We start from the raw sequence: 56,317 nt of genomic DNA, 5'->3' as shown, positions 1-56,317 counted from the left end.
TTCATGTAATCCGAAAAATAGCAGGGCTACGGCCAGAAATGCCGGCACGACGGCAACCCAATAAATGGCACGGAAATCGTTACTCCATAAAAGCATTAGCCCCACAGCCAGCAGCGGTCCAAGAAACCCTCCCATCGTGTCCAGAGTCTGGCGTAGGCCATAAGCCGCCCCTCTGAGCTCGGGTGGCGTAACGTCAGCAACGATCGCATCTCGTGGTGCGCCCCGAATTCCTTTTCCGACTCGGTCAATCATTCGCGCGCTGAAGATCATCCCTGAGGTTGAAGCCAGCGCAAAAAGCGGCTTGCTAAGTGCACCAAGGCCATAGCCAAGCACTGCAAGCCCTTTACGTTTGCCAATGTAATCACTGATTACACCTGAAAAAACTTTGACGCATAAAGCCGTCGCTTCAGCCAGCCCCTCAATCAGTCCAATGATGACTACCGGCGTCCCTAAAGCAGTGGCCATGAAAAGTGGAAGAAGGCTGTGGATCATTTCAGAAGAAACATCCATCAAAAGACTGACAAAACCAATAATCCAGACGCCACCGGGAATGCGCCGTAATGTCGAAAATCGAGTCCCCATTTCACATCCTTGAAAGACCAAAAGCGCTATTAAACATCACACCATGCTACATGTGAATGAGAATTATTATGCATGATTGAAATGTGGTTTTCGGCTGTGGGCTTAAGGTGCGCCATTTCGCTTTAGCAGACTCAATGTCCGCTCCAGGCACTAGGCGGACCGCCTGAAGCAACGTAAGGTCAGCTATGAGCGAAAAGCGGAAATTTTGTTGTGTTTATTGCCTAAAGACTGAAAGGTTCGTAACTGAATTTATCCATGATCTACGGGACGATGTAGATTGGAAATGCAGAGACAACGCTACATCCTCTCGGGAAAGAAAGCAGCGTAGACCCAATGACCGAAAATCAGCCCGCATAAAGATGAGGTTTATACAATTCATGTGAAAATATTTAAAAATAAGAAATCATGAGATTGTGCAGGTTATAGCCTTGTCATATCTTCAAAGTGTGTATCTAACCTGAAGGAATAAATATCATGTTTAAGCGTCGCACTCTCAAAACTGCACTTGCGGCGGTTATATCTCTCACTGTCCTTGCAGCACCAGTTTTTGCAAACCCAGGTAACGGTAATGGCGGAGGTGGGCAAGGCAATGGCGGAGGTAATCACGGTAACAGTGGTAACAGTGGTAACCATAGCAACAGCGGAAAAAGCGCCGACAATGGGAACAAAGGTCAGGGTAATGAAAAGTCTAATAAGGATCATGGAAACCGCAAAAACTACGGCAAACCAGACCATGTTGACTCCGATATCAGTTTCTCCCGCGCTCGCTCATTTGCTGTAAATTATGGTCTTGTTGGATATCAGGCACTGCCACCGGGTATCGCTAAAAATGTAGTACGAGGCAAACCATTGCCTCCAGGTATTGCTAAGAAAACTTTGCCAGCATCAATGATTAACGATTTGCCATATTACCCGGGCTACGAATGGCGAGCCGTTGGTAATGATTTGGTGCTTGTTGCTTTAAGCACGGCCATTGTGACTTCAGTCATTAATGGTGTTTTCGATTAATTCGTCCCCGCCATCCAACGCCCTGCATACGCGGGGCTTTTTTTTCCAACTTCCTGAGACAATATGTCTACGTTTAGTAACGAAACAGCGTAATAGTGATGTCTGCTTTTGGCTGCGAGTTCAATGGGTCGATGCAACGCTATCCTTAATCAAGGGGGTGTTGCCATGAAACGAAGAACGCGTATTAACTACACGCCAGAACAGAAAGCGATTATATGGGACAGGTATAAGCAAGGTGATTCCCTGCATGATATCGCCAGAGTGTTCGACAGATATCATTCTTCTATTATGCCTACTCTCCACCAGACTGGTGGATATCGGTTCACAGCCAGCAAAGACTAAACCGTGTTGCCAGGCAACTCAACGAGAGGCCAAGAAAAACGCTAGACTATGAATCACCCGCAGAGCGTTTCAACCAATATGTTGCATCCACCGGTTGAACTCACAGCCAATAGCGGACGTTATTACGCTCATGCAGTATGGATTAACGAAGAACAGACGTTAAATTTTGTCCTGATTGACACGGGATGAAAGCTCCTGATGGCTCTCTTTTCGCTCGCTGTAACGATCCGCAAGATAACCGGTTTGTCCCTTAAGCAGCAGCGTGATTTTAAACAGCTCCTCGGCGACATCGACGATGCGGTCATACCATGACGAAGGTTGCATACGTCCATTTTCATCGAATTCCTGCCAAGCTTTAGCCACAGAAGACTGGTTGGGGATCGTAAACATCCGCATCCAGCGACCCAGAATGCGCATCTGATTCACGGCATTGAAGGACTGCGAACCGCCGCAAACCTGCATTACCGCAAGCGTTTTACCCTGTGAAGGACGAACTGCACCTTCACTTAAGGGTATCCAGTCGATTTGTGCCTTCATAACCGCGCTCATTGCCCCATGCCGCTCCGGCGAGCTCCACACCATCCCGTCACACCATCTGACCAGGCCGCGTAGTTCGGTGACCTTAGGGTGCGTGTCCGGTGCATCATCCGGCAGGGGTAAACCGGAGGGGTTAAAGAGTTTTACCTCCGCGCCCATCGCCGTCAGCAGGCGGCCAGCTTCTTCCGCGGCAAAGCGGCTGTAGGAGCGCTCTCTTACTGAGCCATACAGGATCAGAATCCGTGGCGGCTCCTGCAGGTGCAGGCGTTCAGCGATGTGTTGATCAAAGCATTCAATATTCAGGGCAGGAAATGGTTCCATTTTTCTCCTCCGGAGAGAACAGATGATTTCAAAGTTAACACATATGATTTATCATATATATATTCTAAAGGGAACGGAGAGGAAAATGCTACAACCTGTTCAGCTTTTCAAAATCCTGTCGGATGAAACACGGCTCGCCATCGTCATGCTTCTTCGGGAGTCAGGAGAACTGTGCGTCTGCGATATCTGTGCGGCCACCTCCGAATCGCAGCCCAAAATCTCGCGTCATATGGCTATCCTTCGCGATGCCGGGCTGGTTCTTGACCGTCGGGAAGGCAAATGGATCCACTATCGTCTGTCACCCCACATACCGGCGTGGGCAGCTGAGACAATCACGACGACCTGGCAGTGTCTGCGCGAGGATGTACGTGAATGGCTGGACAAATCAGCCTGCACCTCCTGCTGAGGCAGGAAAACATATTTACAAAATCATATATGATGGGGTCTGAGATGCTTTTGGCAGGGAGTATATTTTTACTGACGCTGGTACTGGTCATCTGGCAACCCAGAGGCCTGAGTATTGGCTGGAGCGCGAGTATCGGGGCAGTGCTGGCGCTGGGAGCCGGTGTCATCCATATTGCTGATATTCCTGTTGTCTGGAATATCGTCTGGAACGCGACAGCGGCATTTATTGCGGTGATCATTATTAGCCTGCTGCTCGATGAGTCCGGCTTCTTTGAATGGGCCGCACTGCACGTCTCCCGCTGGGGTAACGGGCATGGCCGCCTGCTGTTCACCTGGATAGTCTTGCTCGGTGCCGCTGTTGCTGCGTTGTTTGCCAATGACGGCGCCGCGCTGATCCTGACGCCGATTGTGATTGCGATGCTGCTCGCACTGGGGTTTAGCCAGGGCACGACACTGGCCTTTGTCATGGCTGCAGGATTTATTGCAGATACGGCCAGCCTGCCGCTCATTGTTTCTAACCTGGTTAATATCGTCTCGGCGGACTTCTTCGGTCTGGGCTTTACACAGTACGCCTCCGTTATGATCCCCGTGGATGCGGCAGCGATTGCGGCAACGTTGATCATGCTGCATCTCTTCTTCCGCAGGGATATTCCGGCTACGTATGACGTTTCGCTGCTGAAGACGCCTGCCAGTGCGATCAAGGATCCGGCTACCTTCAGAGCGGGCTGGATTGTCCTGTTATTGCTGCTTGTCGGTTTCTTTGTTCTGGAGCCGCTGGGGATCCCGGTCAGTGCGATAGCGGCGGCTGGCGCAGCAGTGCTGTTTGTGGTGGCGAAAAGAGGCCATGCCATCAACACCGGGAAAGTCCTGCGCGGTGCGCCATGGCAGATCGTTATTTTCTCGCTGGGCATGTACCTCGTGGTCTATGGCCTGCGCAATGCAGGGCTCACGGAGTACCTGTCTGGCGTGCTGAATCTGCTGGCAGACAAGGGGTTATGGGTAGCGACGTTCGGCACCGGCTTCCTGACGGCATTTCTCTCATCAGTGATGAACAATATGCCGACGGTACTGATTGGCGCGCTGTCGATTGACGGGAGTACGGCGACCGGCGTCGTCAAAGAGGCAATGATTTACGCCAATGTGATTGGTTGCGATTTAGGCCCGAAAATCACCCCGATTGGCAGTCTGGCAACCCTGCTGTGGCTGCATGTGCTTGCCCAGAAAAATATGACGATCACCTGGGGATATTACTTCCGTATCGGCATTGTCATGACTGTTCCGGTGCTGTTTGTCACTCTGGCCGCGCTGGCGTGGCGGCTCTCTGTCACTTTGTAATGAGATACCGATATGAGCAACATTACCATCTATCATAACCCGGCCTGCGGCACCTCACGCAACACGCTGGAGATGATCCGTAACAGCGGCAACGAACCGACAATAATTTATTATCTCGATACGCCCCCGACCCGTGATGAGCTGATTAAGCTTATTTCAGATATGGGAATGACGGTGCGTGCCTTACTGCGTAAGAATGTTGAGCCTTATGAACACCTGGGTCTTGATGAAGAGAAATTTAGTGATGAGCAGTTGATTGATTTCATGCTTCAACATCCGATCCTGATTAATCGGCCGGTAGTCGTTACGCCGCTTGGCACTCGTCTTTGTCGCCCTTCAGAAATAGTGCTGGATATTCTACCGGAGGGTCAGAAAGGAGCGTTTACCAAAGAGGATGGCGAGAGGGTCATTGACGAAACGGGGAAGCCGATTAAGTAATCTGCCCACTTCAAAATATCGGACGCCTGTTTACGCTATGCGGGCGACCGATTTTCGCTCATAGCTGACCTCACGTCGCTTCAGGCGGTCCGCTTGATAGGATAGGTAGAAAAGTAGCGCACTGGTTAAATCTTACAAACGGATCGGTAGGGATTATGCTGATGAGGTAGCTAGGCGTAAAGCGGTACGTTACGAAACTGGAATCAGCTACGCAAAGTTGCAGATAACCCCAAAAAGTTCTCCAAAGCCAACAATTAACTCTATGAATATAAACGTATTTATAAACAGTTAAATGCAGCTGAAAAAAGGCTCGAAAAGAAACTTAACCTAATGAATTAATTACAGAAAACTTACTTTGTATTCGTCTTTGAACTCAGAAGGTGTATGCGCGGCTGAGTGCCAGAAGAAAACGGGATAATACGCTGCGGGGAATATTTGAAAAGCGAGGGCGTTCGAAAAGCTCGAACAGATCAATTCTGGTTACCACTTTCATCCATGCGGAGGGTACGAAAGCGGTAGTTGTATTCGCCGCCCGGATGAGTCCGGACGGCGAAACCGTTATGCGTGGCGAGTCGCGGCCTTCATTACGGTAACGAAGTCGCGAAGTTCTGTCAGCATCTGATCGGGCTTATCGACGTTTTTCTCGATAATTTTCACAATGGCCGAACCCGAAATGGCACCCGCCGTATTAGCCTCGATGGCAGCGGTCACTTGCTCCGGCGAAGAAATACCGAAGCCCTGTAACGGCGGCGCGGCGTGGTATTCAGCCAGTTTTTCGACCAAGTGATGCAGCGGAACGGCAGCTTTGTTTTCAGCGCCGGTCACGCCCGCGCGGGACAGCAAATAGGTATAGCCGCGCCCGTGAGAGGCGATCTGGCGTAACAGTTCGTCATCGGCATTCGGTGGGCAGATGAAAATCGGCGCGATGTTGTGACGCATCGCCGCCTGTCGAAACGGCGCAGACTCTTCAATCGGTACGTCAGCGATCAGCACGGAATCCACACCGACGCGTGCGCACTCGGCGTAAAACTCATCGATCCCACGGTTGAACACCAGGTTGGCGTACATCAGCAGGCCAATCGGAATGGTTGGGTATTTCTGACGAATAGTCGCCAGCATTTCAAAACACTGCGTTGGCGTCACACCGGATGCAAACGCACGCAAAGTTGCGCTTTGAATGGTGGGGCCATCCGCCAGCGGATCGGAGAAGGGGATACCCAGCTCAAGCGCATCGGCACCGGCGGCAATCAGGGTGTCGATAATTTTCAGCGACTGCTCAGGCCCTGGATCGCCAAGCGTGACGAAGGGAACAAAGGCACCTTCCTTGCGGGCTTTGAGTTCAGCAAATGCGTTATCGTAGCGTTCCATCAGATTTCCCCTCGTGCTTTCAAAATATCGTGAACGGTGAAGATGTCTTTGTCACCGCGACCGGAAAGGTTAACCACCAGTAACTGCTCTTTTTCCGGGTCCTCTTTAATCATTTTCAATGCATAAGCAAGGGCATGAGAAGACTCGAGCGCCGGGATAATCCCTTCGTTACGACACAGGGTTTTGAAGGCTTCCAGCGCTTCGTCATCGGTAATCGACACATATTCTGCACGGCCGATGCTGTTCAGATGCGCATGCTGTGGCCCGACGGACGGGAAGTCGAGACCTGCCGAGATGGAATAAGATTCTTCGATCTGCCCTTCATCGGTCTGCATCATCGGCGATTTCATACCGAAATAAATCCCTACGCGACCGTGCTTCAGCGGTGCGCCGTGCTCGCCGCTTTCAATGCCGTGACCGGCGGGCTCAACGCCAATCAACCCGACGCTGGCGTCATCAATAAAGTCAGCGAACATGCCGATGGCATTCGAACCGCCACCCACACACGCGATCACCGCGTCCGGCAGACGGCCCTCTTTTTCGAGGATCTGTGCTTTGGTTTCTTCGCCGATCATGCGCTGGAATTCACGCACAATGGTCGGGAAGGGGTGCGGGCCTGCTGCCGTACCGAGCATATAGTGCGCGGTATCATAGCTGCCAGACCAGTCGCGCAGCGCTTCGTTACAGGCATCTTTCAACGTCGCAGAGCCGCTGTGCACAGGAATCACATCTGCACCCATCAAACGCATACGGAACACGTTAGGTGACTGGCGCTCAATGTCTTTGGCACCCATATAGATGCGACATTTCAGGCCGAGCAGGGCGCAGGCCAGAGCCGACGCTACGCCGTGCTGTCCGGCACCTGTCTCGGCGATAATTTCCGTTTTGCCCATGCGTTTGGCGAGCAACGCCTGGCCGAGCACCTGGTTGGTTTTGTGCGCGCCACCGTGCAGCAAATCTTCACGCTTGAGATACAGCGTGGTGTTGGTGCCTTCGGTCAGGTTGCGGCATTTGGTTAGCGCCGTTGGGCGGCCCGCGTAGTTTTTCAACAGATCGGTGAATTCGGCCTGGAACGCCGGATCTTTCTGGGCGCTCACAAACGCTTCTTCGAGCTGACGCAGGGCAGGCATCAGAATTTGCGGAACGTACATACCACCGAACTCGCCGAAATACGGATTTAATAATGTTGTCATTTTCTCTTCCTTAATATGCACGCAGCGTCTTGAATACCGAGGCCAGTTTGCTGGCATCTTTGATTCCCGGTTGGGACTCTACGCCTGAATTGAAATCGAGACCTGCGCAGCCCGCTTTCGCGGCCTCTACGCAATTGTCGGGGCTTAACCCACCCGCGAGCAGGACGTTATCCAGCTTTTCACCGTTCAGCAGCGACCAGTCGAAACGCTGGCCCGTGCCGCCCTGGCCGTTATCAAGCACATACTTATCAACGTGATTCAAATCGCGGGCTGGCAAGGTGTCGGCCACGCTCTGTGCTTTCCAGATCTGGATCTGCGAAGGCAATGTCTGGCGCAGCGCGTCGATATAATGCTGGTCTTCGCTGCCGTGCAATTGAACGGCGGCGAGGGACAGGCTTTCGGCTTTTTCCACGACGTCATTTACAGGCGCATCGCGGAACACGCCGACGTAGCTGAGTGGCGCGGCTGCTATCACTTCACGCGCCTGACTTTCTGAAAGAGTGCGCGGCGAACCGTCGACAAAAATCAATCCGCCATAGATTGCGCCCGCTTCAAGCGCTGCCGCAGCATCCTGACCGCGAGTCAGGCCGCAGACTTTGTTTTCACCCAGCAGCACGCGGCGCACCGCGACGTTTAAATCATCGTAAGCCATCATGGCTGAGCCGATCAGGAAGCCGTTTGCGAAATGACTTAACTCGCGAACCTGAGCGTAAGTATTGATGCCTGATTCGCTGATCACCGTCACACCGGCACCCAGACGCGGAGCAAGCTCACGCGTGCGGTTCAGGTCGATGGAGAGATCGCGCAGGTCGCGGTTGTTAATACCAACGACTTTGGCGTCAAGCGCAATCGCACGCTCAAGCTCTTCTTCGTTGCTCACTTCGGTCAGCACGCCCATATTCAAACTGTGCGCCACGGCAGCGAGCTGGCGATATTGTTCGTCATCCAGAACGGACAGCATCAGCAGACAGGCGTCAGCCTGATAAAAACGTGCCAGCCAGATTTGGTATGCGTCGATAATGAAGTCTTTGCACAAAATCGGCTGCGGCGCGATTTGGCTAACAATCGGCAGGAAATCAAAACTGCCCTGGAAATATTTTTCATCCGTCAGCACTGAAATGGCCGATGCGTGATGTTTGTAAACCCCAGCGATACGCGCAGGGTCAAAATCGTCGCGGATCACACCTTTAGACGGGGAGGCTTTTTTGCACTCCAGAATAAAGGCGGTGCGAGCGCCCTGAAGGGCGTCATAAAAACGGCGGCTGCTCGGCACAACATCATTCTGAAAACTGGCCAGCGGCTGCTGTTCTTTGCGGGCTTCAACCCAGATAGCCTTATCGGCAACGATTTTCGCTAAAACGGTCTGCATTATTTACCCTCTTGCCGCAAGTGCGGTAACGCGATCGTAAGCTGCGCCGGAACGCAATACGGCCATCACTTTCTGCGCGTTGACCTGGAGATCTTCTTCACCGTGTAAGCGCATCAACATCGCGACATTCGCGGCGACAGCGGCCTCATGGGCAGCCTCACCTTTACCTTGTAGCAAGCGTGTCAGAATGTCACGGTTTTCTTCCGGTGTGCCGCCTGCAAGCTGCTCCTGGTGGTACGGCGTCAAACCAAAGTCGGACGCTTCCAGCTGATAGCTTTGGATTTCACCGTCGCGCAGTTCGGCAACCAGCGTTGAGGCATGAAGCGACACTTCATCCATCCCGCCGCTGTGAACCACGGCGGCACGTTGATAACCCAGAACACGCAGAGTTTCAGCAATCGGTAAAACCAGTTCAGGGCTGTAGACGCCAATCAGAGCCAGGGGCGGATGCGCCGGGTTGATCAACGGCCCAAGCACGTTAAACAGCGTACGGGTTTTTAACTGCTGGCGAACTGGCATCGCATGGCGGAAACCGGTGTGATACTTCGGCGCAAACAGGAAGCAGACGCCCAAATCGTCCAGCGCTTCACGTGAACGTTCAGCGTTCATCTCCAGGTTGATGCCAAAAGCGGCCAACAGGTCAGATGAACCCGAGCGGCTGGAAACGCTGCGGTTACCGTGTTTCGCCACTTTCATACCACAGGCGGCTGCCACAAATGCGCTGGCCGTAGAGATGTTGATGCTGTTGCTGCCGTCACCACCGGTCCCGACGATATCGGCAAATTGATAATCTGGGCGCGGGAAGGGGGCGGCGTTTTCCAGCAGAGCGGTAGCGGCACCGGCAATTTCCTGCGGCTGCTCGCCGCGTACTTTCATACTCACCAGCGCGGCGGCCAGCTGTTCCGGTTTCAACTCACCGCGCACAACGGCGGAGAAAAGCTGGTGGCTCTCCTGCTGGGTGAGCGTTTGCGCCTGATACAATTTTTCAAGAATCGGCTGCAGCGTGTTGGTTTGCTCCAGCTTCTGTAGCGCCCAGTTCAGGGTTTGTTCCAGCAGGCGCGCGCCGTTAGAGGTTAAAATGGATTCCGGGTGGAATTGCAGACCACATACGCGATCCGCGTCGTGACGCACGGCCATCACCATGCCCTCGAACGAGGCATTGATCGTCAGCCCAGCAGGAATGTTGCTGCCCACCAGAGAGTGATAACGCGCCACCGGGAGCGGGTTTGGCAGTCCGGCAAACATCGCCTGACCGTCGTGTTCAATACTGGACGCTTTACCGTGCAGGATCTCACCCGCCTGACCAACATAACCGCCGTAGGCTTCAACAATCGCCTGATGGCCCAGACAAATGCCGATAATCGGCAGTTTACCGCGCATACGGGTCAACAGCTCAGGCATACAGCCTGCTTCGCTTGGCGCACCAGGGCCTGGAGAAAGCATCAGCACCGGGTTTTGCATGGTTTCCAGACGTTCAATCAGCGTCTGCGCCGGGACATGGTTGCGGTAGATAACCACATTGTGGCCGTTTGCACGCAGCTGGTCTGCCAGGTTGTAAGTAAAGGAGTCGATATTATCGAGCAGCAGAATGTCAGCCATCAGAAAATCTCCTGTGCGTGGTGTGCGGTGGCAATAGCGCGCAAGACCGCGCGAGCTTTACTGCGAGTTTCGTCAGCTTCAGATTGCGGAACAGAATCGAGAACGATGCCAGCGCCTGCCTGGACGGTGGCAATGCCGTCTTCAACGTAGGCCGAGCGGATCACGATGCAGGTATCCAGATCGCCATGAGCGGTAAAGTACCCGACTGCGCCGCCGTAACTGCCGCGACGACGGCCTTCGGCGCCAGCGATGAGTTGCATCGCACGCACTTTTGGCGCGCCGCTCAGGGTGCCCATATTCATGCAGGCGCGGTAGGCGTGCAGCGCATCGAGATCGTGGCGTAGCTCGCCAACAACGCGTGAAACGAGGTGCATCACGAAGGAGTAGCGGTCAACTTTGGTTAAATCTGCGACGTAACGGGTGCCCGGCGTACAGATGCGCGCCAGATCGTTACGCGCCAGGTCAACCAGCATCAGGTGCTCGGAGAGCTCTTTGTGGTCGGTTCGCATTTCTAACTCGATGCGGCTGTCGAGATCGCGATCCAGTGAACCATCCGCGCGACGACCGCGTGGACGCGTCCCGGCGATCGGGTAGATCTCAATCTGACGACTGGTCGCATCGAATTTCAGTGAGCTTTCAGGCGATGCGCCAAACAGCGTGAACTCGTTGTCCTGCATAAAGAACATGTACGGGCTCGGATTGCTTTTCTTCAGCACGTCATACGCTGCCAGCGGAGAAGGGCATGGTAGTGAGAAGCGACGCGACGGCACGACCTGGAAAATCTCGCCTGCGCGAATTTCTTTTTGCATCTGGCGGACAACTGCACCGTACTGATCGTCCGTCTGGCTCACTTCACACTGCATATGTTCGATGTTTTGCACCGGTAGCGCGGTCGGTTCTTCCGTCATCTGCTGTTGCAGCTGTTCGATACGCTGTGCAAGGCGCTGTTTTTCAGCAGCGGAAGGCGTAAAGAGGCTGGCCTGAATGCGGGTGTATTTCTTCTGATGGTCAATCACCATCAGGGTTTCTGCCAGATAGAAGCAGTAATCCGGGCAGCGGTTACCTTGCTCGGTTTCAGGTAAGTCCTCAAATCCGGCAACCAGATCATAGGCAAACAGCCCGCCAAAGAACATCGCTTCGCGCTCGTCGTCAGGCACATCCACCAGATTTTGCAGTAAGCGGAAGGCATCAAAAACGGACAGCGAACACAGACGCGCGTCTTCGTCCAGCAGCTGACTTACCGCAGGGAAATGCAGTGTGCGGCCTTGCGGACGTTTTTCATTTTCGATGCCAGAGGGCAGAGCGGCATCCAGCAGCGGCAGCAGCGACGCACCGTTTTCTGATAACGCCTGGATGGTCACAGTGTCACCTAAAGCCGTGATCCGCAATGCGCTGTCTACCAGCAGCAGGCTTTTGAGATCGTCTTTGCTGTCGATATCGGCGGATTCCAGCAGCAGCGTGGCGGGGCGTGCACCGCAGACTTGCTGAAATAAGGCTGTAGGGTTGTGGCGATAGATTGCTTCGCAGGTGAGCAACTCAAGTTTTGTTTTGGCTGTTAGCATGTTGTTGTTCTCATATTCTGTTCATAAAAAAGCCCGCATAGTCGCGGGCCAGGTATCTGATTTCGTAACGCACACGAATGACACTGCCCGATATTCAGGAAGTGCGCCACCAACCGTGCAGGGAGAAAAGTGCTTTCATTTTCAGATACCTTCTTGAGTGAACTTTCGTACTAGTTAACTAGTTCGATGGGGCATTGTCAACCCCTGATTTCAGAATTTCCGCGCAAGCCGTTATCATAGCGTTATTAAATACGATAAACCTGTGATGGAAACCGCTTTGAGCGAGACAAAATACGCCGTGATTTATGATTTACACAGCCACACGCAAGCCTCTGATGGGCTGCTCACGCCTGAAGCGCTGGTCCACCGTGCCGTCGAAATGCGCGTGGGGACGCTGGCTATTACCGATCACGACACCACAGATGCCATTCCGGCAGCGCGTGCGGAAATTGCGCGTAGCGGACTGGCGTTGAACCTCATCTCTGGCGTAGAAATTTCCACCGTCTGGGAAAATCACGAAATTCACATCGTGGGTTTAAACATTGATATTGAACATCCGGCGCTGTGTGCCTTTCTGGAAGAGCAGAAAGAGCGCCGCAATCAGCGCGCTGAATTGATCGGTGAACGGCTTGAAAAAGCGTTGATCCCCGGTGCACTGGAAGGGGCTCAGCGCCTCGCCAATGGCGGAGCCGTGACGCGTGGCCACTTCGCCCGTTTCCTGGTTGAGGCCGGTAAAGCCAGTAACTTTGCTGATGTATTCAAAAAATATCTCGCGCGCGGTAAAACCGGTTACGTTCCTCCACAGTGGTGTACAATAAAACAAGCTATTGATGTGATTCATCATTCTGGCGGAAAGGCGGTATTGGCCCATCCGGGGCGTTACAACCTGTCAGCTAAGTGGTTGAAAAGGCTGCTGGCTCACTTTGCCGAACTCGGCGGTGAAGCGATGGAAGTCGCCCAGTGCCAGCAGGCTCCCAATGAGCGCACGCAGCACGCGGCTTACGCCCGCCAGTTCGGTTTACTGGCTTCGCAAGGCTCGGATTTTCATCAGCCTTGCGCGTGGATTGAACTGGGGCGCAAGCTCTGGTTGCCCGCAGGCGTAGAACCGGTCTGGCAGCTCTGGGAACAGCCGCAGCAACAAATTGAAGAGAGGGAAGTATGAGTCAGTTTTTCTATATTCATCCGGATAACCCGCAGGCGCGCTTGATCAATCAGGCCGTCGAGATCGTTCGTAAGGGCGGCGTGATCGTCTATCCAACGGATTCCGGCTATGCGCTGGGCTGTAAAATCGAAGACAAAGGGGCGATGGAACGTATCTGTCGCATTCGTCATTTGCCGGATGGGCATAACTTTACCCTGATGTGTCGCGATCTCTCCGAAATCTCGACCTACGCATACGTGGATAACGTCGCGTTTCGTTTAATCAAGAACAACACGCCGGGCAACTATACTTTCATTCTGAAAGGAACCAAGGAAGTGCCGCGTCGTTTGTTACAGGAAAAACGGAAAACGATCGGAATGCGCGTGCCATCTAATCCGATTGCCCAGATGCTGCTCGAAACGCTTGGCGAGCCGATGCTGTCGACGTCGCTCATGCTGCCAGGCAGTGAATTTACGGAATCCGACCCGGAAGAAATCAAAGACCGTCTGGAAAAACAGGTCGACCTGATTATCCACGGCGGATACCTCGGCCAGCAGCCGACCACGGTTGTTGATCTCACAGAAGATGCGCCTGAAGTGATTCGTGAAGGCGTAGGCGACGTTAAGCCTTTCTTGTAAAGGTATAAGCAGATATTCTACGCGGTCATCAAAATAGCGGAAAATCGCTTTTTTGACCCTAATTCGACGCCTGTGAAGGCGCACAACAAAATAAAAACGCCTTATAAATAAATGCGTTGAGTCGATGTTGCTTATGGCTGTCATCATGTTGTGTGACAGCTTTAACAGCGCTTTGTATCAGCGCTTTGTATCATCGCTTTTATGCACACCATTTTCGAGCCGGTGGCAGGCTTCATTATCAGACGTAAGCCTGATGAAATCGTCCAACGACTCTTCGCGTTACTTTGCTCTAGATCGGCAATAGATCTTCTGTTGTACAAAATCTGCGGAAGGGGGAGAAAGGCGGAACTGACGGGGATTTTTGATACGTTTCAAGGGGAGGCCAGCATTGCTGCTGGCTTATTTTGGGGATGCTATCGAAAGTACAACACTGCTCCGGCGATAACGAATGATACCAATCCTAAAGCAGAGAAAGCGTACTTGACGATAAACCTGTTTTTGAGGTGAGGTGGCAAGTCTCTGATAAACGCAACATCATCATTTGTACTGTCAACTGAGCTTTTGGAAAGATCAAAGGGTTCACGATAAAGTTGATCTTCGCTGCATAACCTGAGCTAAACCCTATAGAATCAGCATTATCGAAGATAATCGCTCCAGCAGGGAGAGAACCAAATTTTTCTTTATACAGCGTGCAGATCGCGGAGAAACGCTTTTTGTTGAGAAATGAGAGCAATGCGACCGCGATACTGCAGACAAGGCTTAATCCTCCAAATCCGCAGATGATTAGATCTGATGGTAAGTTGGTCATTTGTTGACCCAAAGCCATACACCACCGAGAAGTAGGGCAACAAAACCTATTGCCGAGCACACGAATTCTGCGATAAACCAGTATCTGATGTTTGCAGGTAGTCCTCTGATGAATGCAGCGTCATCGATTTTGCTATGTGCAGACTTTTTCCCGTAAATTAACGGATGAATGATAAAGTTTATTTTTGTCGAGTATCCTGCGGTGAAACCGATTACGTCGGCATCTTTTAACACTGCGGCAGCAAGTGGCAAAGATCCAAACTCCGCTTCGTATAATCGGCATACTTCAAGAAAACGCTTTTTGTTTAAAAAAGAAATGACCACCATCATGACGATAGCAACCATCATTACGCCTGAAATGATGAAGAGTAGTAAATCAGATAGAGTAACCATTATTTTGTTACCTCATAGATTTTTTCTCCTAATGTCTCACCAAGTTTGCCACCCAACTCTCCCCCGGTATAACCTGCCGCACCAGTGAAGATTACACCGCAAGCCAGCATTCCAGCACCAGCTGCTTCAATGGTTAAAGCCCCTAAAACAATAGAACAAACAGCTGTAGAGGCACCACCAGATACGAGAACTCCAGCACCAATCCCTCCACCTATACTCATACCAAAACTTCCAACCTCGGTATAAGCCGTTTTTTCGCAGTCTGACCCAACTGTGCAGGCTTCGTAAATCTTATCCAGCCTGTTCACGCCATCAAGAGCGATTCCGACATAGCCCGCTGTTTTCATCATTTTCACATACTTTGCAGCTTTCTCGATGAAGGTGGCGTAGCCCTCAATATCTGCAACTCCAGTCTGATTCCAGCGATGTGTAATCGAACTGGTTGAAAGTCCCAACGCCCGTTTAATGTCTGGGTAGTCCTGCAATGCCAGTTTGTGACGAGTGAAATCCGTTAGAATGCTATCGAGTTCACCGAACAGTTGCCGTCTCTGAACATAAAATTGTTCACTGATCAGTGATCCGCTGGTGATGTACTGATTTTTGTATGCTTGCTGAATCTTGGTCAGAACACTCTCGATCTTCTCAAAGTATTTTCCCGCAGCTTCTGAGGCGATCCCTGTTGTCGTACTGGCTTGAGAGGTAAAAAGATCAATGGTGTCTTTATGTTTATGCAGGAAGTTAGCTTCCTGGATTGTCAGCGGTTCTAACGCCGCATCAACTCGCGCTTTCGCAGCTTTCAGGTGGGCGATTTGTTCGTCGTCCTGCTTTTCAGGATCGACCAGAAGCATAATCGAACCAGCTTTGTATTTTTCATCCGGGCCGTTCAGCGTAGCGAATAGTTCCTTTGCCCCCGCTGGTGGGTTTTCGGTGAATAGCAGACGTTGCCACGCTTCAGTGGTGCCGCCGTAGGGGAGAACGGCAAAACCTGCATCAATACCGGTTTTCTTTTTCGCTGTCTGGGCGTGTTGTTCTGGTTCCTGCTGGGCTTTTTGCACCAAAGGTACATCAGCGACTGCTGATTTAGCGCCCATGATTCCCGGATGACGTTCCCCAGTGAAGCCGGACATGGCGATCACAAAGTTATCTTTGCAGTGGCATAAAACCAGATCTCCATCACCCGCGATGAAACCCGCTTCGAGGAGTCCGGTATAGGTTGCATTGATTTCAAAAGCACCTTTGCAAACATCACACCATGCTTTATCACCAGCCCTCACCAATGGATTGTGGTCTTCATCAAAAATAGTTGATGAGGCGGAAATAATATGCCCGTACCTCGTTTTATTACCTAGTTTTGCAAGCGTTCTTTGCGTAACCATCAGTGGTCCCTCAATGAGTAAGTTCTGTTTCAGGCACTTGTTTTACTTCGAAATGGTCAACAAGAAATCCTTTAGTTGCTCGGATTCCACGGCGAAGCACCAGTATTACTGTACCTTGTGGTGCGCTTATTATTTCATCACCATTGCTGAGGCGACTGCCTACAAGCGCAACACTTTGACCAATGCCATTATGTCCAGCTTCTCCTGCGCCACTGATTATTGCCGCTTCTATACCATCGGGATAAACAATAGTATCCCGAGTTTGAGTTCGGTTTGCTGTTTAGTAATGAGTTCCTGCCATTCTTGACCCATTTCGGCAACTTTTTCATCATTGAACGCTGGTTTATCAAAAGATGCCAGAATTTCAGGGGTAAGATCGTTGTTGTACTGCCTCATAAGTCCCTCTAAGTGTTATGGGAATATTCACAGAGATCATTTTACAAACAATAATCCCATGGGCAACCAGTACTAGACCTAAGTGAAACCTCGTTTCGTAACAGAAGGTTATCCGGTTAAATTGTGGGTGTTGGTCTTCGATAAATTTAAGATAGGGGATGCTATGGCAGGTGTATTGGCAAGCACGGCGGCTGCGGTAGGGATTCTTGATAAAGCGATGAGCATCCCCCAGAAACTGGCGCATCACAGTGATGAACAGGACAAGGCCACGCTCAAACTTGAGTTGACTAATCTGATGGTTGAACTTGCTAACACCAAGATTAAAGCCGTGACAACGCAGACCCTGTTGTTTGATGCTGAACAGAAGATCAAAGATCTTGAAGAGAAGTTAAAAGATAAATCAACTTTCACCTTCAAACATGGGCTGTACTGGAAAGGGGGTGATGAAACTGCATTTTGTCCGAAATGCTATGAGGTCAATCAGATAAAAACTCACATGGTTTTATTTCCTGCGGGCCAGACCTACAGCGCCTATTGGTCCTGCCAAAACTGTCGCTTTTCAACTTGATTGTATTAGATCAGAGCTGATCTCGCAGCCAACAAATTGCTTGCCTAATCCGATAGAGTAAGATGTGTCGGTGGTATTGTGAGTTACTCCATGGCGTGAGTTGCTTAACGTCGTTCGAGGAAGGCACCCATTTCCACGCCGGGCCATCCCCAAATATCAGGGGCGCTGGTGGCCTGATAGGGCGCTAATTGCCTCGTAAAAGGCTCAGGAAACCTGCTCAGCCTTGATACGCTGTACGGTGCTGGGGGAAACGTTGAAATTTTTCGCAATGGTAGCTGTCAACGTCCTGCTTAGTGGCGGCTCGGTAGCCTTGAATCTTCCGCTTAAACTCGTCTATATACATTGTTCCATTCTGAACGAGCGGGATGTATGGGTGGATCTGATTCATGACTAATTCAGTTTGCTTTTGGCTGTCAGTACCAAGACTCAGACACACAAAACTTGTTGAATCATTTAGTCTAAAGTTAGTGTAGTATGTGCGCCCACGAATCAATGTGTGTGACAGCTTGTGTGACATATTGCTTGCCATGCTGTGTACCATGAAATAGTTACATATCAGTGAGTTAAGTTGTTATTGGTGCTCACTCGTTGTTTTTGAAAGTACACCAGACGCCTGTGAAGGCGACACCTGAGGAAGCTCAATGAGCGAGAAATTACAGAAAGTGCTGGCGCGTGCTGGCCACGGTTCACGCCGTGAAATCGAAACTATTATTGAAGCCGGTCGCGTCAGTGTAGATGGCAAAATTGCCAAGCTGGGCGATCGTGTGGAAGTCGTCGCGGGAATGAAAATTCGTCTCGACGGCCACGTGATCTCGGTGAAAGAGTCCGCAGAACAGATTTGTCGCGTGCTGGCTTACTATAAGCCGGAAGGCGAATTGTGTACCCGCAACGATCCGGAAGGACGTCCAACCGTTTTTGATCGTCTGCCAAAATTGCGCGGTGCGCGCTGGATTGCTGTCGGTCGTCTGGATGTTAACACCTGCGGTTTGATGTTATTCACTACCGATGGTGAACTGGCTAACCGCCTGATGCACCCGAGCCGCGAAGTTGAACGCGAATATGCGGTGCGTGTCTTCGGTGAAGTTGATGAACATAAACTGCGTGATTTGTCGCGCGGCGTTCAGCTTGAAGATGGCCCAGCAGCGTTTAAAACGATCAAATTCACCGGCGGTGAAGGCATCAACCAGTGGTACAACGTCACTCTGACTGAAGGTCGTAACCGTGAGGTGCGTCGTCTTTGGGAAGCCGTGGGTGTGCAGGTTAGCCGACTGATTCGTGTGCGTTATGGTGACATCCTGCTGCCGAAAGGCCTGCCGCGCGGTGGGTATACGGAGCTGGATTTAACCCAGACCAACTATTTACGGGAACTGGTCGAACTCAAACCAGAAACCACGTCGAAAGTGGCGGTTGAGAAAGATCGTCGCCGCGTGAAAGCGAATCAGATTCGCCGCGCAGTGAAGCGCCATAGCCAGGTGAGCCCGACTCGCCGTTCTGGCAGCCGTAATAACAACGGCTAAAAAATAAACCCGGCATCGCCGGGTTTTTTCTTATCTAGTAGTCGATCCCAACCTGCGCTTTTATACCCGCGTCAAAAGCGTGTTTAACAGGGCGAAGCTCACTGACCGTATCCGCATAGTCCAGAATCTCCCGGTGGCATCCGCGTCCCGTTACGATGACCGTCTGGTGTGAGGGGCGGTTTTTCAGTGCAGTCAATACCTCTTCCAGTGACAGATAATCGTAGGCCACCATGTAGGTGATCTCATCGAGCAACACCATATCGAGCTGCGGATCGGCAAGCATCCGTTTTGCGTGCTTCCACACGGCAAGACAGGCTGTAGTATCGCTTTCGCGGTTTTGCGTGTCCCAGGTAAACCCGGTCGCCATGACCTGAAATTCCACGCCGTGAGGCTCAAGCAGATTGCGCTCGCCGTTGGGCCATTCACCTTTAATGAACTGCACCACACCCACTTTCTGGCCGTGACCGACGGCGCGCGTGGCGGTCCCAAAAGCCGCTGTCGTTTTCCCTTTTCCATTTCCGGTAAACACGATGACGATACCGCGCTCGTCCTGGGCTGCAGCGACGCGGGCGTCAACCTGTTCTTTCAGTCGTTGCTGGCGTTGCTGGTGGCGATCTTCACTCATTGAGAAATTCCTGGCTTACGGCCCGGCTGGGCATCAAAGGTCATTCCGGTTTTACGACGACTGTCATCGCCCATCAACCACAGATAAAGCGGCATAATATCCGCCGGCGTTTTGAGCTTTTGTGGGTCTTCTGAAGGGAAGGCGCTGGCGCGCATTTTAGTACGCGTACCACCCGGATTAATGCAGTTGACGCGCAAATGTCGGCTTTGATATTCCTCCGCAAGGACCTGCATCATACCTTCGGTGGCAAACTTCGATACCGCATACGCGCCCCAATTTGCGCGGCCCTGGCGGCCCACGCTCGATGATGTAAAGACCAGAGACCCGGAATCAGACTTCAGTAATAAAGGAAGAAGGGCCTGAGTCAGGAAAAATGTACCGTTGATATTCACCTGCATAACCTGTTGCCAGATTTCGGCGTTTTGCTCATCCATGGGACGAACTTCACCGAGTAAACCGGCATTGTGCAACACCCCGTCAAGACACGGATAATCACGGGCAATGTGCTGGGCTAACTCGCGGCATGACTCTTGCGTGCAGGACAACAAATCCAGGATGTACCAGTGAGGCGGCGTGCCGCTGATTTCGGCAATTTCGTCAGCCACGCTACGTAATTTGTCTTCGTTTCGGCCCAGCAGCACTACGCTGGCGCCGTATCGGGCGTAGGTCAGCACGGCTTCGCGACCTATACCGTCGCTGGCGCCCGTGACAAGGATGATGCGGTTTTGCAGTAAATCTTTTTTCGGTTGATAGTGCACGGTGACTCCTGCGGCGCTGAACACATCGTCTGCGCCTGCTTTTTGTTCGCTTTTCGGTTTTATGCCCGAAACGGCGCATGATTTCAATCAGTCTACAGGAGAGAACGCTTCGAAATTAACAATTTGCAACTATTTCTACCATCAACGCCTATTACTGAAAGCTGCTCGCACGGGCATTGTTGCGAGCGAGACGCCTGACGATGGCTGTTGTACACTGGTCGGGAAAGATTCGTGGTTAAATCAAGGTGGAACACGTGGAATTACTTTCTGAATATGGTTTGTTTCTGGCTAAAATCGCAACGGTCGTCATCGCGATTATCGCCATTGCGGTCCTGCTCGTGAATCTGACGCAGCGTAAGCGTCAGCGCGGCGAGTTACGTATTACCCGCTTAAGTGAGCAGTATAAGGAGATGCAGGAAGACATGTCGGTCGCTTTGCTGGATGGTCATCAGCAAAAGATGTGGCATAAAGCGCAAAAGAAAAAGCACAAGCTGGAAGCTAAAGCGGCAAAAGCGAACGCTAAACAGGCGCAACAGGAAGTCACCAAACCACGCGTTTATGTTCTGGATTTTAAAGGCAGTATGGATGCGCATGAAGTGTCATCATTGCGCGAAGAAGTGACCGCGGTTTTGGCCGTGGCCAAACCGCAGGATCAAGTCGTTCTGCGGTTAGAAAGCCCGGGTGGCGTGGTTCACGGTTACGGTCTGGCTGCGTCGCAGTTACAACGTTTGCGTGATAAGCAGATTCCGTTAACGGTAGCGGTAGACAAAGTGGCGGCGAGCGGCGGATATATGATGGCCTGCGTGGCCGACAAAATCGTGGCGGCTCCCTTTGCCATCCTGGGGTCAATAGGCGTGGTCGCGCAGATCCCTAACTTCAATCGCTTCTTGAAAAATAAAGAGATCGACATTGAACTGCACACTGCCGGGCAGTACAAAAGGACGCTGACGTTGCTCGGTGAAAATACCGAAGAGGGTCGTCAGAAGTTTCGTGAAGACCTCAATGAAACCCATCATCTGTTCAAAGATTTTGTGCATCGCATGCGTCCTTCGCTGGATATTAATCAGGTGGCGACAGGTGAACACTGGTACGGCATCCAGGCGCAGGAAAAAGGACTGGTGGACGAGGTCGGCACGAGCGACGATTTGCTACTGAGTTTAATGGACGGGCGCGAACTGGTTGGCGTGCGATTCACTCGGCGTAAACGACTGTTGGATCGCTTTACGAACAGTGCCGCCGATAGCGCGGATCGTCTTCTGTTGCGCTGGTTGCAGCGCGGGCAAAAGCCGCTGCTGTAAACGACGTTAAAAAGAAACGCGAGGCATTTGCCTCGCGTTTTACGTTTAATCGATCAGGTGATATTTCTCTGAGAGCGCATGGGCCAGGTATTTGAACATGTTGAATACTGCCGTGCTCTTGGGGGTGGGCAAACCTTGCTCATCAAGAAAGTATTCACCGCTGAACACCAGCACACCATTACGTTGCTCAACGCCGGTGGCTTCAATTCCCGCCAGGGTATCTTCGTGGTCACGAATCAGTTTGTTCGCTTCTACAAGCAAAGTTTCACGATCGATGGGTTGGCTATTTTGCTGCATATTCCACTCCTTAAAAAGTGGCTTTAGTCTACGCCGGACACTCTCCATGGGCAAATTTTCCCTGTAAATCGAGGGGCTACAGCGCAGGGGCAAAGCTGGCGTGATTTGTTTTTGCATGCTAATAAAGTTGCGTAACAGATTTTATCAGGTACAGTGTGCGCTTTCGTCAATCTGGCAACAGAATTGCTTGACATTCGACCGAAAGTCCGTCGCATAGTCATTTTGATGTAAGTAAAAATGCCCGATATCTCAATCACCTGGATGTTCAAATTTCGGCGTCTGGTAAGAAATAGGGTTGATATCCCCTGGTAACGATGCAATATAAAAAGCACGTCGCCAGTGGAAGGGGAATCAACGTGCGGCGTATTCCTGGAAGAATTAAATTAGGTAAAGGTGAATATGGGTAAAGCTCTCGTCATCGTTGAGTCCCCGGCAAAAGCCAAAACGATCAATAAGTATCTGGGCAATGACTATGTGGTTAAGTCCAGCGTTGGTCATGTCCGCGATTTGCCGACCAGTGGCTCAGCCAGTAAAAAGAGCGCAGACTCTACCTCCACCAAAGGGGCTAAAAAGCCTAAAAAGGATGAACGTAGTGCGCTCGTCAACCGTATGGGTGTCGATCCATGGCACGAGTGGGAAGCACAATACGAAGTGCTTCCAGGCAAAGAAAAAGTCGTCAATGAGCTGAAGCAGCTCGCAGAAAAAGCTGACCACATTTATCTCGCAACCGACCTTGACCGCGAAGGGGAAGCCATTGCATGGCACCTGCGGGAAATCATTGGTGGTGATGAAACACGTTACAGCCGTGTTGTCTTTAACGAGATAACCAAGAATGCGATTCGTCAGGCGTTTGAAAAGCCGGGCGAACTGAACATTGACCGTGTAAATGCCCAGCAGGCGCGTCGTTTTATGGACCGCGTTGTGGGTTATATGGTCTCACCACTGCTGTGGAAAAAGATCGCCCGTGGACTTTCCGCAGGCCGCGTACAATCTGTTGCGGTGCGTTTAGTTGTCGAACGTGAACGCGAAATTAAAGCGTTTGTACCCGAAGAGTTCTGGGAAATTGATGCGAACGTCACTACGCCTGCCGGTGATGCGCTGCCGTTGCAAGTCACTCACGAAAATGACAAAGCTTTCCGTCCTGTTAATCGCGACCATACCATGGCTGCGGTTGCGCAACTGGAAAAGGCGCGTTATCAGGTCGTTGAGCGTGAAGATAAACCGACCAGCAGCAAACCTGGCGCACCATTCATCACCTCCACTTTGCAGCAGGCGGCCAGTACACGTCTGGGCTTTGGTGTGAAGAAAACCATGATGATGGCGCAGCGTTTGTATGAAGCGGGCTACATCACCTATATGCGTACTGACTCGACGAATCTGAGCCAGGATGCCGTCACCATGGTGCGTGACTACATCGGTGAAAACTTCGGTAAGAAATATTTGCCGGAAAGTGCGAACCAGTACGCAAGCAAAGAAAATTCTCAGGAAGCGCACGAAGCAATTCGTCCTTCTGATGTGTCCGTTGTTTCCGAATCCCTGAAAGATATGGAAACCGACGCACAAAAACTTTATCAGCTGATCTGGCGCCAGTTTGTTGCCTGTCAGATGAATCCTGCGAAATATGATTCTACCACGCTGACCGTCGGCGCTGGCGATTTCCGTCTTAAAGCTCGTGGTCGCATCTTGCGCTTCGACGGCTGGACGAAAGTAATGCCTGCGCTGCGCAAAGGCGATGAAGATCGTATTTTGCCACCGGTAAACAAAGGCGATGAGCTTTCGTTGACTGAACTTATTCCTGCTCAGCACTTTACCAAGCCGCCTGCACGTTTTAGTGAAGCCTCGTTGGTTAAAGAGCTCGAAAAACGCGGTATTGGTCGCCCGTCGACCTATGCGTCGATCATCTCGACCATTCAGGATCGTGGTTACGTCCGCGCTGAAAACCGTCGTTTTTATGCTGAAAAAATGGGTGAGATTGTCACAGACCGTCTGGAAGATAATTTCCGCGAGCTGATGAATTACGATTTCACCGCGCAGATGGAAGACCGTCTGGATCAGGTGGCGAACCATCAGGCTGAATGGAAAAATGTACTGGATAGTTTCTTCAGTGATTTTACCGAGCAGTTGGCAAAAGCCGAGAAAGATCCGGAAGAAGGCGGCATGCAGCCTAACCAGATGGTGCTGACCAGCATCGACTGCCCAACCTGCAGCCGTCAGATGGGTATTCGTACCGCGACGACGGGCGTGTTCCTCGGTTGTTCCGGTTATGCGTTACCGCCGAAAGAGCGTTGCAAAACCACCATTAACCTGGTGCCAGAGAATGAAGTTCTCAACGTTCTGGAAGGTGATGACGCCGAAACCAATGCGCTGCGCGCGAAGCGTCGTTGCCAGAAATGCGGCACGGCGATGGACAGCTATCTGATCGATCCGAAGCGTAAATTGCATGTCTGCGGTAATAACCCAACGTGTGACGGGTATGAGATCGAAGAGGGCGAGTTCCGCATCAAAGGCTATGACGGCCCTATCGTGGAGTGCGAGAAGTGTGGTTCTGAAATGCACCTGAGAATGGGGCGTTTCGGGAAGTACATGGCCTGTACCAACGAAGAATGTAAAAACACGCGTAAGATCCTGCGTAATGGTGAAGTGGCTCCTCCGAAGGAAGATCCGGTCCCGCTGCCTGAATTGCCGTGTGAAAAGTCTGATGCCTATTTTGTTCTGCGTGACGGTGCTGCAGGGGTCTTCCTTGCTGCGAACACCTTCCCTAAATCGCGCGAAACCCGTGCGCCGCTGGTGGAAGAGTTGTATCGTTTTCGCGATCGTTTACCGGAAAAACTGCGTTATTTGGCCGACGCGCCACAGCAGGATCCGGAAGGGAATAAAACCGTTGTCCGCTTTAGCCGTAAAACGAAGCAGCAATATGTGTCTGCTGAGAAAGAGGGTAAAGCGACCGGATGGTCCGCATTCTTTATTGACGGAAAGTGGGTTGAAGGTAAGAAATAATCTTTCATAACCTCAACTTACCTTTGAAGGGCCGGGATTCCGGCCCTTTTTTATTGCACGCTTATTAATTTTTGTTCCGTACTATACAGTCAGGCTATAAATGATATAGTGGTTATAGTTAACACCTTTCTTATTATTAAATCGTATTAAGCGATTGCCCGTGTACGCTAAATCGGATGGTCTGGCATGAAACTACAACAGCTTCGTTATATCGTTGAGGTGGTCAATCACAACCTTAACGTTTCTTCGACTGCAGAAGGTCTCTATACCTCTCAACCCGGCATCAGTAAGCAGGTCCGCATGCTGGAAGATGAGTTGGGCATTCAGATTTTTGCCCGCAGCGGTAAGCATTTGACGCAGGTGACGCCTGCGGGTCAGGAAATCATTCGTATCGCCCGGGAAGTGCTGTCAAAAGTTGATGCGATTAAATCTGTCGCTGGCGAACATACCTGGCCTGATAAAGGGTCTCTTTATATCGCCACGACCCACACGCAAGCGCGCTATGCATTGCCGGGTGTGATTAAAGGCTTTATCGAACGCTATCCCCGCGTGTCACTACATATGCATCAGGGTTCTCCTACGCAAATTGCCGAAGCGGTTTCTAAAGGTAACGCTGATTTTGCTATCGCGACTGAGGCGCTTCACCTCTATGACGATCTGGTGATGCTGCCGTGCTATCACTGGAATCGTTCGATAGTGGTGACGCCGGATCATCCGCTGGCAGGAAAGGGATCGGTAACGATTGAAGAGCTGGCGCAGTATCCGTTGGTCACCTACACCTTTGGTTTCACCGGACGCTCAGAGCTTGATACAGCTTTTAATCGTGCGGGCTTAACGCCGCGTATTGTTTTCACCGCCACAGATGCTGACGTGATTAAAACGTATGTGCGTCTCGGCCTCGGTGTTGGGGTGATTGCCAGCATGGCGGTAGACCCGGTCTCAGATCCCGACCTGGTTCGTCTGGATGCACACGATGTCTTTAGCCACAGCACGACTAAAATTGGCTTCCGCCGCAGTACATTCCTGAGAAGTTATATGTACGATTTCATTCAACGCTTTGCGCCACATTTAACGCGTGATGTTGTCGATACCGCCGTCGCGTTGCGTTCAAATGAAGATATTGAAGCGATGTTCCAGGATATTAAGCTCCCGGAAAAATAATGACATCCGGTATCTTCCCACCCGGGAAGATACCGAAATAATGCCCTAAAGCTAAATTAGAATTATCATCATCTCCATCTCCCTGAACATATAACCGGATAAACATTACCGGTTTATTGTAAAAACTGTCGCGAAATTGCGACAAAAGTAGAAACTAAATTCCCACTTCGCAAATTCCTCGTTTCAATTATTTATTTCTGGTCAAAAGATTAACTAATTCCCTGGAAAACGTTCGTAAATTCACTAGCTTTTCGACTAAAGTTTCTTTAGGATTTATCTCAACTCATGATTAGTTGTACCGATTGTTTGGTATCAAAATGATAAGTGAAATCGATTGTATGAGGTTAGCAATGCCGTCAGGAAGTGAAGATCCGCAGAGGGATTCCGCGTTTAAGCGTAAAGCCTGGCTGGCGGTGTTTCTTGGCTCCACCCTGTTCTGGGTGGTGGTGGCGTTACTGGTCTGGAAATATTGGGGATGAATATGGCAACTCAAATGCGTATCGAACCGGTGAAAAAACTGTGTCAACCAGGTGACAGTAATCCTACCGCGCGTAAAGAGCCTTCAACCAGCGTTCCAGACTCCTGGAAGCTTTCTGCTCAGCAGCAAGCTTTTATTGATACGTTCGCAGAAGACGAACCAAAGAAACAATAATTGATACCGGGTTAACCGGGTACATTCAGGCAATGCCTCGTGCACTTTTGTACTATTTAATAAATACACATCAGTAATAAATAATCGGGTTATACCCCGACCGAGCAAATAAATAGAATATCTGGTGTCAGATGATGAATACTCTACAAAACGTTAAATACTGGTCGTGGATGGGCGCGTTTACCGTCTCCACTCTGTTCTGGTGTCAGCTTATCTGGCTGGCCCTAAACTAAATCTAAAACCTCGCTGCGGCGAGGTTTTTTGTTTTATCTCAATGCTGACCCACAACCCAATTTGTCAATTTGGGTTGTTATCAAAACGTTACGACATCTTTGTGTTATCTTTAATTACGGCCCCGATGATTGTCGGGGTATCCCTGTAATTAAGGAGGAGCTTATGTCGTTCACCCTACGCGAAGCCTGTAAGGACACGTTGCAAGCCGAGAACAAGACCTATCATTACTACAGCTTGCCGCTGGCCGCCAAAACACTTGGTGACATTTCGCGATTACCCAAGTCACTGAAAGTCTTACTGGAAAACCTCTTACGTTGGCAGGATGAAGACTCTGTCACCGCCGATGACATTCAGGCGCTGGCGGGGTGGCTCAACGCCGCCCATGCCGATCGTGAAATTGCCTACCGCCCGGCCAGAGTACTGATGCAAGACTTCACCGGCGTGCCGGCTGTCGTTGATTTAGCCGCCATGCGCGAAGCCGTCAAACGTCTGGGCGGAGACACTGCCAAAGTTAATCCGCTTTCTCCCGTCGATCTCGTTATCGACCATTCGGTGACGGTAGATCATTTTGGTGATGATGACGCCTTTGAAGAAAACGTCCGCCTGGAGATGGAGCGTAACCACGAGCGCTATGTCTTTTTGAAATGGGGCCAGCAGGCATTTAGCCGCTTCAGCGTAGTGCCGCCGGGCACCGGGATTTGTCATCAGGTCAACCTGGAATATCTTGGCAAAGCGGTCTGGAGCGAACTCCAGGATAAAGAGTGGATCGCCTATCCGGATACGCTGGTAGGAACTGACTCCCACACTACGATGATCAACGGGCTGGGTGTGTTGGGCTGGGGCGTAGGCGGTATCGAAGCGGAAGCGGCGATGCTGGGCCAGCCAGTTTCAATGCTGATCCCGGATGTGGTGGGATTTAAACTGTTAGGCAAACTGCGTGAAGGGATCACCGCCACCGATCTGGTACTCACAGTCACCCAAATGCTGCGCAAGCACGGTGTTGTGGGCAAGTTTGTTGAATTCTACGGCGATGGTCTTGATTCATTGCCCCTCGCCGATCGCGCGACAATCGCCAACATGGCACCGGAATATGGCGCAACATGCGGCTTTTTCCCGATCGATGATGTGACTCTGGAATACATGCGTCTGAGTGGGCGCAGCGATGAACAGGTCGCGCTGGTCGAAGCGTATGCTAAAGCGCAGGGAATGTGGCGTAACCCGGGCGATGAGCCAGTATTTACCAGCACGCTGGAACTGGACATGGATGAAGTCGAAGCCAGTCTTGCAGGCCCAAAACGTCCGCAGGATCGCGTCTCGCTGAATGATGTGCCAAAAGCCTTTGCGGCCAGTACCGAGCTGGAACTCAATACGGCGCAAAAAGATCGTAACCCCGTCAACTATGTTATGAACGGGCATCAGTATCAGCTTCCTGACGGTGCCGTGGTCATTGCGGCCATCACGTCCTGTACCAACACGTCCAACCCAAGTGTGTTAATGGCGGCAGGGCTGCTGGCGAAAAAAGCGGTTACGCTGGGACTGAAGCGTCAGCCGTGGGTAAAAGCATCATTAGCGCCCGGTTCAAAAGTGGTTTCAGATTATCTCGCTCAGGCCAGGCTTACGCCTTATCTGGATGAACTGGGCTTTAACCTGGTGGGATACGGCTGTACAACCTGCATCGGCAACTCAGGCCCGCTTCCCGATCCTATTGAGCAGGCCATTAAGCAGGGCGATCTGACGGTGGGCGCTGTGCTTTCAGGAAACCGAAACTTTGAAGGCCGCATCCATCCGCTGGTGAAAACCAACTGGCTTGCGTCGCCGCCGCTGGTTGTGGCTTACGCCCTGGCGGGGAATATGAACATCAATCTGGCGACCGATCCTCTTGGACACGATCGCAAAGGCGATCCGGTCTATCTGAAGGATATCTGGCCGTCAGCTCAGGAAATTGCGCGCGCGGTCGAGCAGGTCTCTACGGATATGTTCCGCAAAGAATACGCGGAGGTGTTTGAGGGCACGCCGGAATGGAAAACCATCGAAGTGGAGCGGTCTGACACTTACGGCTGGCAGAACGATTCGACGTACATCCGCTTATCACCGTTCTTTGACGATATGGAAGCTGAACCAAAACCGCTGGTCGATATTCACGGCGCACGGATCCTCGCCATGCTGGGAGATTCCGTGACGACTGACCATATTTCTCCGGCGGGTAGCATCAAGGCGGACAGTCCGGCAGGGCGCTATCTCCAGGGACGCGGCGTTGAGCGTCGCGATTTTAACTCCTATGGCTCCCGTCGCGGCAACCACGAAATCATGATGCGTGGGACCTTCGCCAACATCCGTATTCGCAACGAAATGGTCCCCGGTATTGAAGGGGGCATGACGCGCCATTTACCGGGCAACGATGTCGTTGCTATTTACGATGCCGCGATGAAATACCAGCAGGAAGGCACGCCTTTAGCCGTGATTGCGGGTAAAGAGTACGGGTCTGGCTCAAGCCGAGACTGGGCAGCGAAAGGACCTCGTTTGCTGGGCGTGCGCGTCGTCATTGCCGAATCGTTCGAGCGAATTCACCGCTCAAATCTCATTGGGATGGGGATTTTGCCGCTCGAGTTCCCGCAGGGCGTCACACGTAAAACGCTGGGCCTGACCGGGGAAGAGCGAATTGATATCAGCGATCTGAAAAATGTGAAGCCGGGAGCAACCGTTCAGGTGCAACTCACGCGGGCTGATGGTCAAACGGAAATGCTGGAATGCCGTTGCCGTATTGATACTGCAACGGAGCTAACGTATTACCAGAATGACGGCATATTGCACTATGTGATTCGTAATATGCTGAATTAATAGCATCTTTGCCCGGCAGTTTTCGCGCTGCCGGGCAACATAAATCATTCGCTAAGCAAATGGCCCATCTTTGCGGCTTTAGTATCAAGATAGTGTTCGTTTTTTGGATTACGTCCGACAATCAGCGACACACGCTCAACAATATTGATCCCCGCTTCAGTCAGAATTTCCACTTTGCGCGGGTTGTTCGTCAGCAGACGAACTTCATCGACGCCCAGGAGTTTGAACATATCAGCACACAGCGTGAAATCACGTTCATCAGCGGCGAAACCGAGTTGATGGTTAGCCTCAACGGTATCGTAACCTTGATCCTGTAGCGCGTAGGCGCGAATCTTATTCAGCAGACCAATGTTACGGCCTTCCTGGCGATGATAAAGCAGGATGCCGCGACCTTCTTCTGCAATTTGAGAAAGCGCTGCTTCTAGCTGGAAGCCACAATCACAGCGCAGGCTGAACAGGGCATCGCCCGTCAGGCATTCTGAATGGACGCGAGCCAGTACCGGTATTTGTCCTGAAATATCGCCAAAGACTAACGCGACATGATCCTGCCCGGTTGCCACTTCTTCAAAACCCACCATCAGGAAATCGCCCCATGGGGTCGGCAGATTGGCTTCTGCCACGCGTTTAAGCTGCATGTGATTCTCCAGAGAATGCTGACACGTTTCGTGCCTTTCGCCCTTCGGCTTTCGTATCCTGCTATTTTGCCACAAGCTGTCAGTGTTCACCTAGTTGAGGGCATACTGTCCGCGCGTTAAACGCACAATCCGACATTTTCCCGCAATGCATTAATTTCAGTTATGATTGTTGAGCTTAGCGAAAAAGGAGACATCATGCTTTCAATTGCTCGCCGCACGGCTGCTGGCGCCGCTATCTTACTTATTATGCCCGTTGCCGTCTGGATATCAGGCTGGAGCTGGACCCCGGGAAACCATGAGCGTTGGCTGAAAGCACTGTACTGGATAACCGAGACGGTCACTCAGCCCTGGGGAATCATTACCCACGCTGTGCTATGCGCATGGTTCCTGTGGTGTCTGCGCTTTCGTTTGCGCCCGGCCATTATGCTCTTTGTGGTTCTCGGCGTGGCGATTGTCGCCGGGCAGGGCATAAAGTCGTGGGTAAAAGACCGGGTGCAGGAGCCGCGTCCTTTCGTCGTGTGGCTTGAAGAATCGCATCATGTTCCGGTAGAGACCTTCTACAATTTAAAGCGTAAAGATCGGGGGCATCTGGTTAAAGAACAGCTGGCCGAGGAGCGGGATATTCCGAAATTCTTACGTCACCATTGGCAAAAAGAGACCGGATTTGCGTTTCCGTCGGGCCATACGATGTTTGCAGCCAGTTGGGCTTTACTGGCGGTCGGATTATTGTGGCCACGTCGGCGTACCGTAACGATCGCTATTTTGCTCGTATGGGCCACGGCCGTCATGGGCAGCCGTCTGCTTCTTGGGATGCACTGGCCCCGCGATCTGGTGGTGGCAACGCTCATCTCCTGGCTGTTGGTGACGTTGGCAACCTGGATTGCCCAGCGGCTTTGTGGGCCTCTGATGCCGCCTCCGGAAGAGAACAAAGAGATCGCAGAACGTCAGCAGGATGACCCTCAGGGTTGAAAATCGACGTTTTGCCCACAAATCCAGACAGGACATACAACTTTTCCCATTCCACGCTCGCGGCTAAAATGATAGTTTATAAGGCTGATTGCGGTGAATTGAACATTCTTTATTCGCTTAAACCACATAACGGGAAGTAATGTGAAATATTTACTCATTTTCTTACTGGTATTGGCGATTTTTGTCATTTCGGTCACATTGGGCGCGCAAAACGATCAGCTGGTTTCTTTTAATTATCTGCTGGCACAGGGCGAGTATCGCGTATCGAGCTTACTTGCTGTTTTATTCGCCGCCGGGTTTGCTATTGGCTGGTTAGTTTGTGGTCTCTTCTGGCTTAAAATTCGTGTTTCTCTTGCGCGCGCTGAACGCAAAATTAAACGTCTTGAAAATCAAATTGCGCCTGCAACCGACGTTTCAGTGAATTCTGGTATGCCAGTCGCGAAGGAATAATCGAATATGCTGGAGTTGTTGTTTCTGCTTTTGCCTGTCGCCGCAGCCTATGGCTGGTATATGGGCCGCAGAAGTGCGCAACAAACAAAGCAGGATGAGGCTAACCGGCTGTCCCGTGATTATGTCGCGGGGGTAAACTTCCTTCTGAGTAACCAACAGGATAAAGCGGTAGACCTGTTCCTCGACATGCTTAAAGAGGACACTGGAACCGTTGAGGCTCATCTCACCCTCGGAAACCTGTTCCGCTCGCGTGGCGAAGTTGACCGTGCCATCCGCATTCACCAGACGCTCATGGAAAGCGCTTCTCTGACCTACGATCAGCGTTTGTTAGCTGTTCAGCAGTTAGGCCGTGACTATATGGCTGCGGGTCTTTATGACCGTGCTGAAGATATGTTTAGCCAACTGGTCGATGAAACAGAATTTCGCGTCAGCGCTCTGCAGCAACTCCTGCAAATCTATCAGTCAACCAGCGACTGGCAAAAAGCCATCGACACCGCCGAGCGCCTGGTAAAACTGGGCAAAGATAAGCAGCGTGTCGAGATTGCGCATTTCTACTGTGAACTTGCCTTGCAGCAGATGGCCAGCGATGACATGGAAAAAGCCATGACATTGCTGAAAAAGGGAGCCTCTGCCGATCGTAACAGTGCGCGAATCTCCATCATGATGGGGCGCGTGTTTATGGCGAAGGGCGAGTTTGCCAAAGCGGTTGAATGCCTGTTACGCGTCATCGATCAGGACAAAGAACTGGTCAGTGAAACGCTTGAAATGTTGCAAACGTGCTATCAACAACTCGACAAACCGAATGAATGGGTTGCCTTCTTGCGTCGCTGCGTGGAAGAAAACACCGGCGCAATGGCAGAGTTAATGCTGGCAGACGTGGTCGAGCAACACGAAGGCAGCGACACCGCGCAGATCTACATTACCCGCCAGTTACAGCGCCACCCGACCATGCGTGTCTTCCACAAACTGATGGATTACCATCTTAACGATGCGGAAGAAGGGCGTGCGAAAGAGAGCCTGATGGTGCTGCGCGATATGGTGGGTGAGCAAGTGCGCAGTAAGCCGCGCTACCGTTGCCAGAAGTGTGGATTTACCGCGTATACGCTTTACTGGCATTGTCCTTCATGTCGCGCGTGGTCAACCATTAAGCCAATCCGCGGTCTGGATGGGCAGTGATTTTTTTTAAAACACCTCATTTTAGTTACAACATACTATTGAAGCCTAATTTTATGCTGTCAGCATCGTGCGATTGGTTGTCTCGCAGGAAAAGAAAACGATTCTGTTCATTTGCGGTGCAGGCAGGTAGAATGCTCGCCGTTTATCTATCCCGCGCCAACTGCGGCGCCCATAGACGAAAAGGGCTGGTCATGACGTCTGTTGCATCCTCTTCTTCCCGCATAGTTACCGAATCTCCCGTTGTTGTCGCACTCGACTATAACAATCGCGATAACGCACTTGCCTTTGTCGATCTTATTGACCCGCGAGACTGCCGTCTGAAAGTGGGCAAAGAAATGTTCACGCTGTTCGGCCCGCAAATTGTTCGCGATCTGCAGCAACGCGGTTTCGACGTCTTTCTCGACCTCAAATTCCACGATATCCCGAATACCACTGCGCATGCGGTTGCTGCCGCGGCAGACCTGGGTGTGTGGATGGTCAACGTGCATGCGTCAGGTGGGGCGCGCATGATGACAGCGGCTCGCGAAGCACTCATTCCTTTTGGAAAAGATGCGCCGTTGCTTATTGCTGTGACTGTGTTGACTAGCATGGAAGCAAGCGATCTGCTTGATTTAGGTGTGACGTTGTCACCTGCTGAGCACGCCGAGCGACTTGCGCGTCTCACGCAAAATTGTGGGCTTGATGGAGTGGTTTGTTCCGCGCAGGAAGCCGTGCGCTTTAAATCTGCCCTGGGTCACAACTTCAAACTGGTCACGCCAGGGATTCGACCGCAGGGCAGTGACGCGGGCGATCAACGGCGTATTATGACCCCTGAAGAGGCTCAGGCGGCAGGCGTTGATTACATGGTTATTGGCCGGCCGGTCACGCAATCTGCCGACCCTGCGCTAACCTTAAAAGCGATTAACGCTTCACTGGGCAAGGTGACAGGATGAGTGATTCTAATAGTCGTCTGGTTTACTCGACCGACAGCGGTCGAATTGATGAACCCAAAACGGTTGTTCAACGTCCTAAAGGCGACGGCATCGTTCGTATCCAGCGTCAAACCAGCGGCCGGAAAGGCAAAGGCGTCTGTTTAATTACAGGTATCGACGCGGATGACGCTACGCTTGCTAAGCTCGCAGCCGAACTTAAGAAAAAATGTGGCTGCGGGGGCGCAGTCAAAGACGGCGTGATTGAAATCCAGGGAGATAATCGCGATTTAATTAAGTCGCTGCTAGAAGCGAAAGGGATGAAAGTCAAACTCGCGGGCGGATAAATAATAAGCCACGGCAGATGCCGTGGCTTTTTGTATGTGCGTCAGTCCAACAACTTCACGCTGAAATAATCCAATAATATTGCAACGGCAATATAAGAGATTATTTACCCACCTGGTGGCCGATAATACCACCCACAGCTGCACCACCTAATGTTCCAAGTGTGCTGCCGTCAGTTAACACTGCACCGCCGAGGGCACCAGCACCTGCACCGATCGCCGTGTTTCGGTCGCGTTTAGACCAGTTAGAACATGCGCTCAGGGACATTGCGAGTGTGACTGCCAAAACTGCTGCTGTTAATTTTTTGCTTGTTAAGATCATGATACTTTCTCCTGAATAATCGATTCACGGAAATAAGTCTGTTAAGTATAGACAATATGAATACTTATGAATCTTTTTCCATGAAACCTTGTCGCGCAGGTGGTTACAAAATCACGCAGGTGATAGTCACTTCCTGTTATATCGCTAATATTAATTTTAAGTTTTTAGCCTTTAAACAACAGGTAAATAGTCTTAAAGAATTGCTCGGAATTGTCTCAGAAGAAGGGGCGCCCGCTTATACGGGCGTTGTACAGGGGGTTAGGCAGTTTTATTAACAATATCGACAGTCAGGCCGGCGTTGAGTAATTGCTCGCGGTGTGCCTCACTCAGACGTTCATCCGTAATCACACGGCTAAAGCGTGATACGGGACCCATCGTGTAAGGGTGTACGGCACCAAACTTGGAGCTGTCGGTCAACACAATGGCTTCACAGCCTTTTTCGAGCACAGCGTTTACAACATCAGAACGCATCATATCGCGCCCGGTAAACCCCGTTTCAGCCTGCCAGCCATCGATGCCAATAAACGCTTTGCTGAAGTGAACTTGCTGAACATACTGACGAGTCAGGGGCCCAACCATGCTTTCGCTTTTCTTCTGGTAAATACCGCCCAGCAGAATCACCTCACACGGTGTCTCTTTCAGAAGATGGGCGATATAGCTGCTCACCGTAATAATGGTGACGTCTTTTTGTTCCGCAAGTGTGCGCGCCAAAAGGGCGTTGCTGCTGCCATTCTCAATGAATACGGTCTCACCATTATTGACCAGCGACGCTGCAAACTCAGCCAACTCACGCTTAAGCGCGAAGTTGTTCATCATACGGGTTTCGACATCTTCACTGTCGAGCGGGACAGCATAACCGTGGGCACGTCGCAGATAGCTCTGCTTTTCCAGCAAGTTGAGATCCTGGCGGATGGTCACTTCAGAAACACCGGTCGTTTTAGCGAGCTCGACGACACTCATGCGTCCTTTGTCGATCACCATCTGCAGAATAAGTTGTTGTCGGGAATTCATAGCATCCATATTAAGACGGCCTGCGCCGCTGGTTAAAAATAAATCTTATTAAAATGAGGGGGCGTTACACTTCCCACGGAGCCTTCGGCTGAGCTGAATCAGCGGTATTTCCCGCGCGGGTGTGATCCAGTAATTCGGATTTTAAAATCTCAAGATTACGAATGGCAGAGTGATAATCGCCGGCTACCAGGATATCCAGCACCGTATCAATGCGTTGCGCCACTTTCTGTGCGTCAATCTCAGACATGAAGTTCCCCATCAAGCGAAAAGTGAATAATTTCAATGATGCAGAAATTGCTAACAAAAGAGAAGGGAAAAAATGCGCTAACCAAATTACATAAATGAAAGTGATAAATTTATCCCGCAGCATACAGAGGCGATGGGCACTGGATTAGTCTAAAACTGCGCGCAACGCGCTTTTTTATATGAGGATTTAGACTATGACAGTCATCAATCAAGCAACCTGTAAACTCTTCACCGACCCTGAACGTTTCACACAACTCGCGGGATATTACGAGGAAGAAAGACGCACTCTATGGATGTTGCTCCGCGCCCAGCCACGTCCCTGTTTTAATCATGCGTTAATTGAAGAAATTATGAATATGTCATGGCTGGTCAGGCAATCTGGCTATGCTGTGGACTTTTGGGTGACAGGCTCGCTTGTCCCCGATATGTACAATACCGGAGGCGATCTCCGTTTCTTCGTGGAATGTATCCAGAATGGCCGACGTGAAGCGTTACGTGCTTACGCCCGCGCCTGTGTCGACTGCGTCCATGCGGCGTCACGAGGCTTTGATACGGGCGCCATCACGCTGGCAATGGTTGAGGGCAGCGCACTCGGCGGCGGATTTGAAGCCGCGCTGGCGCACCATTTTGTGCTGGCGCAGCGTGACGCCCGGTTAGGTTTTCCGGAAATCGCGTTTAACCTCTTCCCCGGCATGGGAGGATACTCGCTGGTTGCGCGGCGCGCAGGGATGAAGCTGGCCGAGGAGCTTATCTACAAAGGGGAATCACACACCGCGGAGTGGCATGAGCAATATGGGCTTGTGGATGTACTTTTCGAGCCGGGACACGGCTACGTGTCGACCCGCACGTTTATCGATACTTTACAGCCCAAACTCAATGGCGTCAGGGCGATGCTGCGTGCGCGGCAGCGGGTTATGCAACTGCCGCGCAGTGAACTGATGGACATCACCGAAGACTGGGTCGATGCGGCTTTTTGTCTGGAGCCAAAAGATATTGCCTATATGGAGCGCCTGGTTATGCTGCAAAATCGCCACAATGCTGTCGGGGTTCGTAAAGCCAGTTAGCGCAATTTTTTAGCCTGATAGCGCTTAAACCACCGCTCGAATGCGGCAGCGGGCATCGGCTTTGCAAACAGAAAACCTTGCCGTTCGTTGACGCCGTTCTTGGTCAGAAAGGCGTCTTCTTTCGCGCTCTCTACGCCTTCCGCAATGACCTGCAAATTCAACGCCTGAGCAACGGCCACAATCGCTCGCACCAAAGACTGGGAGATGGACTGTTTGTGAATATCACGCACAAACACCTGATCGAGCTTAATTGCGTCAATAGGGAAGCGGGCCAGCTGGGATAAAGAGGAGTAACCGGTGCCGAAATCATCCAGATGGATCTGCGCCCCAAGCTGACTGAATTGCTGAATAACCGACAGCGCTAGCTCTTCATTTTCAATCAAACAGCTTTCCGTCAGTTCGACATCGATCGGGCAATATTCAAAATTGAGATCTTTCAGCGCCTGTTTTAAATCACTGAAAATAGTCTGGTCGGCGAGTTGACGCGCTGAAACGTTAACGGCGACGCGCAGGTTGATACCTTTGTCACGCCACTTCGCGACCTGGCGCACCACGTCCAGCATGACCCAGCGGCCAAGGGGCACAATCAGCCCGGATTCTTCGGCATAAGAGATAAACTCAAGGGGCGGAATCAAGCCGCGTTCCGGCGACTGCCAGCGAACCAGCGCTTCCAGGCTTCTGACTTCGCCACGCCACGTTATTTTGGGCTGATAGTGAATTAAGAGCTGATCCTTATCCAGCGCTTTACGCAGGTTGGTGTCCAGCCACAGATATTCGAAAACACGCTGGTTCATTTCCGGCGAGAATACGCAGAACTTGCCGCGGCCACCTTCTTTGGCCGTATACATCGCGGTATCCGCATTACGAATAATACTTTCTCGATCCGTACCGTGCTGTGGCGCAAGGGAGATCCCAAGCGAACAACCGGTATAAATCTCGATAAGACCGATGCGGAAAGGCTGACGCAAACGCGTCAGGATACGCGATGCCATCGCCTCTAGCGTGCTCTGTGACGTGTCGGTAGCCAGAACGATAAATTCATCGCCTCCCAGACGAGCCAGCACCTGGCCTTCATCCAGACAGCTTAAAATGGCTAATGCGACGGACTGCAGCAGTTGGTCGCCAAACATATGCCCGTAGGCATCGTTTACCTTCTTAAAATTATCGAGGTCGAGATACACCACCCCAACTTGAGTTTCACCGCGCTGAGAAATGCTGTCGCTGATTAATTCGTGGATCGCATTACGGTTTGGCAGGCCTGTAATGGTGTCTGTATTGGCCAGTACCCGGAGTCGCTCCTGTGCCCGACGCTCTTCTGTGATATCGGTGCCCGAGCAGATAAGGAAGATTTCATTTTTACCGCTACCGCTGTGTACGAATTTATTTCTGAACAGAAATAACCGCTGGCCTTTGCGCGTTTTAATCCAGCGCTCCACTTCATACGAACTGCCGTTACGGAAAAAACCCGAGATGTTGCGCTTAGAGGCGGCCGCTTCACTGCGGCTCATGAACAGTTTAAAAACGTTTTGTCCGATGACTTCCTGTTCTTTCAGGCCCGTATATTCTTCACTCAAACGATTGAAACGCTGAATATTACCGTGCTGATCCAGGATAACAATGACGGAGTTCGCTTCGGATACCACCTGTTCGGCGAAGGACAAGCTTTGTACCAGATCGCGCGCGACAGAAGGGGTGTCATTCCACGCTGAAGCGGTGCCTGCCCACTCTTTTTTATTGATTTTGCGGCCCACGAGATGGAGCGGGACATCAACACCATACAAAGAAAGGGTCATAGTGACGCTGGAGGTGATTACCGTCAACTGACGAACAATGTCGGCTTGCTCATCACTCAGGGCGACCACTTGCGTGATATCAGCATTTTCGCTTGCGGCCAGATGCAGAGCATTGCTGTCCGCTGCCAACCGCCACCAGGGACTGTGGGTGCCTATGTAACGAAACAGCAAATTTTGCTCCATATCGTCAATCATGCTTTCTCCAGTACCTGCTTAATAGCGCAAAATTATGCATCTGCATGCGACTTTTCCGTAGTAATGCAGCGGCATAACCGAAGTGAACTTATTGTTTTTCCCTGAATTCTTATAATAAAACGAGAAACGCTAAAAAGGATATAAGTGGGTAAAAATTCCCTTCACGTAAGACGACGGTTTTCTTTTACTGTAGATAATAGTGATAGTTTTGCGGGGTTCGAGAGGAAAATATTAACAAAGAGTGATGCGTGCGGAATTTAGGGGGAAATAAAAATGTCGGCTATTCCAGAAAGGAAACAGCCGACATTTAAACGTTATCAGACGACAGGGCGCGCGATAATGCTGCGGGTTTCCATACGGACTTCCGCAATGTTCACATCAATCACATCTGTGACCTTGTAAACCGTTTCACCTTTGATCTGCACAGAACCGTTTTCCTGGCTACACACCAGTTCATCGCGGACCGCATGCAGGAAAGGCGCAGGAATAAAGGCAACAGCACCATTATCCACCAGGCGGACACGCATACCGCCACGGCTGATATCAATAATCTCCGCTGCAAAACGGGTATCAGTACCGGCTTTATCACTCAGGAAGCGCGCATACAGCCAGTCGCCGACATCACGTTCAGCCATGCGGTTCAGGCGGCGGCGCTCAGCCATCTGTACAGTGGCTTCATCCTGCGGACGCGCAATGGTTTCGCCTTTCACAATCGCTTTCAGCAGACGATGGTTAACCATGTCGCCGTATTTACGGATTGGGGAAGTCCATGTCGCGTACGCTTCAAGGCCTAAACCAAAGTGCGGGCCCGGTTCGGTGCTGATTTCAGCATACGACTGGAAGCGACGAATGCGGCTGTCGAGGAAACCTGACGGTTGCGCGTCAAGTTCACGACGAAGTTTGCAGAATCCTTCCAGAGTCAGCACTTCCTGCGGATCGACGTGGACATCGTGCGTTTTGAGCAGGGCAGCCAGCGCTTCGGTGTTGGCTGGGTCAAAACCGGTATGCACGTTGTAGATGCCAAAGCCTAATTTGTCGCGCAGAACACGCGCCGCACAAATGTTGGCAGCAATCATCGACTCTTCCACAATGCGGTTGGCGATGCGGCGCGGTTCGGCAACGATGTCCAGTACTTCCCCTTTTTCGCCCAGAACGAAGCGATAATCAGGGCGATCCTTGAAGACCAGCGCATGAGTTTTACGCCATTCGCCACGACTCATACACACGCGTTGCAGCAGCGTGATTTGCTGTGCAACAGCTTCGCTCTCTGGTTTCCAATTGCCTGCCCCTTCCAGCCAATTAGAAACATCGTCGTAGGCCAGTTTGGCTTTAGATTCGATAGTGGCAGCGAAAAATTCGATGTCATCTTCAATCGTGCCATCTACTGCGATGGTCATACGGCAGGCGAGAACCGGGCGAACCTGATTCGGACGAAGCGAGCAGAGATCGTCAGACAGCTCACGAGGCAGCATTGGGATGTTAAAGCCCGGCAGATAGTTCGTAAACGCACGGACTTTCGCCGAATCGTCGAGCTTGCTGCCTTCTGCAATCCAGGCGGTCGGATCGGCAATCGCCACGGTCAAATGCAGTTTGCCGTCAGCGCCTTCTTCGACATACAGCGCATCATCCATATCCTGCGTGCTGGCGCTGTCGATGGTGACAAAGTTCTGTGCCGTCAGATCGCGACGCTCGAGACCTTCGTCCAGCATTTCGGTCGCCACGCCGTTTGGCGCTTCTTTTTCCAGGTTATGACGCGCAAGCGTCACCCACCACGGGACGAAATGGTCGTCGCTGTAGGTAATAAAATGGGTCAGATCGGCATAGAAACCGCGATCACCTTTCAGGGGATGGCGACGCATCTGGGCAACGGCCCAGTCGCCTTCTTTGAAATCGTGCTCGCAGTTGCGATCTGCACGGCAAGGAATCGCATCTTTCAGCAGGGGATGATCTGGAACAATAGAAAGACGGTCGTCTTTTTTGTGGACCTTCCCAACAAAGCGGGTCAGGAAAGGCTCGATAAGTTCTTCTGGCTCGGCAGTTTCACGATCCTTTTGAGTGTGAATAACCGCCGTCACACGATCGCCGTGCATCACTTTCTTCATCTGCGGAGGCGGGATGAAGTAGCTTTTCTGCGCGTCGACTTCCAGGAAGCCAAAGCCTTTTTCCGTGGCTTTTACGACCCCTTCTGCACGCGGCGTCTGGGAATGCAGTTGCTGTTTAAGCTGCGCTAGCAGCGGGTTGTCCTGAAGCATAGTGTTCTATTTTCGTGGCCATTGAGCGGCTGACAGTTTTACGCGATTCTGCCTGGTACAGCAAGCGCTCTTTAGGTAATCAGTAAGGTTATTCGCCCGCGCGCAACGCGATTTTCAGGCGGTTAAGCCACCCGCAAAAAGCGGTCCAGGCGAGCAAATTAATGGCATCCGCAGCCGGAATCCCATCATCAATCAGCGGTGTCAGTTGCGCGGCGCTGAAGCGGTCGGGCGAGCGTGTGAGTAAGTCCACAGCACCAAGGAGTGACGGGTGGTTTGCGTAGTGCACTGGTAAATCCTTAATGCCGCTTGTCAAAATCTCACCTAAGCAATCCAGTAATGCGGGGTCGTGGCACAGCACTGGCGCGAGATCGCCGAGACAGACTTCTGATTGCCAGCGAGCAAGCGATTCCAGCTGCTGCGCGCTCGCGTAGCGTAACTCTACGCCCGGGATAATCGATGCCCACTCGCTCATGTTGATATCATCGATTTGAGCATGAGGGGGAATGTGATGGCCCGGCAACCAACGCACCGGATGTCCGAGCAACGCCTGAAACGCGGCAACCACGCGCGCCTGAAAACCGATAAAACCGATGATTTGATTGATCAGAATAACGTCGTAAGTCGTCAGGCCCACTTCATCAAGCTGCAGCTGCGCCCTGGAATCGATCACGTCAGGTGAGCAAGCAAGCTGGCGAGCATATTGGGTAATTTGGGCGAGACGTTGATTGCTTTCACGCGAAGAGTCCGGCCCTGGAAGAGGAGCCAGAAGGGCGGCGTAATGATTACATAAGCGCTGCACCCCACACGCCTGGGCAACCGTTAGCGCAGTGCTTAAACGATCGTAAGCGCTGAGCGTATGAAGACGACTCAGATTAACCTGGCGAGGGAAAAGCCGATCGCGTAAAACCAGCGATGGGGTTAACCAGCTTTCACAGTGCGTCACAATCTCGTTCGGTAACGCTAAATCGAGCAAAAAACGGTCGGCGACATTAGCGGCCTCGGGAACCAGCGGGAGAACGTCATCCGGACAATGATTTGTCTGGGTTTCGTGATACCAGTGGCCTTTGCCGGAAAAACGGCGTTGTTCCATGTGCGTTCCTTGATCTCAAATGGCAATCAATATCCTGGCGCATGGCTTACGAGCGGAAAAATATTGTTAGGTGATAACAAATAGCAGAACGGAATAACGAGAGGCAAAACGAGGAATTTACAGGAACAAAACAGGGGGAAACTCTCTTCCCGGGAGGGAAGAGAGTAAAATGTTTATTTAATTTCCAGCTCGTTCATTGCCGCGATGTTGAAACCGCCGTCAACGTGAACCACTTCGCCGGAGATGCCAGCAGAGAGGTCAGAGCACAGGAATGCCGCAGAGTTACCCACGTCTTCGATGGTGACGGTACGACGAATCGGGGTAACCGCTTCGCAATGCGCCAGCATTTTACGGAAATCTTTGATACCGGAAGCCGCCAGAGTACGGATTGGACCGGCAGAAATACCGTTAACACGCACGCCTTCTGGACCCATTGCGTTCGCCATATAGCGCACGTTTGCTTCCAGAGATGCTTTAGCCAGACCCATAACGTTATAGTTAGGGATAGCACGCTCAGCGCCCAGGTAGGACAGAGTCAGCAGAGCAGAGCCTGGATTCAGCATGGTGCGGCACGCTTTTGCCATGGCCACGAAGCTGTAAGAGCTGATGTCGTGAGCGATTTTGAAGCCTTCACGGGTTACCGCATTCACATAGTCGCCGTCCAGCTGATCGCCCGGTGCGAAACCGATTGAGTGAACGAAACCGTCGAATTTTGGCCATACTTTTGCCAGTTCAGCGAACATACCGTCAATGCTTTCGTCTTGAGCAACGTCGCATTCCAGAATGATGCTTGAACCCAGCTGCGCGGCGAACTCTTCAACGCGGCCTTTCAGCTTGTCGTTCTGGTAGGTGAACGCCAGTTCAGCGCCTTCGCGGTGCATAGCCTGTGCGATGCCGTAGGCGATGGACAGTTTGCTGGCGACGCCAGTTACCAGAATGCGCTTACCGGAAAGAAAACCCATAGCTTTGATCCTTATAGTCATTGCTTACTTTGGCTTTGTATTCATATAGTTAGAAATCACATAGCCAGAATAAATAGATAGCAGGGCAGAATTATAGCCCACTATGCAGATGAAATGTCACCTGAATTTCAAAAGAGCCCTCAGGTTGCAGCTTTTAAGAGAACGACATAATACGCCAGGATGATACCAGTAGAAAGAATCTGAACTGATCCAACCTCCCGCGACGCAATCAGTATTTACCAGGCAGATGCTTAATCTCGCATAACCGCCCGTCCTTAATGACGATATACCCGCCCGTTTTAACTCAGCCAGGATTTTCATTATGCTGCTTCGGGAGAGATGCGTTTTATCACGGATATAACGTTCAATCGTGACGTGTTCACGAAAGTGAGCGGGTTCGTGACTCAGTTCCCTTAGCTGGTTACGAATCACTTCATACGCAGTGGGCGCGCTCAACTGCTTACTGTAAGAGTAAAGCTTATTTGTCACGACCATCCTGTGTTGGGCAGCCACTTCCCAAAGACCATTCTCCGGGATGTGCCGTTGCAGTTCTTCGACTGTCAGCGTGGAGACTTTGCTCGTTTCAGCCGTCACAATAAACGCGTCATGAACGCCCAGGCCAAGAATTCCTGGGGCGGGAAAATCAGCAGGCCATATGAAGAACGATGAACTTCACTTGTGCCGGAATGAATAATACGGCACACATGAACACCGTTCTCAATGAGCCCCAACCGGATACCTTTACGATAAGAACGTATTGGCGCAAATGGCGTCAAAGATTCTACCAACTGTTTGGCCCATGGGAATGGTTGGTTTAATACAGGCGTATCCAAAGATTTTCCGTCCATAAATATTAAACCTAAAAAACATATAATGATAAGAGTAGGTAAATAGAGTGAAATTTACAATGTATGCAAAGCAGTATGAAAAGACTGACTTACATCATAATTTTCCCGGTAAATTATTGATTTTAATAAGCCTACCGTTCTCTAACTCAGTGTGTCCATGCGCACGAAGCGTTGCCAGAATGGACATAATCCCGCTTCGTGAGAGTAAGCATCTGTTTTGAATGTAATTATATGTTGATTCAGCTTGACGGATTTTCGGCGACTCATTTATCAGTTCAATTAGAATAGAAGCGAGCGAACCGTTTCATACATTCCTGATTGTGACAGCCGTGTACAGTGTATGAACAGGCATGCTGAGATGAAGATAAGCAGTTGGGTGAGTGGTTCCCACAGCGACTCTCGTTCGATAATTTGAATCGCATTTTCGAGTGACAGTCGACGAAGCACGGCGTCTGGTGAAGGCCGGATACACAGCCGTGGATGCAGATTGCTGTTTAATGTAAATCCAAAGACAAAAGGGGCTGATTCTGTGTTGAGCGTCATGCCATCATCTCTGCGATTGATGATCACATGACCTTCTTCCAGCAAATAACACAGTTTCGTATTTGTTCTGACAAAGTCGAGTGTCGGGAGTTTATCAGCGGGTACCAGCTGCGAATGGGGGGCAACGTCAAGATTAAACGTAAAATATGATCCTGAGGTTTTTCAATTGAAGATAAAAAGAGAACGGGGTTAAGTGGAGATGAATTCATTTTTATGTTCACAATTAATAAAGTTAGACAACTTATTAATTATCTCTAAAAATATTCATGTCACACCATCACAGTGAATCCGAAAAACCACTTTAAAACTATTGAATCATCGAATGGCCACGCGGAGTCAGAATGGATATAGCCTGATGCGACGTTTAAACAGCGAATATCTTTTTTGCTGCAGTCACTTTATCTGACGATTCAAAATAGTAAAGGCGGGAATATCCCGCCAATGTTTATTTATCTTTCCGCCATGCATCAGCCGTTAAGGCTTCACCAAAATGACCGGCAATCAGTCGTTTCGTCAGATCGTGAAGCGGGGAAGCCAACACATCGGCGGTACTTCCGCGTTCGACCACTTCACCGTGGTGCATCACCAGAACCTGGTCGCTGATATGTTTCATCATTCCCAGGTGCTGTGTCACATAGATATAAGAAATACCTTGTTTCTCCTGCAACTCCAGCATCAGGTTGATCAGTTGCGAACGCATCGACATATCCAGCGAGGCCAGCGCTTCGTCGGCGATAATCACCTTCGGGCGCAGGATAAGCGCACGTGCAAGCCCCAGACGCTGTTTCTGCCCAGGTGCCAGCATGTGCGGATAATAGCTGACGTGGTCGGGCAGCAAACCCACCATCCGCAGCGTTTCAATGATGCGCTTGCGCCGCGCCTCGGGTTCCAGATCGGTATTCAGCCGCAGGGGGAAATCGAGGATTTGCGAAATACGCTGTCGCGGATTCAGTGATGTTGACGGATCCTGGAAAATCATACGAATGCGCTGACTGCGAAACGAATAGTCACCAAACGACAAAAAGTGATCGTCGATCAGCACATCGCCTGCGCTCGGTTCAACCATGCCAGCGAGCATTTTCGCCAGCGTCGATTTACCGGAACCGTTCTCGCCGATAATGGCCAGCGTTTGCTTTTCGCGCAGGGTAAAGCTGAGCGGTTTTACCGCCTCGACCGTTTGTTTATGAAACAGGCCAGTGCGATAGCGAAAGGTCTTACTGAGATTGCGTACTTCAAGCAATGTTTCGACCATTTCACTCTCTCTCCATGTTCAGCGGGAAATGACAGGCAAAAAGATGCGTTTTAGCACCCGTTAATCGAGGCGTTTCAATGCATTTGCGCTGTGCGTAAGGGCAGCGGGGGCCCAGTCGACAGCCAATCGGCAGCGATTCCAGCAACGGAATCGCGCCCGGTAACGTATTCAGACGGCTTTTATGCGGCATCGCGCTGCCAAAATCAGGAATCGCGCGGATCAGCGCCTGGGTATACGGATGATGCGGGGCATACACCAGATCTTCACTGACGGCGGTTTCTACCGTCTGCCCGCAGTACATCACGTCAATTTTATCCGCCCATTTGCTCAGCATTTGCAGATCGTGGCTAATCAACAAAATGGTAGTGTTGTTGTTCTGATTAAGGCGCGTCAGCAGGCGGAAAATCTGCGCCTGGGTAGTTGGTTCCATGGCGTTTGTCGGTTCATCGGCAATCAGCATGCGTGGCTGATTGGCCAGCGCAATGGCGATCATCACCTTCTGGCACTCGCCGTCGGTCAATTCATACGGGAAACTGCGCATTGCGTCTTTGTGATCTTTAATCCCGACGCGGTGCAATAGCTCAATGGCGCGTCGTTTACGCCAGCCGACGCGCTGCCACCAGCGGCCTTTATAGGTCCATCCTGGAATATTCTGCATCAACTGTTTGCCGACACGTTCCGAAGGATCGAGACAGGATTGTGGCTCCTGGAAGATCATCGACACGTTGTGACCCACCAGCTTGCGGCGCTCGCGCGGTGATAATCGTAACAAATCGATATCGTCAAACCGCATGCGGTCTGCTGTCACGCGCCAGTTATCCTTTGCGACGCCACAAATGGCTTTGGCGATAAGACTTTTACCCGAGCCAGATTCACCCACCAGCCCGCGGATTTCACCTTCAGCCAGCGTAATGCTCACGCGGTCTACGGCTTTCACCCAGCCTTCGGAAGTTTTGAATTCGATAGTGAGATTGCGGATATCCAGTAACGGCATTATTGCACCCCCGCATTGATTGCGCGGCGAATACCATCGCCCAGCAGGTTAATCAGCAGCACGCTCACCATAATTGCAGCACCTGGCAGCATCACCGTCCACGGCGCAACATAAATTAATTCCAGCGCGTCGCCGAGCATCGCGCCCCATTCCGGGGAGGGGAGTTGCGCGCCAAGATCGAGAAAACCGAGCGCGGCGATATCCAGAATTGCCATCGAAAGCGCACGCGTAATTTCCGTTACCAGTCCAGAGGCAATGTTCGGCATCACTGCAAACCACAAAATGTTCATTGTCGTTGCGCCGTCGAGGCGAGCCGCGACCACATACTCTTTCTCCAGCTCGTCATGTACCAGGCTATAAACCGAGCGCACCATGCGCGGGAGTAGCGCCAGCCAGACGGCAAACATGGCATGAGTAAGATGTGGTCCGGCAAAGGCGACCACAATAATGGCCAGCAGCAGCGACGGGATCGACAGCAGCGTATCCAGAATATGATTCAGTACTGCCGAGCGCAGGCCGTGCGTCGCCCCGGCAAAAATCCCGAGTGCCAGACCAAATACGGTGGCGGCAAACGTCACAACAAACGCGCCGCCAACCGTCGGGGCTGCGCCGCTCAACAGGCGGCTTAACACATCGCGGCCTAAATCGTCGGTCCCGAGGAAGAAGGAAACTTCGCCATAACGCGACCATGAAGGGGGCAGCAGCTGATAACCAAGGAACTGCTGATCGAGCCCATAAGGGGCAAACCACGCGCCAAATATGCACAGCAACGCCAGACCACCGCAACCGTAAAGGCCGATCATCGCCGTGGTGTCGCCATAAAATTTGCGCCACACGGTGCGCACCACACCGGGAGCACGTTTTTCACTGTATACGCTATCGTAAGGCATACCATTCCTTATGTTTCAGCGGGTTAGCCATAGCGCCCAGAATATCGGAAATCACGTTGACGATGATCACCAGCGAACCTATCACCATCACCCCCGCAGAAATAGCCGCGTAGTCCTGCTGGCGGATCGCGTTTATCATCCAACGCCCAAGTCCCGGCCAGCTAAAGACCATTTCGGTAATCATCGCCAGCGTCAGCATGGTAGAAAATTGCAGCCCCAGTTTTGGAATGACCGGCGGGAGCGCGTTGTGTAAAACGTGACGACGCAAAATGGTGAGTCGTGATAAACCGCGCGTAGCGGCCGCTTTAACATAGTTCTGATCAAAGACCTCAATCGTGCTGGTACGCATCAGGCGGATGACTTCCGTCGTGGGCGCAACGGCCAGCGTCAACACCGGCAATACCATGTGTCGCAGCGTGCTAATGATCATTTCATGACGCCAGATGGAATCCGAAAGCCAGGCATCAATAATTGCGAAGCCCGTGACGGTTTTCACGTTATAAAGCAGATCAAAACGCCCCGACACCGGCAGCCAGCCGAGCGTGAGCGAGAAGAACAACGTGAGCAGTAGCGCCAGCCAAAATACGGGAATCGAAAAGCCGAGCAGGGCGATCGCGCTGATCAATTTGTCTTGCCATTTATTGCGCGTGATCCCCGCCAGCATGCCGACCGGGATCCCCACCATCAGAGCAAAACCAAACGCCAGAATGCACAGCTCCATCGTGGCCGGGAAAACTTCTTTGAGCTGTTGGGAAATCAACTGACCGTTAATGCTGGAAACGCCAAAGTCCCAGTGCAACACGCCGTTAAACCAGAACAGCCAGCCATCCCACAGCGACGAACCCTGCAGCGGCGCATGCGGCGTAAAATAGCTCAGGCTAAAGCCGACAAACGTCAGAAGGAACAACGTAATCGCCAGGAGCAATAAACGACGTAAGGTAAAAATAATCATGGTTTTTTCACCTCATCCTTTTTCTCACGCGATACGCCTGCAAACGAGGCGTTGCCGAAGGGGCTGAGCACCAGGCCTTTAATGTCGTAGCGATAGGCTTGCAGGCGCAGCGAAGAAGCTAACGGCAGCACCGGTAACTCTTTGGCCAGGATATTCTGCGCTTCATCGTAAGCTTCAATGCGCGATGCCAGTTGCTGAGAGGACAACGCTTTTTGCAGAACCGCGTCAAACTCCCGGTTACACCAGTGCGCAAAGTTAGTTTGTGAGCGAATGGCCGCGCAGCTTAAAAGTGGGCGGAAGAAACTGTCGGGATCGTTACTGTCCGTAGACCAGCCGGACAGCGTCAGATCATGATTCATGTCCATTAATCGCGCCTCCTGGAAACGTCCTTCGACGGGAACGATCACCACTTTAACGCCCACCTGTGCCATATCTGCCTGAATCAGCTCCGCAGTTTTTAAGGGACTCGGGTTCCACGCCTGTGAACTGGTCGGGACCCAAAGTTGCAGCGTGAGATTATCGGCACCCAGTGCTTTAAGCTGTTCGCGCGCTTTTGCAGGATCGTACTCAGTCACTTTTGCGTCGCTATCATAGGCCCAGGACGCGCGTGGCAAAATAGAGGCAGCGGTCTCGGCTGTGCCGTAATAGATCGACTGCATCAGACGTTGATTATTAATAGCAAGCGCCAGGGCGTGACGAACCGCGGGATTATTCATCGGCGGTTTATCGGTATTAAACGCCAGATAGGCAATGTTCATGCCTGGACGCAAGGTCAAACGCAGGCGCGGATCGTCGCGCAGGCTGGTCAACTGGCTGGCGGCCGGCCAGGCGAGCACATCGCACTCCCCGGTAAGCAGTTTAGACAATCGACCCGTACCACCAGACCCCAGATCCACCACCACTTGCGGCATTAACGGCGTACCGCGCCAGAAATGTTCATGGCGTTGCAGGCGAATGTATTGACCGGCACGATATTCTGCCAACTGGAAGGGACCTGTGCCGACCGGCTGGCGGTCGAGTAATTCCTGATGATCCTGCTTCGTCAATTGCGCAGCATATTCAGCCGACATCACAGACGCGTAGTGCGTCGCCAGATGCCACAAAAAAGAGGCGTCGGGGCGCGTGAGGTTAAATTCAACCGTGTGATTATCCAGTTTGCGCACGTTTTTGACCGTGTCAGCAAACTGCAGACTGTCAAAGTAGGGGAAGCTTCCGCCGTTAACGTTATGCCACGGATGATTGCGATTAAAAATGCGCTGGAAGGTAAACACCACATCATCGGCGTTCAATTTACGCGTGGGTTTAAACCAGGGCGTCGATTGAAATGCGACGTCATTGCGCAGATGGAAACGGTAAGTCGCGCCGTTATCCAGCACCTCCCAGCTGTCGGCCAGCTCTGAAACCAGACGATACGTATAGGGATCGACATCAAGCAGACGATCGTAAAGCTGAGCGGCCAGGGTGTCGACGATCAGGCCACTACCGGCCTTTTGCGGGTTGAACGTGTCGACTTGCCCGCTCACACAATAGACAAAACCACTGTCGCGAATATCAGGAGGCGTAGTCGGTTCAGGCGCAGCAAAGACCAGGCGGCTAAACAGACCGAGTGCAATCAGGGACGATGAAACCAGACGCATAATTTTTAAGGTTTTTAGATTCGATCTGCAAAGTGTATCGCACTTACCCCAGCTACGTAAAAATGTCTGCGGGTAAGTGCTGATAATGTCAGCGCATTTGATGCTTTTTGAGCAATGCCCTTAATTGATGGTAGGACAGACCCAGCAGTTCAGCTGCTTGTTTCTGGTTATATTTTGCTGTTTTAAGGCTGTGTTCCAGCAGTTGCTGTTCCTGAACATGCTGGAACTGTCGCAAGTCAAGCGGCAAAGCAGGCGCATCCGTATTAAGCGATGGTTTAGGTTTGGCGGGAACATTGCGGTGGAAGGGATCGATGATGATAGTGTCCAGCTCAGTTTCGCTGCTGGCATGGCGGTAAACAGAGCGCTCAACCACGTTCTTCAGTTCACGAATATTCCCGGGCCAGGCGTAACTGAGCAGCGTTTCGCGTGCATAGTCGCTAAATCCGGCGAAAAGCGGCAGACCTAATTCGCGACACATCTGAATCGCAAACTGCTCTGCCAGAAGCATGATATCGCCACTTCGCTCGCGCAGCGGTGGCAACTGGACAACATCAAAGGCCAGCCTGTCCAGCAGGTCAGCACGGAATTTTTCCTCCGCCACCATTTCCGGCAGATTGGCGTTTGTCGCACAAACCAGGCGGACATTCACCTGCAGTGGCTGGCTTCCGCCCACGCGCTCCAGTTCACCGTACTCAATCACTCGCAGTAGTTTTTCCTGAACCAGCATCGGTGCGGTGGCCAGCTCATCGAGGAACAGCGTCCCCCCATCCGCACGCTCGAAACGCCCAGGATGGCGCTTTTGCGCACCCGTAAACGCGCCCGCTTCATGGCCGAACAATTCAGAATCCAGCAAGTTCTCGTTGAGCGCTGCACAGTTGAGCGAAATAAACGGACCGTCCCAACGCCCAGACAGGAAGTGCAGGCGGTTGGCGATCAGCTCTTTACCTGTCCCACGTTCACCAATAATCAATACCGGCTTATTGAGCGGTGCGAGCCGCGACACCTGTTCCAGCATCTCCAGAAAACTGTTGGCCTCACCCAGCAAATTGTCTTTGTATTCAGTCATGATGAAATTAACCACTCGTTAGCGATATTCACCAGGTGAGAGTAGGTTCTCGTTGCGGTAAAATCAACCACAATCACACAAATCAATAAGATAGAAAGTTGGCACGGCATTTGTATTATCTGTTCAGCAGGGCATCGCCCGATAACAGACACATGAAATGTGAGGATTCGAATTATGGGTATTTTTTCTCGTTTTGCCGACATCGTGAACGCCAACATCAACTCGCTGCTTGAAAAAGCAGAAGACCCGCAAAAGCTGGTGCGTTTGATGATTCAGGAAATGGAAGACACGCTGGTTGAAGTGCGCTCTACCTCAGCCCGTGCGCTGGCCGAAAAGAAACAGCTGTCTCGCCGTATTGAGCAGGCCACCGCGCAGCAAAGCGAATGGCAAGAGAAGGCCGAGCTGGCGCTGCGTAAAGAGAAAGACGATCTGGCGCGGTCAGCCCTGATTGAAAAGCAAAAGCTCACCGATATCGTTGCTACGCTCGAGCAAGAAATCACGCTGGTGGATGAAACATTGACCCGCATGAAGAAAGAGATCGCGGAACTGGAAAATAAACTCAGCGAAACGCGCGCTCGCCAGCAGGCGCTCACGCTGCGTCATCAGGCGGCTAACTCGTCTCGTGATGTTCGTCGTCAGCTTGATAGCGGCAAAATTGATGAAGCGATGGCGCGTTTTGAATCTTTCGAACGCCGTATCGATCACATGGAAGCGGAAGCCGAAAGCCACAGCTTTGGCAAACAGAAAACGCTGGATCAGGAATTTGCTGAACTGAAAGCGGATGATGCGATCGGTGAGCAACTGGCCGCGCTCAAAGCAAAAATGAAGCAAGATAACCAATAATAATTGAAGCGGCACCCTGGCGTGCCGCAACGCATCGTAAGACAAGGAGTACATATGAGTGCGCTATTTCTGGCTATTCCCCTGACCATTTTCGTGCTTTTCGTCCTGCCGATCTGGTTATGGCTGCATTACAGCAACCGTTCAGCTCGGGGCGATCTGTCACAAAGTGAACAGCAACGCCTGATGCAGCTCACCGACGAGGCGAAAAAAATGCGCGAGCGTATCCAGACACTGGAAGACATTCTCGACGCAGAGCATCCGAACTGGAGGAATGGCTAATGGCCGGACTTAATCTGAACAAAAAATTATGGCGTATTCCCCAGCAGGGGATGGTTCGCGGCGTCTGCGCAGGTCTGGCTCATTATCTGGATGTTCCGGTAAAGCTGGTGCGCGTCGTAACGGTGCTGTCGATTTTCTTTGGGTTGGCCTTCTTTACTTTGGTGGCTTACATCATTTTATCCTTTGTTCTGGATCCTATCCCGGACGGGGCGCTTTATTCAGATGAAGCGCCTACGAGCAGCGATCTGCTGGACACCGTGGATGCTGAACTGGCCGCCGGGGAGAAACGTCTGCGCGAAATGGAACGTTATGTCACCTCGGACACCTTTACGCTCAGAAGTCGTTTTCGTCAGCTCTAACTGAGATAAATAACATGAAATCAAACTGGCAACAGGCCGGTCAGAAAATGAAACCCGGCCTGAAATTCGCAGGCAAATTCGTTTTACTGACAGCATTACGTTATGGCCCGGCAGGCGTAGCGGGCTGGGCGGTGAAAACGGTCGCCCGTAAACCGGTCAGAATGCTGTTGGCCGTTGCGCTGGAGCCATTGTTGAAGAAAGTGGCAAACCGTTTCTCACGCCGCTATTTATCCTGATCTCACATTTAATTGCTGCTTTCTTTTGCGAGAGAGCAGCAATTCCGTTATGTACGACACAACACGAGTTTCATCCTTTCTTTGCAACAGCTCACATTATTGACTGATGCTCTATTTTTCCTCTCTTTTAACCCCTCCGATTGCATTGACATAAAAATTCCATAAGCGTAAATTGCTTTTCGTGGGACCGCTACCATGGAAGATTCAATGGACGATAAAATAGAGCAACTTATTAGACTCATCTACGGAGAGTCATTTTCTTTAGGACACTGTGAAATCCTTTCTGAAAATATTCAGAACGCAAAGAACCTTATTGCTGGCACTCGTAAATCGAAGTGGGATGAGCAGGATGTGGTATTAATAACGTATGCCGATCAGTTTCAAAAAAATGACCAAAACGCATTGCCGATATTGACGCGATTCTATAATCGTTGGCTGTCACCTTACTTTTCGCATGTCCATCTATTACCGTTTTACCCATGGTCTTCTGACGATGGTTTTTCTGTTATGGATTATCACCGAGTTGCGGCGAAAACTGGTGAGTGGGGAGATGTAGCAGAACTAAAAAAATCAACCCATCTCATGTTTGATTTTGTCTGTAATCATATGTCGGCAAAAAGTCAGTGGTTTGAAAACTATTTGAATCAAAAGCCGGGATTTGAAGACTTTTTTATTGCTGTTGATCCCGATACTGATTTATCCGCCGTCACGCCCCCCAGAGCCTTGCCGCTTTTAACGCCGTTTACGCTAGCGGATGGTTCAATCCGCCATTTATGGACGACGTTCAGTGATGACCAGATTGATTTGAACTTTGACAGTCCACAGGTCCTCATCGCCATGGTTGATGTCCTGCTGCACTATCTCATTGAAGGGGCGGATTACATCCGGCTTGATGCGGTGGGCTTTATGTGGAAAGTGCCGGGCACAACCTGTCTGCATCTGGAAAATACACACCGGCTGATCCAGTTATTCCGCGCTATCACTGAAGCGGTCGCGCCGGGTACGGTGATCATCACGGAAACGAACGTCCCGCACAAAGACAACATTTCCTATTTTGGTGATGGGTCAAATGAAGCGCAAATGGTGTATCAGTTCTCATTGCCGCCACTCGTGCTCCACAGCATTCACAGTGAAAATGTGCAGGCGCTTTGCCAGTGGGCGCAAACGCTTGAGTTGCCTTCAACCGAGACGACCTGGTTTAACTTTCTCGCTTCCCACGACGGTATAGGGTTAAACCCATTACGCGGTATTCTACCGGAAGAAGACATTCTGACGCTGGTCGAAAAATTGCAAAATGAAGGTGCGAGAGTCAACTGGAAAAATAATCCTGATGGCACACGTAGCCCATATGAAATTAACGTCACGTATTTGGATGCGTTAACGCCTCAAAATCGTCACGATAATGAACGTATCGCCAGATTTGTGCTGGCCCATGCGCTGTTATTAAGTTTTCCCGGCGTACCGGCTATTTATATTCAAAGTATTTTGGGCTCGCGCAATGATTATCATGGCGTTGAACGGTTGGGCTACAACCGCGCGATAAATCGTCGTAAATTTCAGGCGGGGGAAATTGATGCAGAGTTGGAAGATGCGACTCAATTACGCACTAAGATTTATAATGCGTTAACCAGGATGATGGCTATTCGACGTCAACAGCGCGTCTTCCATCCAGACAGTAAAGCTAATTTCTCAATGCCAAATGAACACGTACTTAAAATGACGCGAATCTCTGCGGACGGTGAGGAATTAACAGCCTTTTTTAATTTTCAGAATAGAGTGCAAACTCTTTATGACGATATACCTTATGGAGTGGAACTCTTAACAGGTTCCAATATAACCAATAATCTACTGACACTCAATCCATGGCAGGTGATGTGGATTAAACATTGTTAAAGGAATAATAAAAACATGAAGATTCCCAATATTGTGCTGATGTCGGCGCTGGTTTCGTGCGGCCTGTTATCCGGCTGTCGGGATGACAATAACACCGTTGTGACCATCGAATTTATGCACTCTTCTGTAGAGCAGGAGAGACAAGCTGTTATTTCTCAATTAATAGAACGATTCGAGAAAGAGAACCCTTTAATCCGAATCAAACAGGTTCCTGTTGAAGAGGATGCGTATAACACCAAAGTCATTACGCTTGCTCGTACGGGCGCGCTACCCGAAGTGATTGAGGTGAGCCATGACTACGCCAAAGTCATGGATAAAGAGCAGCTTCTCGACCGCGATGCTATTGCTGAAACGGTGAAAACGGTCAACGAAAATACCTTCTACGACGGCATTCTACGAGTGGTTCGCACTGAGGATGGTAAAGCGTGGACGGGAGTACCCGTCAGCGCCTGGTTATCTGGCGTGTGGTACCACAAAGATGTGTTGGCAGCGGCGGGCATTCAGGAACCCCATACCTGGGCTGAGTTACTTAAGGCGAGCCAGACGCTGACTGACCCGACCAAAAAACATTACGGAATCGCGCTCCCGACGGCAGAAAGTGTGATGACCGAGCAGGCATTTTCTCAGTTCGCACTCTCGGGTGGAGCAAACGTCTTTGACGCCAACGGGGCAGTCGATCTTGACACACCAGAAATGGCAAAGGCGCTGAGGTTTTATCGTGCGCTGGCAGCCACAACTATGCCTGGTTCAAACGATGTCATGGAAATCAAAGACGCCTTTATGAATGGTTCTGCACCGATGGCGATCTACTCCACCTACATTCTTCCAGCGGTATACAAAGAGGGCACCCCCGCCAATCTGGGGTTTGTTGTGCCGACGGAGAAATCATCGGCTGTGTACGGCATGGTGACATCGCTCACCATCACCAATGGTCAAACTGAAGATGAAACCAAAGCGGCGGAGACTTTCATCGCCTGGATGGAACAAGCCCAAAACGCGGCAGATTGGGTCATGATGTCACCCGGCGCGGCCTTACCTGTGAATAAGCGCGTTGTGGATACTGCGACCTGGAAGAATAACGAGGTGATACAGGCCTTCGGTCAGTTGCCTTATGAACTGATCGCCCAGTTCCCGAATGTTCAGGTATTTGGCGCGGTAGGGGATAAAAACTTCACCCGCATGGGTGATGTCACGGGGTCAGGGATCATCAGTTCGATGGTGCATGACGTGACGGTCGGTAACAAAGATCTCACTTCAACATTGAGTGGCAGCCAGAAGCGTCTGGCCGATCTTATCTCGCAACGTTAAGGCACATCGCGAAGGGAATGATGAAAATGACGTTATCTGGCCGTT

Annotated in this window: 58 protein-coding genes, 2 pseudogenes and 1 other annotated feature (1 of these 61 cut by a window edge); of the genes and pseudogenes, 29 read left to right on the top strand and 31 right to left on the bottom strand. The window is 51.3% G+C overall.

Annotated elements, in window-relative coordinates:
• A protein-coding gene (locus ACKI5T_RS09535) for an MFS transporter (protein ID WP_407437167.1) crosses the window boundary here: on the bottom strand, nt 1-582 show its start. It extends 606 nt beyond the left edge of the window; the window shows 582 of its 1,188 coding nt (coding positions 1-582); it begins with the start codon at nt 580-582; the stop codon falls past the left edge of the window.
• A gap of 474 nt (nt 583-1,056) precedes the next feature.
• Here ACKI5T_RS09535 and ACKI5T_RS09530 point away from each other — a divergent pair, with 474 nt between their 5' ends.
• The 3 genes and pseudogenes from ACKI5T_RS09530 to ACKI5T_RS09520 form a co-directional block, all read left to right on the top strand.
• Nucleotides 1,057-1,590: an RcnB family protein gene (locus ACKI5T_RS09530; RefSeq protein WP_259266838.1), complete on the top strand. Its 534-nt coding sequence runs from the start codon at nt 1,057-1,059 to the stop codon at nt 1,588-1,590.
• Nucleotides 1,591-1,755: 165 nt separating this feature from the next.
• Nucleotides 1,756-1,911: pseudogene (locus tag ACKI5T_RS09525) on the top strand (IS30 family transposase); the annotation flags it as partial.
• A pseudogene (locus ACKI5T_RS09520) lies at nt 1,905-2,030 on the top strand (IS30 family transposase); the annotation flags it as partial. The pseudogenes ACKI5T_RS09525 and ACKI5T_RS09520, both read left to right, overlap by 7 nt.
• A 61-nt stretch (nt 2,031-2,091) precedes the next feature.
• On the opposite strand, the gene arsH reads toward ACKI5T_RS09520, so the two are convergent.
• The gene (arsH, locus tag ACKI5T_RS09515) at nt 2,092-2,790 is read right to left on the bottom strand and encodes an arsenical resistance protein ArsH (RefSeq protein WP_407437166.1); all 699 of its coding nucleotides are present in this window, start codon (nt 2,788-2,790) and stop codon (nt 2,092-2,094) included.
• An 85-nt stretch (nt 2,791-2,875) separates the two neighbouring features.
• On the opposite strand from arsH, the gene ACKI5T_RS09510 reads away from it, so the two are divergent.
• The 3 genes from ACKI5T_RS09510 to arsC are packed head-to-tail and all read left to right on the top strand — an operon-like array spanning nt 2,876 to nt 4,968.
• Nucleotides 2,876-3,196: a transcriptional regulator gene (locus ACKI5T_RS09510; RefSeq protein ID WP_407437165.1), complete on the top strand. Its 321-nt coding sequence runs from the start codon at nt 2,876-2,878 to the stop codon at nt 3,194-3,196.
• Between the two features lie 44 nt (nt 3,197-3,240).
• Nucleotides 3,241-4,530 carry an arsenic transporter gene (locus tag ACKI5T_RS09505; protein WP_407437164.1) on the top strand — a complete coding sequence of 430 codons (1,290 nt, stop codon included), beginning with the start codon at nt 3,241-3,243 and terminating at the stop codon, nt 4,528-4,530.
• A gap of 12 nt (nt 4,531-4,542) precedes the next feature.
• A complete protein-coding gene (gene arsC / locus ACKI5T_RS09500; RefSeq protein WP_407437163.1) occupies nt 4,543-4,968 on the top strand; it encodes a glutaredoxin-dependent arsenate reductase in 426 nt (141 codons plus the stop codon).
• Nucleotides 4,969-5,526: 558 nt separating this feature from the next.
• Here arsC and trpA read toward each other — a convergent pair.
• The 6 genes from trpA to trpL all read right to left on the bottom strand — a co-directional run bounded on the left by trpA (nt 5,527) and on the right by trpL (nt 12,198).
• Nucleotides 5,527-6,336, bottom strand: a complete 810-nt coding sequence (gene trpA / locus ACKI5T_RS09495) for a tryptophan synthase subunit alpha (RefSeq protein ID WP_407437162.1) — start codon at nt 6,334-6,336, stop codon at nt 5,527-5,529.
• Complete coding sequence (gene trpB / locus ACKI5T_RS09490) at nt 6,336-7,529, bottom strand: tryptophan synthase subunit beta (RefSeq protein WP_407437161.1); 1,194 nt, start codon at nt 7,527-7,529, stop codon at nt 6,336-6,338. The genes trpA and trpB overlap by 1 nt, the downstream gene beginning before the upstream one ends.
• A gap of 10 nt (nt 7,530-7,539) precedes the next feature.
• Nucleotides 7,540-8,898, bottom strand: a complete 1,359-nt coding sequence (gene trpCF / locus ACKI5T_RS09485) for a bifunctional indole-3-glycerol-phosphate synthase TrpC/phosphoribosylanthranilate isomerase TrpF (protein ID WP_407437160.1) — start codon at nt 8,896-8,898, stop codon at nt 7,540-7,542.
• Nucleotides 8,899-8,901: 3 nt separating this feature from the next.
• Nucleotides 8,902-10,497, bottom strand: coding sequence for a bifunctional anthranilate synthase glutamate amidotransferase component TrpG/anthranilate phosphoribosyltransferase TrpD (trpD, locus tag ACKI5T_RS09480; protein ID WP_133630146.1), 1,596 nt, complete (start codon nt 10,495-10,497; stop codon nt 8,902-8,904).
• A complete protein-coding gene (locus ACKI5T_RS09475) occupies nt 10,497-12,059 on the bottom strand; it encodes an anthranilate synthase component 1 (RefSeq protein ID WP_407437159.1) in 1,563 nt (520 codons plus the stop codon). The genes trpD and ACKI5T_RS09475 overlap by 1 nt, the downstream gene beginning before the upstream one ends.
• Before the next feature lie 23 nt (nt 12,060-12,082).
• Nucleotides 12,083-12,177: a sequence feature (Trp leader region), on the bottom strand.
• Entirely contained in the window at nt 12,154-12,198 is a 45-nt protein-coding gene (gene trpL / locus ACKI5T_RS09470) for a trp operon leader peptide (protein ID WP_407437182.1), read from the bottom strand. (Overlaps the previous feature by 24 nt.)
• 138 nt (nt 12,199-12,336) lie before the next feature.
• Here trpL and rnm point away from each other — a divergent pair, with 138 nt between their 5' ends.
• Nucleotides 12,337-13,221, top strand: coding sequence for an RNase RNM (gene rnm, locus ACKI5T_RS09465; protein WP_133630148.1), 885 nt, complete (start codon nt 12,337-12,339; stop codon nt 13,219-13,221).
• Nucleotides 13,218-13,838, top strand: coding sequence for an L-threonylcarbamoyladenylate synthase (locus tag ACKI5T_RS09460; protein ID WP_012017592.1), 621 nt, complete (start codon nt 13,218-13,220; stop codon nt 13,836-13,838). Before rnm ends, ACKI5T_RS09460 begins: the two co-directional genes overlap by 4 nt.
• Before the next feature lie 460 nt (nt 13,839-14,298).
• Here the strand turns inward: ACKI5T_RS09460 and ACKI5T_RS09455 are convergent, their stop codons facing one another.
• From ACKI5T_RS09455 to ACKI5T_RS09445, 3 genes are read right to left on the bottom strand one after another with little or no spacing between them, the layout of a single operon-like run.
• Entirely contained in the window at nt 14,299-14,646 is a 348-nt protein-coding gene (locus tag ACKI5T_RS09455; protein WP_407437158.1) for a hypothetical protein, read from the bottom strand.
• Nucleotides 14,643-15,038: a hypothetical protein gene (locus ACKI5T_RS09450; protein WP_407437157.1), complete on the bottom strand. Its 396-nt coding sequence runs from the start codon at nt 15,036-15,038 to the stop codon at nt 14,643-14,645. Before ACKI5T_RS09450 ends, ACKI5T_RS09455 begins: the two co-directional genes overlap by 4 nt.
• Complete coding sequence (locus tag ACKI5T_RS09445; protein WP_407437156.1) at nt 15,038-16,414, bottom strand: PAAR domain-containing protein; 1,377 nt, start codon at nt 16,412-16,414, stop codon at nt 15,038-15,040. The genes ACKI5T_RS09450 and ACKI5T_RS09445 overlap by 1 nt, the downstream gene beginning before the upstream one ends.
• 559 nt (nt 16,415-16,973) lie before the next feature.
• On the opposite strand from ACKI5T_RS09445, the gene ACKI5T_RS09440 reads away from it, so the two are divergent.
• Entirely contained in the window at nt 16,974-17,378 is a 405-nt protein-coding gene (locus ACKI5T_RS09440) for a hypothetical protein (RefSeq protein ID WP_407437155.1), read from the top strand.
• A 641-nt stretch (nt 17,379-18,019) separates the two neighbouring features.
• Entirely contained in the window at nt 18,020-18,895 is an 876-nt protein-coding gene (gene rluB, locus ACKI5T_RS09435; protein WP_012017591.1) for a 23S rRNA pseudouridine(2605) synthase RluB, read from the top strand.
• Nucleotides 18,896-18,929: 34 nt separating this feature from the next.
• Here the strand turns inward: rluB and cobO are convergent, their stop codons facing one another.
• Nucleotides 18,930-19,520, bottom strand: coding sequence for a cob(I)yrinic acid a,c-diamide adenosyltransferase (gene cobO / locus ACKI5T_RS09430; protein ID WP_407437154.1), 591 nt, complete (start codon nt 19,518-19,520; stop codon nt 18,930-18,932).
• Complete coding sequence (locus ACKI5T_RS09425) at nt 19,517-20,278, bottom strand: YciK family oxidoreductase (RefSeq protein WP_407437153.1); 762 nt, start codon at nt 20,276-20,278, stop codon at nt 19,517-19,519. The genes cobO and ACKI5T_RS09425 overlap by 4 nt, the downstream gene beginning before the upstream one ends.
• 254 nt (nt 20,279-20,532) lie before the next feature.
• Here ACKI5T_RS09425 and sohB point away from each other — a divergent pair, with 254 nt between their 5' ends.
• Nucleotides 20,533-21,576: a protease SohB gene (sohB, locus tag ACKI5T_RS09420; RefSeq protein WP_407437152.1), complete on the top strand. Its 1,044-nt coding sequence runs from the start codon at nt 20,533-20,535 to the stop codon at nt 21,574-21,576.
• Nucleotides 21,577-21,621: 45 nt separating this feature from the next.
• Here the strand turns inward: sohB and ACKI5T_RS09415 are convergent, their stop codons facing one another.
• Entirely contained in the window at nt 21,622-21,873 is a 252-nt protein-coding gene (locus ACKI5T_RS09415; protein WP_059179122.1) for a YciN family protein, read from the bottom strand.
• A gap of 399 nt (nt 21,874-22,272) precedes the next feature.
• Between ACKI5T_RS09415 and topA the strand changes: the two genes are divergently transcribed.
• The 6 genes from topA (at nt 22,273) to acnA (ending at nt 29,755) form a co-directional block, all read left to right on the top strand.
• On the top strand, nt 22,273-24,870 hold the full coding sequence (gene topA, locus ACKI5T_RS09410; protein ID WP_407437151.1) for a type I DNA topoisomerase: 2,598 nt from the start codon (nt 22,273-22,275) through the stop codon (nt 24,868-24,870).
• Between the two features lie 186 nt (nt 24,871-25,056).
• A complete protein-coding gene (gene cysB / locus ACKI5T_RS09405) occupies nt 25,057-26,031 on the top strand; it encodes an HTH-type transcriptional regulator CysB (protein WP_012017585.1) in 975 nt (324 codons plus the stop codon).
• Between the two features lie 338 nt (nt 26,032-26,369).
• Nucleotides 26,370-26,510 (top strand): YmiA family putative membrane protein, encoded by a 141-nt coding sequence (locus ACKI5T_RS09400; protein ID WP_407437150.1) that lies wholly within the window; start codon nt 26,370-26,372, stop codon nt 26,508-26,510.
• Complete coding sequence (locus ACKI5T_RS09395; protein WP_407437184.1) at nt 26,507-26,683, top strand: hypothetical protein; 177 nt, start codon at nt 26,507-26,509, stop codon at nt 26,681-26,683. Before ACKI5T_RS09400 ends, ACKI5T_RS09395 begins: the two co-directional genes overlap by 4 nt.
• A gap of 134 nt (nt 26,684-26,817) precedes the next feature.
• Entirely contained in the window at nt 26,818-26,916 is a 99-nt protein-coding gene (ymiC, locus tag ACKI5T_RS09390) for a small membrane protein YmiC (protein WP_327063311.1), read from the top strand.
• A gap of 163 nt (nt 26,917-27,079) precedes the next feature.
• Nucleotides 27,080-29,755, top strand: coding sequence for an aconitate hydratase AcnA (gene acnA, locus ACKI5T_RS09385; protein WP_407437149.1), 2,676 nt, complete (start codon nt 27,080-27,082; stop codon nt 29,753-29,755).
• A gap of 44 nt (nt 29,756-29,799) precedes the next feature.
• On the opposite strand, the gene ribA is transcribed toward acnA, so the two are convergent.
• On the bottom strand, nt 29,800-30,390 hold the full coding sequence (gene ribA / locus ACKI5T_RS09380) for a GTP cyclohydrolase II (RefSeq protein WP_407437148.1): 591 nt from the start codon (nt 30,388-30,390) through the stop codon (nt 29,800-29,802).
• 195 nt (nt 30,391-30,585) lie between these two features.
• Here ribA and pgpB point away from each other — a divergent pair, with 195 nt between their 5' ends.
• The 5 genes from pgpB to yciH all read left to right on the top strand — a co-directional run bounded on the left by pgpB (nt 30,586) and on the right by yciH (nt 34,240).
• The gene (gene pgpB, locus ACKI5T_RS09375) at nt 30,586-31,359 is read left to right on the top strand and encodes a phosphatidylglycerophosphatase B (protein WP_407437147.1); all 774 of its coding nucleotides are present in this window, start codon (nt 30,586-30,588) and stop codon (nt 31,357-31,359) included.
• 141 nt (nt 31,360-31,500) lie between these two features.
• Nucleotides 31,501-31,809, top strand: coding sequence for a LapA family protein (locus ACKI5T_RS09370; RefSeq protein WP_407437146.1), 309 nt, complete (start codon nt 31,501-31,503; stop codon nt 31,807-31,809).
• 6 nt (nt 31,810-31,815) lie between these two features.
• Nucleotides 31,816-32,985 carry a lipopolysaccharide assembly protein LapB gene (lapB, locus tag ACKI5T_RS09365; protein ID WP_407437145.1) on the top strand — a complete coding sequence of 390 codons (1,170 nt, stop codon included), beginning with the start codon at nt 31,816-31,818 and terminating at the stop codon, nt 32,983-32,985.
• A 191-nt stretch (nt 32,986-33,176) separates the two neighbouring features.
• Complete coding sequence (gene pyrF / locus ACKI5T_RS09360) at nt 33,177-33,917, top strand: orotidine-5'-phosphate decarboxylase (RefSeq protein WP_407437144.1); 741 nt, start codon at nt 33,177-33,179, stop codon at nt 33,915-33,917.
• Nucleotides 33,914-34,240, top strand: a complete 327-nt coding sequence (gene yciH, locus ACKI5T_RS09355; RefSeq protein WP_012017576.1) for a stress response translation initiation inhibitor YciH — start codon at nt 33,914-33,916, stop codon at nt 34,238-34,240. Before pyrF ends, yciH begins: the two co-directional genes overlap by 4 nt.
• 100 nt (nt 34,241-34,340) lie before the next feature.
• On the opposite strand, the gene osmB is transcribed toward yciH, so the two are convergent.
• The 3 genes from osmB to ACKI5T_RS09340 form a co-directional block, all read right to left on the bottom strand.
• Nucleotides 34,341-34,559, bottom strand: coding sequence for an osmotically-inducible lipoprotein OsmB (osmB, locus tag ACKI5T_RS09350; protein ID WP_061709010.1), 219 nt, complete (start codon nt 34,557-34,559; stop codon nt 34,341-34,343).
• 258 nt (nt 34,560-34,817) lie between these two features.
• Nucleotides 34,818-35,570 (bottom strand): DNA-binding transcriptional regulator YciT, encoded by a 753-nt coding sequence (locus ACKI5T_RS09345; protein ID WP_407437143.1) that lies wholly within the window; start codon nt 35,568-35,570, stop codon nt 34,818-34,820.
• A 64-nt stretch (nt 35,571-35,634) separates the two neighbouring features.
• The gene (locus tag ACKI5T_RS09340; protein ID WP_407437142.1) at nt 35,635-35,817 is read right to left on the bottom strand and encodes a hypothetical protein; all 183 of its coding nucleotides are present in this window, start codon (nt 35,815-35,817) and stop codon (nt 35,635-35,637) included.
• A 193-nt stretch (nt 35,818-36,010) separates the two neighbouring features.
• On the opposite strand from ACKI5T_RS09340, the gene ACKI5T_RS09335 reads away from it, so the two are divergent.
• Complete coding sequence (locus ACKI5T_RS09335) at nt 36,011-36,880, top strand: crotonase/enoyl-CoA hydratase family protein (protein WP_235133368.1); 870 nt, start codon at nt 36,011-36,013, stop codon at nt 36,878-36,880.
• Here ACKI5T_RS09335 and pdeR read toward each other — a convergent pair.
• The 13 genes from pdeR to pspF form a co-directional block, all read right to left on the bottom strand.
• Nucleotides 36,877-38,868, bottom strand: a complete 1,992-nt coding sequence (gene pdeR / locus ACKI5T_RS09330) for a cyclic di-GMP phosphodiesterase (protein WP_407437141.1) — start codon at nt 38,866-38,868, stop codon at nt 36,877-36,879. The two genes, ACKI5T_RS09335 and pdeR, sit on opposite strands and share 4 nt — an antisense overlap.
• A 317-nt stretch (nt 38,869-39,185) precedes the next feature.
• Nucleotides 39,186-41,120: an exoribonuclease II gene (locus ACKI5T_RS09325; protein ID WP_407437140.1), complete on the bottom strand. Its 1,935-nt coding sequence runs from the start codon at nt 41,118-41,120 to the stop codon at nt 39,186-39,188.
• A gap of 88 nt (nt 41,121-41,208) precedes the next feature.
• Entirely contained in the window at nt 41,209-42,210 is a 1,002-nt protein-coding gene (locus ACKI5T_RS09320; RefSeq protein WP_407437139.1) for a CMD domain-containing protein, read from the bottom strand.
• Between the two features lie 173 nt (nt 42,211-42,383).
• On the bottom strand, nt 42,384-43,172 hold the full coding sequence (fabI, locus tag ACKI5T_RS09315; RefSeq protein WP_012017568.1) for an enoyl-ACP reductase FabI: 789 nt from the start codon (nt 43,170-43,172) through the stop codon (nt 42,384-42,386).
• A 117-nt stretch (nt 43,173-43,289) separates the two neighbouring features.
• Nucleotides 43,290-43,667, bottom strand: coding sequence for a helix-turn-helix domain-containing protein (locus ACKI5T_RS09310; RefSeq protein WP_407437181.1), 378 nt, complete (start codon nt 43,665-43,667; stop codon nt 43,290-43,292).
• A 95-nt stretch (nt 43,668-43,762) separates the two neighbouring features.
• The gene (locus ACKI5T_RS09305) at nt 43,763-44,020 is read right to left on the bottom strand and encodes a hypothetical protein (protein WP_407437138.1); all 258 of its coding nucleotides are present in this window, start codon (nt 44,018-44,020) and stop codon (nt 43,763-43,765) included.
• Between the two features lie 94 nt (nt 44,021-44,114).
• Nucleotides 44,115-44,300 (bottom strand): helix-turn-helix domain-containing protein, encoded by a 186-nt coding sequence (locus tag ACKI5T_RS09300; RefSeq protein ID WP_407437180.1) that lies wholly within the window; start codon nt 44,298-44,300, stop codon nt 44,115-44,117.
• A 708-nt stretch (nt 44,301-45,008) separates the two neighbouring features.
• The gene (gene sapF / locus ACKI5T_RS09295; RefSeq protein ID WP_012017565.1) at nt 45,009-45,815 is read right to left on the bottom strand and encodes a putrescine export ABC transporter ATP-binding protein SapF; all 807 of its coding nucleotides are present in this window, start codon (nt 45,813-45,815) and stop codon (nt 45,009-45,011) included.
• 1 nt (nt 45,816) lies between these two features.
• Complete coding sequence (sapD, locus tag ACKI5T_RS09290; RefSeq protein ID WP_235133360.1) at nt 45,817-46,809, bottom strand: putrescine export ABC transporter ATP-binding protein SapD; 993 nt, start codon at nt 46,807-46,809, stop codon at nt 45,817-45,819.
• Nucleotides 46,809-47,699, bottom strand: coding sequence for a putrescine export ABC transporter permease SapC (sapC, locus tag ACKI5T_RS09285; RefSeq protein WP_407437137.1), 891 nt, complete (start codon nt 47,697-47,699; stop codon nt 46,809-46,811). The genes sapD and sapC overlap by 1 nt, the downstream gene beginning before the upstream one ends.
• Nucleotides 47,686-48,651, bottom strand: a complete 966-nt coding sequence (gene sapB / locus ACKI5T_RS09280) for a putrescine export ABC transporter permease SapB (RefSeq protein ID WP_012017562.1) — start codon at nt 48,649-48,651, stop codon at nt 47,686-47,688. The genes sapC and sapB overlap by 14 nt, the downstream gene beginning before the upstream one ends.
• Nucleotides 48,648-50,288: an ABC transporter substrate-binding protein SapA gene (gene sapA, locus ACKI5T_RS09275; RefSeq protein WP_407437136.1), complete on the bottom strand. Its 1,641-nt coding sequence runs from the start codon at nt 50,286-50,288 to the stop codon at nt 48,648-48,650. Before sapA ends, sapB begins: the two co-directional genes overlap by 4 nt.
• 88 nt (nt 50,289-50,376) lie before the next feature.
• Nucleotides 50,377-51,354 carry a phage shock protein operon transcriptional activator gene (gene pspF / locus ACKI5T_RS09270; RefSeq protein ID WP_407437135.1) on the bottom strand — a complete coding sequence of 326 codons (978 nt, stop codon included), beginning with the start codon at nt 51,352-51,354 and terminating at the stop codon, nt 50,377-50,379.
• 174 nt (nt 51,355-51,528) lie between these two features.
• On the opposite strand from pspF, the gene pspA reads away from it, so the two are divergent.
• From pspA to ACKI5T_RS09240, 6 genes are all read left to right on the top strand, one after another.
• Nucleotides 51,529-52,197, top strand: a complete 669-nt coding sequence (gene pspA, locus ACKI5T_RS09265; protein ID WP_407437134.1) for a phage shock protein PspA — start codon at nt 51,529-51,531, stop codon at nt 52,195-52,197.
• 54 nt (nt 52,198-52,251) lie between these two features.
• On the top strand, nt 52,252-52,476 hold the full coding sequence (pspB, locus tag ACKI5T_RS09260) for an envelope stress response membrane protein PspB (protein ID WP_012017558.1): 225 nt from the start codon (nt 52,252-52,254) through the stop codon (nt 52,474-52,476).
• Nucleotides 52,476-52,835, top strand: a complete 360-nt coding sequence (pspC, locus tag ACKI5T_RS09255) for an envelope stress response membrane protein PspC (RefSeq protein WP_012017557.1) — start codon at nt 52,476-52,478, stop codon at nt 52,833-52,835. The genes pspB and pspC overlap by 1 nt, the downstream gene beginning before the upstream one ends.
• Nucleotides 52,836-52,849: 14 nt before the next feature.
• Complete coding sequence (pspD, locus tag ACKI5T_RS09250; RefSeq protein ID WP_407437133.1) at nt 52,850-53,071, top strand: phage shock protein PspD; 222 nt, start codon at nt 52,850-52,852, stop codon at nt 53,069-53,071.
• Nucleotides 53,072-53,266: 195 nt separating this feature from the next.
• Nucleotides 53,267-54,964 carry a sugar phosphorylase gene (locus tag ACKI5T_RS09245; protein WP_407437132.1) on the top strand — a complete coding sequence of 566 codons (1,698 nt, stop codon included), beginning with the start codon at nt 53,267-53,269 and terminating at the stop codon, nt 54,962-54,964.
• Nucleotides 54,965-54,979: 15 nt separating this feature from the next.
• Nucleotides 54,980-56,272: an ABC transporter substrate-binding protein gene (locus tag ACKI5T_RS09240; RefSeq protein WP_407437131.1), complete on the top strand. Its 1,293-nt coding sequence runs from the start codon at nt 54,980-54,982 to the stop codon at nt 56,270-56,272.
• Nucleotides 56,273-56,317 lie beyond the last annotated feature (45 nt).

The organism is Lelliottia sp. (genome assembly GCF_045627565.1).
Taxonomy (GTDB): Bacteria; Pseudomonadota; Gammaproteobacteria; order Enterobacterales; family Enterobacteriaceae; genus Enterobacter.
Note: the sequence above shows the minus strand (reverse complement) of the source record. Positions and strands in the feature narration are given on the sequence as shown.

What these genes read in the sequence shown, in the direction of transcription:
- ACKI5T_RS09530 (WP_259266838.1), top strand. Translation starts at nt 1,057, where the DNA reads ATGTTTAAGCGTCGCACTCTCAAAACTGCACTTGCGGCGGTTATATCT.
- arsH (WP_407437166.1), bottom strand. Translation starts at nt 2,790, where the DNA reads ATGGAACCATTTCCTGCCCTGAATATTGAATGCTTTGATCAACACATC.
- ACKI5T_RS09510 (WP_407437165.1), top strand. Translation starts at nt 2,876, where the DNA reads ATGCTACAACCTGTTCAGCTTTTCAAAATCCTGTCGGATGAAACACGG.
- ACKI5T_RS09505 (WP_407437164.1), top strand. Translation starts at nt 3,241, where the DNA reads ATGCTTTTGGCAGGGAGTATATTTTTACTGACGCTGGTACTGGTCATC.
- arsC (WP_407437163.1), top strand. Translation starts at nt 4,543, where the DNA reads ATGAGCAACATTACCATCTATCATAACCCGGCCTGCGGCACCTCACGC.
- trpA (WP_407437162.1), bottom strand. Translation starts at nt 6,336, where the DNA reads ATGGAACGCTACGATAACGCATTTGCTGAACTCAAAGCCCGCAAGGAA.
- trpB (WP_407437161.1), bottom strand. Translation starts at nt 7,529, where the DNA reads ATGACAACATTATTAAATCCGTATTTCGGCGAGTTCGGTGGTATGTAC.
- trpCF (WP_407437160.1), bottom strand. Translation starts at nt 8,898, where the DNA reads ATGCAGACCGTTTTAGCGAAAATCGTTGCCGATAAGGCTATCTGGGTT.
- trpD (WP_133630146.1), bottom strand. Translation starts at nt 10,497, where the DNA reads ATGGCTGACATTCTGCTGCTCGATAATATCGACTCCTTTACTTACAAC.
- ACKI5T_RS09475 (WP_407437159.1), bottom strand. Translation starts at nt 12,059, where the DNA reads ATGCTAACAGCCAAAACAAAACTTGAGTTGCTCACCTGCGAAGCAATC.
- ACKI5T_RS09460 (WP_012017592.1), top strand. Translation starts at nt 13,218, where the DNA reads ATGAGTCAGTTTTTCTATATTCATCCGGATAACCCGCAGGCGCGCTTG.
- ACKI5T_RS09455 (WP_407437158.1), bottom strand. Translation starts at nt 14,646, where the DNA reads ATGACCAACTTACCATCAGATCTAATCATCTGCGGATTTGGAGGATTA.
- ACKI5T_RS09450 (WP_407437157.1), bottom strand. Translation starts at nt 15,038, where the DNA reads ATGGTTACTCTATCTGATTTACTACTCTTCATCATTTCAGGCGTAATG.
- ACKI5T_RS09445 (WP_407437156.1), bottom strand. Translation starts at nt 16,414, where the DNA reads ATGGTTACGCAAAGAACGCTTGCAAAACTAGGTAATAAAACGAGGTAC.
- ACKI5T_RS09440 (WP_407437155.1), top strand. Translation starts at nt 16,974, where the DNA reads ATGGCAGGTGTATTGGCAAGCACGGCGGCTGCGGTAGGGATTCTTGAT.
- rluB (WP_012017591.1), top strand. Translation starts at nt 18,020, where the DNA reads ATGAGCGAGAAATTACAGAAAGTGCTGGCGCGTGCTGGCCACGGTTCA.
- cobO (WP_407437154.1), bottom strand. Translation starts at nt 19,520, where the DNA reads ATGAGTGAAGATCGCCACCAGCAACGCCAGCAACGACTGAAAGAACAG.
- ACKI5T_RS09415 (WP_059179122.1), bottom strand. Translation starts at nt 21,873, where the DNA reads ATGCAGCAAAATAGCCAACCCATCGATCGTGAAACTTTGCTTGTAGAA.
- topA (WP_407437151.1), top strand. Translation starts at nt 22,273, where the DNA reads ATGGGTAAAGCTCTCGTCATCGTTGAGTCCCCGGCAAAAGCCAAAACG.
- cysB (WP_012017585.1), top strand. Translation starts at nt 25,057, where the DNA reads ATGAAACTACAACAGCTTCGTTATATCGTTGAGGTGGTCAATCACAAC.
- ACKI5T_RS09400 (WP_407437150.1), top strand. Translation starts at nt 26,370, where the DNA reads ATGAGGTTAGCAATGCCGTCAGGAAGTGAAGATCCGCAGAGGGATTCC.
- ACKI5T_RS09395 (WP_407437184.1), top strand. Translation starts at nt 26,507, where the DNA reads ATGAATATGGCAACTCAAATGCGTATCGAACCGGTGAAAAAACTGTGT.
- ymiC (WP_327063311.1), top strand. Translation starts at nt 26,818, where the DNA reads ATGAATACTCTACAAAACGTTAAATACTGGTCGTGGATGGGCGCGTTT.
- acnA (WP_407437149.1), top strand. Translation starts at nt 27,080, where the DNA reads ATGTCGTTCACCCTACGCGAAGCCTGTAAGGACACGTTGCAAGCCGAG.
- ribA (WP_407437148.1), bottom strand. Translation starts at nt 30,390, where the DNA reads ATGCAGCTTAAACGCGTGGCAGAAGCCAATCTGCCGACCCCATGGGGC.
- pgpB (WP_407437147.1), top strand. Translation starts at nt 30,586, where the DNA reads ATGCTTTCAATTGCTCGCCGCACGGCTGCTGGCGCCGCTATCTTACTT.
- lapB (WP_407437145.1), top strand. Translation starts at nt 31,816, where the DNA reads ATGCTGGAGTTGTTGTTTCTGCTTTTGCCTGTCGCCGCAGCCTATGGC.
- pyrF (WP_407437144.1), top strand. Translation starts at nt 33,177, where the DNA reads ATGACGTCTGTTGCATCCTCTTCTTCCCGCATAGTTACCGAATCTCCC.
- yciH (WP_012017576.1), top strand. Translation starts at nt 33,914, where the DNA reads ATGAGTGATTCTAATAGTCGTCTGGTTTACTCGACCGACAGCGGTCGA.
- osmB (WP_061709010.1), bottom strand. Translation starts at nt 34,559, where the DNA reads ATGATCTTAACAAGCAAAAAATTAACAGCAGCAGTTTTGGCAGTCACA.
- ACKI5T_RS09345 (WP_407437143.1), bottom strand. Translation starts at nt 35,570, where the DNA reads ATGAATTCCCGACAACAACTTATTCTGCAGATGGTGATCGACAAAGGA.
- ACKI5T_RS09340 (WP_407437142.1), bottom strand. Translation starts at nt 35,817, where the DNA reads ATGTCTGAGATTGACGCACAGAAAGTGGCGCAACGCATTGATACGGTG.
- ACKI5T_RS09335 (WP_235133368.1), top strand. Translation starts at nt 36,011, where the DNA reads ATGACAGTCATCAATCAAGCAACCTGTAAACTCTTCACCGACCCTGAA.
- pdeR (WP_407437141.1), bottom strand. Translation starts at nt 38,868, where the DNA reads ATGATTGACGATATGGAGCAAAATTTGCTGTTTCGTTACATAGGCACC.
- ACKI5T_RS09325 (WP_407437140.1), bottom strand. Translation starts at nt 41,120, where the DNA reads ATGCTTCAGGACAACCCGCTGCTAGCGCAGCTTAAACAGCAACTGCAT.
- ACKI5T_RS09320 (WP_407437139.1), bottom strand. Translation starts at nt 42,210, where the DNA reads ATGGAACAACGCCGTTTTTCCGGCAAAGGCCACTGGTATCACGAAACC.
- fabI (WP_012017568.1), bottom strand. Translation starts at nt 43,172, where the DNA reads ATGGGTTTTCTTTCCGGTAAGCGCATTCTGGTAACTGGCGTCGCCAGC.
- ACKI5T_RS09310 (WP_407437181.1), bottom strand. Translation starts at nt 43,667, where the DNA reads ATGGTCGTGACAAATAAGCTTTACTCTTACAGTAAGCAGTTGAGCGCG.
- ACKI5T_RS09305 (WP_407437138.1), bottom strand. Translation starts at nt 44,020, where the DNA reads ATGGACGGAAAATCTTTGGATACGCCTGTATTAAACCAACCATTCCCA.
- sapF (WP_012017565.1), bottom strand. Translation starts at nt 45,815, where the DNA reads ATGGTCGAAACATTGCTTGAAGTACGCAATCTCAGTAAGACCTTTCGC.
- sapD (WP_235133360.1), bottom strand. Translation starts at nt 46,809, where the DNA reads ATGCCGTTACTGGATATCCGCAATCTCACTATCGAATTCAAAACTTCC.
- sapC (WP_407437137.1), bottom strand. Translation starts at nt 47,699, where the DNA reads ATGCCTTACGATAGCGTATACAGTGAAAAACGTGCTCCCGGTGTGGTG.
- sapB (WP_012017562.1), bottom strand. Translation starts at nt 48,651, where the DNA reads ATGATTATTTTTACCTTACGTCGTTTATTGCTCCTGGCGATTACGTTG.
- sapA (WP_407437136.1), bottom strand. Translation starts at nt 50,288, where the DNA reads ATGCGTCTGGTTTCATCGTCCCTGATTGCACTCGGTCTGTTTAGCCGC.
- pspF (WP_407437135.1), bottom strand. Translation starts at nt 51,354, where the DNA reads ATGACTGAATACAAAGACAATTTGCTGGGTGAGGCCAACAGTTTTCTG.
- pspA (WP_407437134.1), top strand. Translation starts at nt 51,529, where the DNA reads ATGGGTATTTTTTCTCGTTTTGCCGACATCGTGAACGCCAACATCAAC.
- pspB (WP_012017558.1), top strand. Translation starts at nt 52,252, where the DNA reads ATGAGTGCGCTATTTCTGGCTATTCCCCTGACCATTTTCGTGCTTTTC.
- pspC (WP_012017557.1), top strand. Translation starts at nt 52,476, where the DNA reads ATGGCCGGACTTAATCTGAACAAAAAATTATGGCGTATTCCCCAGCAG.
- pspD (WP_407437133.1), top strand. Translation starts at nt 52,850, where the DNA reads ATGAAATCAAACTGGCAACAGGCCGGTCAGAAAATGAAACCCGGCCTG.
- ACKI5T_RS09245 (WP_407437132.1), top strand. Translation starts at nt 53,267, where the DNA reads ATGGAAGATTCAATGGACGATAAAATAGAGCAACTTATTAGACTCATC.
- ACKI5T_RS09240 (WP_407437131.1), top strand. Translation starts at nt 54,980, where the DNA reads ATGAAGATTCCCAATATTGTGCTGATGTCGGCGCTGGTTTCGTGCGGC.